Source organism: Bacillus sp. 2D03 (genome assembly GCF_003946765.1).
GTDB classification, from domain to species: Bacteria; Bacillota; Bacilli; order Bacillales; family Bacillaceae_G; genus Bacillus_A; species Bacillus_A cereus.
Genome location: NZ_RPSJ01000008.1, coordinates 57672 through 115342, shown reverse-complemented (window position 1 = coordinate 115342; position 57671 = coordinate 57672). Strand labels below are relative to the sequence as shown.

Below are 57671 nucleotides of genomic sequence, written 5' to 3'. Positions count from 1 at the left end.
TTATGTTTATACATGAGAAAAAGAAATAATATCGTAAAATCTTTAATTTCATATATAAATTTAATAAGAAGTATGATATGATGAAAGTAACAAAATACATCTAAAACTATCTTGCAAAAGGACACACCTACGCATACATATGCGATAGGTGTGTCCTTTTTTATTTGTTTTTAAGATTTCAAGACTGAAAAGGGGGATGTATATTGTGTACCAGTAATATAGCATCTACTAATGTTTCTTTTGAAAAATTGAAAAGTCAGGAAGAGAATGAAAAAAACATAGTGTCAATATGCCCGAATTGTAAGAAACGCTCATTTAGAGTACTTTATAATGATTATCCAAAATGGATACAGTATTGCCTATCTTGTAATTATCGAGAAGTAAATACAATAGAGAGTCCGTTTGTTTATTAGATGTAGCTATTTACGTATTTTGATTAGGAGGAAGAATTTCCGATATGAAAATATGAATTAAGGCTATTTGTATAACATCATTTGTATTTCAAATGACAGCATGTAGCAATTCGACGCAAACAAAAAATGATTCGAGACCTGCCCAAGCAGTACAAAACGGAATACAACAGCACGTAGAAGGGAAAGGTATTGTTGATATTCCAGGGGATTATAAGGGGAAATTAAAAGACTTAGAGACCGTTAAAGGGAAGGTATTACATATAAAAGACGGAGATACAATAGACGTAAACGTAAAGGAGCAGAAACAGATGGTAAGGTTACTGTTATTAGATACCCCTGAGTCTGTATCTCAAAAAATTCCACCACAAAAGATGGGAAAAGAACCATCTTCCTTTTTAAAGAAACAGCTAGAAGGGAAAAGTGTAACATTTGTTTATGATCGGGGACCAAAAGAAGACAAATACGGTAGAAAATTGGCTTATGTATTTTGCGATGGAATACACATCAACGAATTAATGGTCAAGTCGGGTTATGGGATTATAGCCTATATTTCTAGACCTAATACTACAATTCTATCTGAAATGAAAGAAGCAGAAAATGAAGCAAAAGAATCAAAGGTTGGCGTATGGAGCATTAAAGGCTTTGTAGATGAAAAGAACCAGCATTATAACCGTAAAGATGCAGCTTAACACCCTAACCCATTGCAATACAAATATTTGTGCAAAATGGAGGTTTTTTGAATGAATGAAAACAAAAGAAATATGCTCTTATCCTTTATCATTTCAATTTTATTTATTTTCGCGAGTCTATTGCCATTTAGTAATAATGAATATGTGTATGTTATCTCCAAAATTGGTGCTGCAGCAGGTGTAATAAATATTGTGATGATGAGCGTTTTCTTGTATTTTCAAAGCAAAAAAACGGGACATTTATTAAATTGGTAATTAAAGCTAAATAGTTTTCCTTACTCATATCCTTTTAAGTTTGGTAAGGAAAGCCGAAAAGGAGTGTGAAAGGTGAGTCAAGTACCTGGATTTTTAAAGTTTGTTTTAGCGAAAGAAAGACGGTATGTATATTTAGTTGTAGGAGAAAAGAAAAACAAAAAAGTACTTACACACATGGTATATAGATTTGGTTCGCTAGAAAAAGCATTAGAAACCATGTACGAAATGCGTGGTGATTTTGAAAATCTTTTCCCTCTAGAATTAAAAGAGAGGGGATACGACTGAGAAGATATCAATGATTGGATACTTTCTATTGAAACACGGTACTCGAAACACGGAAATAAACTAGTCATATACTAGCAAATGTTTTGCATTTTAAAAAATAGGTGAGGCGAAAATAAGATGTTGATCATTCAAAAGTATCACATTGTAATTGCTTGCACGATAGCTACTAGTGCAATGTTAATTAGTTTGTTTTTTAGTGAATGGATGAAGCTGCCGCCATGTGATTTGTGCTGGTACCAAAGAATGGCCATGTATCCATTAGTATTAATATTGGGGGTAGGGATATATAGAAAAGATTCGCACGTAAGCACGTATGCATTTCCATTTGCGTGTATCGGTTTAATGTTATCTGTATATCAAATTACAATTCAAGCGTTTCCTAATAGTGAGATGCAGATTTGTTCAGTAGGAGTTTCTTGCACAAAAGATTACTTAAATTTATTCGGTTTCATCTCAATACCTATGCTATCTTTTGTTGGATTTTTAGCTATCATAATACTTCTATATATTAAATCTGAGAGAGACAAAAGAATAAACAATACAGCGATTATGAACAATATGCTCGAATAAACAAAAAATACCTATAAATAGATAAAAAATATAAAGAAATTAAAAAAGGAGAAATAAAAAATGACAACAATGCAAGTAAGTAATGAAATGTACAAAATTCCAGAGGCGGATATAGAACTATTAAAAATCATGGCCCATCCAGTTAGATTACAAATTGTGAAGGAGCTAGAACACCACAAAATTTGTAATGTAACACAGTTAACAGAGCTATTAGATGTTCCTCAATCTACCGTATCTCAGCATTTATCTAAAATGCGTGGAAAAATTCTTCGCTCAGAAAGAAGAGGATTAGAGATGTATTATCATATTGTGAATTCCAAGGCATGTCAGATTGTCGGAGTATTAGGTATTTAATTCTACATCGAAATAGGATGATAGAAAGAGTGTTGTTAAATATAGCTGCAAAAGATGATGTACTGCAGAATGATAAATTCACAAGCTTAAAGTTCAGTCCTTCTAATAATGGAGGAGCTGACTGTGGTGAAAAATTGATATAGAGGTTACTAAAAAAGAGTGCAGTACATGTCTGCATTCTTTTTCTTTGTGCCATAGCTATAATAGATAAAGTATTTTGTTTTGTATGACTCTGAATAGGGGATACAGTGTTTTGCTATGCGAAAACGATATTTTCGACTTTTTAAGCAAAGGGAATAATTAGTTTATTGATGTGTATAGTATGAATTAAGGTTTAGAATATTCTGTGTCAATATTATCAATTTACTATAGTTTCCAATTATGTAAAGATAGAATTGATTATAATTTTCCGTAAATATTAGATTGAAAACTATTATAAGGGGAATTTGAGTATTTATAGCTTGTTTATAAACGATGATTGGGGGATACAGACAATAGGGTGATCAAGTACTGGTAGAATTTATTAAACGAAATGAGGTGACTTTAACTTGAGAGAAATTGCGAAAAAAGTACAAATGTTACGTTTACAGGAGGAGCATTCCGGGCGTAAGGAAGACGCAAAACAGTATTCTTCCAAGCGATGTAAAATAGAAAGAGAGGGTATTAATTTAGAAAAAAATAGAGTTAAAAAACGAACTCAAAATTTCAAACGTCAGAAGAAAAATGGGACATAAAATGTAAAAAAGCAGTACAATTATTTAATCAAGGAGAGGAATATCCAACTATTGCAAAAAATCTGAGGTGTAATGTGAGTAGTTTGTATAGAGAACTTAAGAAACGGGGCACATTACAAACACCAAAGCAGGTAGCAGTATCTAAATCATTAAAATCACCTATAACATCAACACGAACAAAAAAAACAAATTTTGAGAGATATAAAGAATATTATATGTACAAATAGAAGAATTCATGGCTATAAATCTATACTTGATTCTTTAGTGTTAAAAAGATCAGGGTACAATGAAAAAATGCATGTTTAGCAGCAAATCTTCTTACAGTATTGATAGAGCATCTTTTTATTTTTTAGAATATTTATTTTCTGATAATAACATCCAACAAATATTGAAGGCTATTACCTGTTACTTAGATCATAAAAATATTCATAAAATTAAATCCTTACTTATATTTGTTGAGTAGTTGGGTAAGAAAAGTTTTTTTACAAATGTTAAAATAAGAATAATTTGTCTAAAGCAAAAGAATCCCCATGTCATAAAGGATTCTTTTAGAAGAGTTAGAGAGATGTTGTCACTTGACTCATATTGATTTTATATTAAAAAGAAAGAATATTCAATCTTATTTTATGTTTCTCAATATATTTCGTTTATTTCCATATTATAATATAGTCAATTCTTTTTATTGATGTATCTCATTCTATATATTTTCCTGGAGTGAATCCTTTTACTAAGGATTCTTTTTTTATTATTAATAAAAATAAAAGCCCTCACAATGAAGTGAAGACCTTTGTTTATTTAGGCTAGTATGGCCGCGAGCATATTGTATGATTTTATCCTCGCTAAATTAAGATCTTAACCACCATGATTTCCATGAGCATATTGAATAACATCAATAGCTTTATGTGTTTCTGTAGGGGATTGGGCACCAAACATTAAAGTAAAAATAGTAATTACACCAACTAAACCGAGAATTGTCTTTTTCATTTTAATGCCTCCTTCTCAATAACTTTTTTTCCTGCTTGAGAACATGAATAGAAATAATGACTTGCTTTAATATGGTTATTCTCTTTATAAAATGCAGTAGCAAGATATTCTTCGTATTCCTTAATGAATTCGAAAAGTTCTTGCTCTTTAAAATATGATACGCCTTTTAACACTGTCATTTCAAGTGCTTCGGCAGGAAAACCTCCATTCATTGCATCTAATATTTTAAAATGGTGTAGATACTCTATATTTTCAATCTCTTGACAAACGGAATATCCTTTTGCTATGAGATCTTTGGCAACGGAGTGATTTCCTTCCTTCATGTGTTCCCTTGCCTCAATAAAAAGAGCCTTATAATTGTTAGGCATTTTTTGATTTACTTCTGAAAGATATCTAATGGCTAATGGCGAAAGATTTTGAGTAGCATACATTAACCCTAAATTTTGACGCACCATTAAAATAAATTGTTCTTCGTCTATTTTTTGGAACATATCCATTGCTTTCGTGAAATATTCTTCAGCGAGTTCCCATTCTCTCAAATGAGTACAAGCTAAGCCTATAAGATTATCACAGAATGCTACATTGATCTCATACCCAGCATGTTGAGCAAAGATTTCTCTTGCCTCTGATACTTTTTTATAAGATAATAGCCCTTGATATATGTCATAATGGAAAGCTCCAACTTTATAATAAAATTCCGCTTTTTCCAATTCATCAGGAATGCAGTCTAAAAGTTTTTCTGCTTTTTCATAACTCTCCTTTGCGATTTGGTATTTGCCAATAGTAGAGGCATGAATCCCTTTGAAAAAGTGATAATAATAAGCTAAGAAATTATCTGTAGGCATATCAAAAGCCTCAACTTTGTCAAAACTGCTTTTTGAAACGCTTAAATTATCAATTACAAATTGGTATCTAAAATCTAGTAGTGAGTAGTAGAGTAATAAATCTTGATCCACTTCAATATTATGCATCTTAGAATCAATTATTTCTTTTAATTGATGTGCATTACCTATACGCCTTGAGCGGATTTCAAGATACCAATCGTTTAATAGCTTTGTAATTTCATTAATCCCCTTAGCTGAAACCATCATTATATATTCCCCCATCCTATAAAAGTCTACTAATGTTATATATTACCATTATAGCAAAGTATCCAGTTCGTTTAATTGTATTATATTTATTTTTCAATAAAATTCAGAAAAATAAGTTAATTATGATAACCAAATTATATTTGATTTATAGTTCTCTCATTAACAATTCAAGCAAACGTGATGTGATTGAAGTGAGTCGGAAAATAGCATGTTTGCATGAAAGGGGAATGAATAAATATGAAAGCCTCTCTCTACTATAATGGCAGCTTATTGAAGTTTTAGGCTAATAATTAATAGACAGTTTTAGTTAAGGAAATTTAAAATCCCTGTCTTTAAAGACAGGGATTAAAAAAAGGGATGACAGTTAACAACTGAAGGTACCATTATATTACCATTATTGGAATTTTAATTCCATGTTTTTATGTTGAGAAATAAATAATATATGATGTAAAAGGTGAGATGAGTAGAGGGTTCTTATAGGTTTAGCAATATGAGAAAGTAAATATTTCAATTAAATTTTTCTTGAAACGAGGAGTGGAAGTATTGTTTTTGCTTAGAAAACATTATTCAAAGTTATGTAGAGATTATGATATGAATAAAAAGAGTCTGGTAAAAAATTATAAGACACCAATTCATTGGAACGGTAAAAAACTGTTTTCGGAATAGGTGTCTTTTTGTATTGAGTAGAATGTATTTTCTCAACAGGAAAAATTGTAATTATCTATAAGTATTACTTATAAGGATAATAGGAAAGTAGAAATTAATAATAAAGGAGAATGCGAAATGTTAACAGTAATATCTAATAATGATCTAGCTAAAATCCGTGAAGAAGATGTAGATGTATTGAAGGTAATGGCGCATCCGGTTCGATTAAAAATCATAAGTGAATTAATACATCATAAAATGTGCAATGTTACACAGTTAACAGAAATATTAAAACTTCCACAATCCACTGTTTCACAACACTTAGCAAAGTTAAGAGGAATCGTACTCCGTGCAGAAAGAAAAGGACTAGAGATGCATTATTATATTGAGAATACTAAAGCTCGTCAGATTGTAGAAATTTTAGGACTATAGGTAAATTATACGTAAAAGTTTCCTAGGTCTAAGATAAATCATGTACCATCTAATCGAATTATCGCAGAGGAGTTTGGAATTAACCGTACTGTTCCAGGTGCTACCCAATACATGCAAGATCTTATTTCTATCTTTAACCAAAAAGGATGGCATAAATCATTCTATGCATTCCGTGAAGACACATGGACAGGGATGAATTATGAATTGGGAACAGGAAAATTAAAATGGGATGAAGAGGGTAAACCGATGCGTCAAGATAATTCACTCTGGGATGTAATAAAAAAAGATCTACAAACGCATAAATAGTTTAGATTGTTAGGGTTAAGGACTAAATGTAAGCATCTAATTCAAATAGAATTAGATGCTTTTTATTTCAAAAAAATGTGGTCGTAATTGTTTAAACCTTTAAAGTGAAAAAAGTTTTATGAATTTTTTGTGAGATCCCAACCCTTAAATGTTGAAATTTATTTACTTATTTCTCCATTTGGATATATTTCTCCAATTGGATGGAAGTTTAGAATACAGAATCAAAACATAATAGGCTGTTATCGATGAGTTTATCGTAAAGTTGTTATTTAATGTGTCATCAAATAACATTTATATACAATAATACATAAAGAAAAGGAGATATATATATAAAATATAGAGTAATAGACACAACTTAAATAGTATGAATAGTTTAGATTGTAAAAACATGAAGAAGAAAACAAAAAATCCTTAAGAGTACTAAGGAAAAATGAGGGAGATAATATGGGGAATAATTCAAAACATAAAACTAGAAAAATACTTGCAGCTACTGCTACAGTAACTATGCTTGCGACTGGAATGATTTCTTCATCAGATGTCTTTGCAGAGGAAACGCAGCAGCAAAAAAATTTATCGACATCACTGCAAAGTGAAAAATCAGTTAAATCAGAAAATAGAACATTTACAGTCCCAGGAAAAGGGGATGTTGAGGTACTGAAACAACAGGAAAGAAAAAGTATGGCATTTAGTCCATATGAACCAACTGGTTTATATGCAAAGCCAAATGAACAAATAACGATTAATGTAGAAGGTAATCAAGATATTCAGGTGTATATTGGAACGTATTCGTATGATGCTTCTTGGAGAGAAGATTCTAAGATAAAATCATTTACATTAAAACCTGGTATAAACACAATCCAATCTCCAAATGGGGGGATGATTTATTTTTATAATAAACAACAAGGTGGTAGCATTCGAACAACAATTACAACAGGTGGAACGACTACGCCTTTCTTTGAACTAGGAAAGCATACGAAACAAGATTTAATAAACATGCTGGACCAGTATCCTAATGCACATGCAGTAGAGTTAAAAGGAGAACGTGTATTAATTACGGCTAGCCCTGCACGTGTTAAGAAATATTTGTTGGGTTCTAATACAGATCCTGTACAACTCTTAAAAAAGATGGATGAAGCTACTCGAATTCAAGACAAAGTAGCTGGATTATCTGAAGAACAAGTAGATAAACATTATGTTCATTACGTAGAAGAAAATCATTCTCCTGATTATTATATGTATGCAACTTCTTATCGAACAGCATATGTAGGAGATGCAATCCAATACGTGTTAGATATTAATAAATTTATAACAGATGGCTGGGGCCCTTGGCATGAGGCAGGACATTTGAGACAACAATCGCCCTGGAAGTTTTATAATATGACAGAAGTACAAAATAATATATACAGCCTTTCTGTAGAAAAAGCATTTAATCAACCATCCAACTTAGAGAAAAGTGGAATTTATCCAAAAGCATTTCAATATCTAGAACAAGTGAATAAAAATTATGATGAAATTAGCGATGTTTTTGTAAAGCTTGTTATGCTTTGGCAACTACAGTTAGCGTATGGAGAGGATTTCTATCCTAAATTGCATCAATTGTATAGAGACATGCCTTCAAGTGAACTTCCACAAACTGATGAAAATAAAAAACAATTATTTATGATTTCAGCATCAAAAGTAGCCAAACAAAATTTGATTCCTTTCTTTGAGAAGTGGGGATTACGTCCAAATAACGATACCATTCAAAAAGTAGCTGCATTAGGATATCCAATTTTAACAGCAGAGATTTGGAAGGGTACGGATTCTAATCCAATTAAACCAGATATGCCTAATGTAAATAATATTTTAGAAGGAAACCAGTTTGCATGGTCACTAAAAGGAATTAGTGATTTCGAGTTTGCTAAAATTAATTTCAATAAATCGACAGAAGAAATGCAAGTAGACTTAAAATCAGGCGTACCGCATCATTATTTTAATGAAACATATGCGAGTATTAAAGTACAAAATGCATCAGGGAAAGTAGTATACAATAAAGACATTTATGGAAATAAACAACAAAATGCTGAATCGCAAAAAGTTTCAGTCAAAGTAGGAGATTATATTGAGTTAACACATCTAGAAGGTGTGCATAGAGCTACTCTCACAAATGTAGATAATAGTAAACAAGAGAGCTTTGGAAAAAAAGCCATGTACGAAGTTACAAAGGAAGGTCTGAAGAAAGTAAATCAAATTGTTAATCCGAAACCGGACACAGAAGCTCCAACACAGCCACAAGGATTATATGCAAGCAACCTTACTTCTAACAGTGTAGAGCTAAAATGGAATCCTTCTACAGATAATGTAGGTGTAAAAGAATATCAGGTATTACGCGATGGACAATTGATTCAAACGGTACAAGGAACGACGTTTACTGATCAAAACTTAACAGTTAATAAGGAATATAAATATGCAGTGAAGGCTGTAGATGCAGCTGGAAATACATCAATCCAAAGTGAAATTCTTCTTGTAAAAACCAAAGATCAAAATGTATCTTATGAAAAATGGGATCCAAAGAAGGCATATACAAAGGGCGATAAAGTAGAACATCAAGGGACAGTGTATGAAGCTGTTCAAAATCATCAAGGAAATGGTGACCCGAATTGGATATTTGCACTATCGTTATGGAAAGCAATTACAATCAATTAATATGTAAGAATCAGATGTAAAGATAGAACAACATCCAGTATTTTAAAGAATTACTGGATGTTGTTTGAATTTTGATAGATTTCTCTACTACGTTAGTATTCAATAATAAAAATTAGAAAAGGATGTAGATTAGTGATTAGTCAGAAAACGAAGAAAAGATTTAATAAAGTTATTATAATGACCGCAGCATGTAGCATGTTTTCTATGTTTGGAACGTCTATTTTGCACACTAAAGCTGCAACACATTCAGCTGCTCCAGCAGTTTATGTGAGTCCCAAAAATATACCTGCCTCAGATATTATTAGTATAGACTGGTCACCAGTTCAGACACCACCTTATACGTACTGGGCTGTACACAACTGGAATGCAGGTGGTGAAGCTGGAGGATATGCTGGTTTTCAACAACAAAGTGGGTTCGATGAAAATGGAAAACGTACTTTACATTTTGCCTTATGGGATCCAATTTCCTCTAAAGAAGCAATAAAGGCCGAATACTTATCTCCGAATTCGCAAGCTGGACCCTTTGGAGGAGAAGGAACAGGAATGAAGGTTCAAACAACTTATGGTTGGAAAGACTACAATTGGTACACAATGACAATGCGTTCATGGCAAGAAAATGGTCATACTAAATTTGGACAATGGATGAAAGATGTAACAAAGAATAAATGGCATCAAATTGCAATTATGGACTTTCCGGTTGCTAATGTTGCATTTAATCATGGGTTAGGAATGTTTCAAGAAGACTGGGCTGATAGTGGACAGAATGTTCGAGAAGCGCGCCTGAAAAATGGTTATAGCCGAAAATTAGTTGATAAACAATGGAGTTCTTGGAATAATCAAAGTATTTCTGGAACGCATGATAATACTTATCAATATGATGGAGGAGCTACTTCAGAATATGTATGGGTCAAAGCAGGAGGTAATACGCAGTCTACTATTGGGGCAGGAAAAATATTCACGCTAAATCAACCTACTCAACCTGAAATAGGAAAACTAGATTATGATATCCAATCTATATATTATGAAAATGAAAAATTAAATGTATCTTGGAAACTAAAAGAAAATAGTACACCGCAATTTAAGGGGAAAATTGAAATTTATAACAATGAAAATATGACGGGCCAACCTATTAGCGTAATTGATGATATTAAATCTTATCAAAATGGAATCAGTCAATCTATATCATTACCAACAAGTGCTTATGCAAAAATTGTATTAACGGATATATTTGATCAAACTGTTGAGAAAAAGGTACAAATCAAAAATGAATCTCCAAACATTTTTGAAGGTAATGAATTTGCATGGTCGTTGAAAGGGATTGGAGATTTTGAATTTGCGAAAGTAAATTTAAATAAATCAACAGAAGAAATGCAAATAGATCTAAAAGCAGGTGTACCACATAACTACTTTGATAGTACATATGCAAGTATTAAAGTGCAAAACACATCAGGTAAAGTGGTCTATAACAAAGAGATTTATGGAAACAAACAGCAAAATGCTGAATCGCAAAAAGTTCCAGTCAAAGTAGGCGATTATATAGAGTTAAGACATCTAGAAGGTGTACATAGAGCTACTCTTACAAATGTAGATAATAGTAAGCAAGAGAGCTTTGGAAAAAAAGCTATATACGAAGTTACAAAGGAAGGCCTGAAGAAAGTAGAAAAAATGCCAGAAGCAACAATTTTAGAAGGAAACAAGTTTGCGTGGTCATTAAAAGGATATAGTGATAGAGAAATTGCAAAAGTAGATTATGATAAAACAGTAGAAGAGATGAAGGTAAAACTAGAATCAGGTGTACCACATTCCTATTTTGCTAGTACATATGCGAGTATTAAGGTTCAAAATTCTTCTGGCAACGTTCTGTACAATAAGGAAATTGTGGGAAATAAACAACAAAATGCTGAAAGCCAAACTGTGCCCGTCAAGGTAGGGGATTACATTGAATTTACCCATATAGAAGGAGAAGCAACAAAGGAAAAAACGCGAGCAACTTTAACTAACCTTGAAAATAACAAAAATGAAACCATTGGAAAGACAGCGAGGTATCAAGTGACAAAAGAAGGCTTGAAGAAAGTAGAGAAAATGCCAGAAACAACGGTTTTAGATGGAAATCAATTCGCTTGGTCATTAAAGGGATATAATGATCGAGAAATCGCGAAAATAGAATATAACAAAGCAACAGAAAAAATGCAGATTAAATTAGAAGCGGGTATCCCCCATTCTTATTTTACTAATACGTATGCAAGCATTAAAGTCCAGAATTCATCCGGTAATATTTTGTACAATAAAGAAATTATAGGAATTAGACAACAATCTGCTGAGAGCCAAACTGTTTCAGTCAAAGTAGGAGATTGTATTGAGTTTACTCATATAGAGGGAGAAGCACAAAAGGAAAAGACACGCGCCACAATTACTAATCTTGAGAATAGTAAACAGGAGTATATGGGAAAGAAAAGAATATATCAGGTTACCTCTATGGGATTATTAATAAAGCCATAGATTTCAATACAAAAGTTAAATTATAGATTTATATATTATATAAAAATCTTAACCATTATACGCATTAAAAAATGCTTAAGAGAATATAGATTGGCGGGTATAGTATGAACATATTTAAAGGGTTTTTAATTTCATCAATTGCAATGACCACATTTGTAGGAACAGATCTAATCCTACAAAATGATAGTATTCATAATAAAGTTTACGCTGAATCTAATAATGTCACATACAAAGAAAGAGATTCACAGGAAGAAAGATTAATTGTAAAGTTTAAAAATCAAATTGACTTACCTTATGAAGATGGTATTGAGAAACGAATAAAAAATGGGGATTATGATAACAATTTAAAGCAGTTATTTTCCGAAAATACAGAACTTACTTTGAATCGTCTGTTCTCATCTGTAAATCCGATAGAGATTGAAAAGTTATCAGTACAATCTAAATCAGTTGCTAATGAATCAGCTAATAATTTATTAAATTATTATATTGTACAAGCTCCTAATAACATAGAAATAGAATTATTACTGAAAAAATTTGAAACATCTTCTCTCGTAGAGGAGGCTTATATACAAGAAAAACAAATTTTGACACCCCCTGAAATACAGTTACCAAATTTATCTGTTAATCCGTACGATGATCCTAGATTTAAAAATCAAGGATATCTTGAAGCGGCACCAAAGGGAATTAATGCCTCGCATGCTTGGAGCATTAAAGGTGGTGATGGGAAGGGTACAACTTTTGTGGATATGGAATATGGATGGTTATTGAACCATGAGGATTTAGTCAATAAAAATATTAAGCTTATGTCGGGACAAAATATAAGCCAGCATAGAGCTCATGGTACTTCTGTATTAGGAATTGTTTCATCTGAAGATAATCAAATTGGAAATATTGGAATTGCACCAAAAGCAAATGTAAAAGTAATATCCCAGATCAGGGATAATGGAATTTATAATACGGCGGATGCTATTTTAAGTGCTGTACATAATTTACAAGCGGGAGATATTCTTTTATTAGAGGCACAAGCTTCGTATGATGGGTATGGGGATAAATATTTACCTGTAGAAGTACATCCAGATATTTTTGATGCAATTCGTGTTGGTGCAGATAAAGGGATTATAATTATAGAAGCTGGCGCAAATGGTTCAAACGACTTAGATAATTTTAAAGATCGTAATGGAAAAAAGATCTTAAATCGAAATAGTCCAGACTTCAAGGATTCAGGTGCTATTATGGTTGGGGCGGGATCATCAACTGTTCCACATAAACGTTTATGGTTTTCAAATTATGGAAGTCGATTAGATGTATATGGATGGGGAGAAAATGTTGATACAACATCAGCAAATCCAAGTCAAAATACTACAAATTTATATACATCAACATTTAGTGGAACATCAAGTGCTTCACCAATTATTGCTGGAGCAGCAACTTCGATACAAGGTATTGCTAAAGAACATCGAGGCTCTCCTTATACACCAGTAGAATTAAGAAATATCTTAAGTAATCCGAATACAGGAACAAAATCTCAAGATCCGTGGAATGATAGAATAGGTGTTTTACCTGATTTAAAAACTATATTAGATAACTTAGGTTTTAATTCAGATATACCGAACTCTTCTAGTATTTTAGAAGGAAAGCAGTTTGCATGGTCCCTAAAAGGAATTAGTGATTTTGAGTTTGCTAAAATTAATTTCAATAAATCGACAGAAGAAATGCAAGTGGACTTAAAAGCAGGCGTACCGCATCATTATTTTAATGAAACATATGCGAGTATTAAAGTCCAAAATGCATCAGGAAAAGTAGTATACAATAAAGACATTTATGGAAATAAACAACAAAATGCTGAATCGCAAAAAGTTTCAGTCAAATTAGGAGATTATATTGAGTTAACACATCTAGAAGGTGTGCATAGAGCTACTCTCACAAATGTAGATAATAGTAAACAAGAGAGCTTTGGAAAAAAAGTCATATACGAAGTTACAAAAGAAGGCTTGAAGAAAGTAGAAAAAATGCCAGAAACAACAGTTTTAGATGGAAATCATTTTGGGTGGTCTTTAAAAGGATATAGTGATAGAGAAATCGCAAAAGTTGATTATAATAGGACAACAGAGAAAATGCAGGTGAATTTAGAAGCAGGCGTACCACATTCTTACTTTAATAATACGTATGCAAGTATTACAGTAAAGAATTCAACCGGTAGTGTTGTATACAATAAGGATATAGTGGGAAATAGTCAACAAACTGCTGAAAGTCAAACCGTGCCGGTAAAAGTGGGAGATTACATTGAGTTGACCCATATAGAAGGGGAAGCAGTAAAGGAAAAGACACGCGCTACACTTATTAACTTTGAGAATAATAAACAAGAATATATAGGCAAAAAAAGAATCTATCAAGTTACTTCAACGGGATTAAACAAAATAGATTAATATGAAGAACATTCTAATTATTAGTTAGATGCAAATAGTCGTTCATTATGAACGGCTATTTGGCTTTTATTTAAAGAAAAGTGAAATGAAAATACTCTCTCTTTTGTATACACTCTCCTTGCTATCAACTGCTATATTTGTTTATCAGGGAGGGATTTTAAAAATATGCTTGAGAATTGATGCATGTTTAAGTGATATAGATTTGAGAAAAAAGAAACAGAATAGTAAGGTATTTATTGATAAAACCTCTCTTTTGTTACAATATTTTACATATTTGGTATGATGTATATGAGTTCTATGTATATTAAGGGAGGAATGGAAATGAAGAGGTTCATAACACGTGCAAGTGGTAATACAATCTCAAAAAAGTTAGTTTTAATGATGTTGCCGATGGTTTTAATGATATTGATGATTACACCATCGAATGATGTATCGGCAGCAAATCTATCAAAAGCAGGTTCACTAAAAGGCGTGAATTTATTTAATGGAAGTTGGACAGTTGCTATACAGGCAGCAAATTTACAATATGTTTCTGCTGAGCCTTTGGGAAATGTAATAGCAAATCGTAATGCTGTTAATGAATGGGAGAAATTCGAATTAATTCCGACTGGAGAATTATATACGTACGCTTTAAAAGCCAAAAGTAATGGGAAATATGTTTCGTTTGAGCCAAATGGTAGAGTAGTAGCAGATCGTACATCAATTGGGGCATGGGAAAAGTTTATCTTATATAATGGTGGAGACAATAGGATATATGTATTACAAGCACTCAGTAATGGCAGGTATATATCAGCAAATGGTGGTAGAGAATTAACAGCTACTAGTTATGTAGCTGGAAGCTGGGAACGATTTGTTATTGTATACTTCTAAACTTTAAAGTGTTATATGTCTAAATGATAATGGCATGTTTAGTATGTATGAATGCCTAATACAATAAAGTGTTAAGTATTTAATACAAGTGTATATTAATGTGTAAAGGGCTGCAGGTAATTAGCAGTCCTTTTTGTATGGACTTACTGAGGTTATAATGAGAAGAAAAAGAACCCTATAGGGTTCTTTTTCAAGGCATATTAACAGTAAGGAGAATCATGAAATGCTACTTCAAATCTTTATTAGGGGAAAGATTTTGAAAAAGCTTAACATACATCCATTTTTACATATATGTAATATATAGTAAATTGATAATATTTATACTTACTATTACTAATATTCAATTAACATGGTTAACACTATTTATATGATGTTAAACGGCGCTTAGAAATGATAAAAATGGCAGACAACTATTTTGTTGCCTGCCGGTGCTAGTGGGTTGAATGAGTTAGTCAATTCAATAAATTGTGCTATCCCATTACCAGAAGAGTGAAGCCGCTAGTTCAAACGGCTTAGACATAGTTTGCCTAATAAAGAAAAAATTATGAGTCGAGATTTTGTTTGCTCTATATGAAAAGATAAATAGATATTCATCAGACAAGGATAATTTAGCATATCTTGAATAGGGTGTAGGAACTAATTAAGGAAAAGGAATTTTGTTTAGGAAGGGACTGACTCAGGAGTGGGACTTTCGGACAGGGTTTGGGGAGCGATGATTGCCTTTGGCATTGCGACTAATATCGTTGCTTGTATGATGGCAGTATACATTCAAAAATATGAGCTAATGATAAATCATCTTACAAATATTTTATTTTTAATAATTATCTCTTTAACGTTTATTAAGATGAAAATTAACAAATGGGTGGCTTTAGGATTTACATTTGTTGTAATAGAGAAAGGCATTAAGGCGGGATATGACTTCTACACACATAATTATTATAGTGTCAGTTGGAGTTTAGCTATCATTGTCTATTGCATATACGAGATGGAAAAGTATCATATTGAAATAAATGAATAGCCACAACAATAAGGTGTTAGTAGGCGTGATTCTTTAAAAATACTATAAAAAAGACACTACAAGAGTGTCTTTTTTTTGAAAATACTCTATAATTAACTTTGGGGAAGGTAATGTTAGAGTATTCGTTTAGCATTATCTTTATATTTGATAAACCATGAAATCGAAAGATTTTGTGGTTTATTTTATGAACAATAGACATTACAGTATTGGCAGTGAGCTATTGATCATTATAAGCATTAAGAGAGAAGGGATTAAAAGTCTAACATCGAATAACAGTTCCGGAATATAGTGTTGTGAAATGATCTCCCATATCCCAAACGGTACTTGCCTGTATATAGCCCTTAAAGCCTTCTGAAGAATAATAAATCTCTTTTGGTATACTTTCTTTAGTTTGGAAATGTGCTTTAGAGTACTTTACATAATGATTTTTAATAACTTTTGATTCGGGAACAATAGTGTTTTTTTGTTCCAATGCTGGCCTAGCACTAGAAGGTGGTATGAATTTTACATTGTCTTGGTAATTAGGATCTAAGGTGTCAGCTTGTACACTGTGCGACGAAACAAAGGTACTTAAACTACTTCCCGCGATTAAAGTTGCAAATGCTAACTTTGAGAATTTTGTTAATCTACTCATTCTATAATCTCCTTTTTATTATTTTGTAAGGTATCTCCTTACACCACACAGTCTATATCCACTACAAAAGGGTGTACATACATATCGATAGACAAAATTCTACAAAATACCCCATGTTTTAGGGGTTGTGTATAATAATCCAATGTTTAATAATTTATCAGAAGTAAAAAAATAGGTGTTATATAAAAGAAAATGAATAATTTATGCAGGGAATGTATATATAATTATTGTTTAAATATTCTAAAATGAGTTGATAAAGATGTGGAATTGTTTTTTAGAAAATAATTGATTGTTGTCGAATGTACTTATAATTTAACGTATTTCCCGAAAGAATTCTCCTTCCTCAAGCGTGTGAAGAACATAGCACGACAATAGGTGAGAGATGAATTTTGGTTTGGTGGAGCCAAAAGGCTTTGCTTTTTATTTTTCCAATGTTGATATGTATTTATTGTAGCTAGGTACATAGAGCTAAAAATAAGATATTCTTGTGAACTCAAAAAGCCAAAATTCCTTAACTTAGGAATTTTGGCTTTGACGTTATATCATGGAATTGCAATTGGAATGGCACCTGGCATATCTACTGCACCAGAGTTATAATTTCTTCAGCTCTTTAAATTAGAAACTGGTACTTGATTTGCGTAGTTAAATTATTGCCTTTTAAAAGAACGGAAAGAGTTTTTTCGAGTTAGCACCTTTTACACGATAAATATTGAAGAGGGAAAACCCACTTAGAAAGACTTTTAAGCAGAAAAATAGACTAGTCTATTTTAATTTCTAATGGTCCCAGTATCTTTTATTTTGACGTGCGTCTTTACATTTATTTTAGCCTCTGCTAACGCTTGCAACCAATCTCCTTTTACTTTTTTCCATTCTTTATATTGAAAAGCTCTAGCATATAGGGATAATCCGATTGGATCAATTTTATTCTGCTGTATTTCATTTAATATATTTTGTAAATTATTATTAATTTCTTTTTGAATAGCACTTTTTAAATGATATATATTTTTTTTATTATCATAGTACCCCTTAATTAAATTCGGGTTGGTTTTTTCTATTAAAGCTACATTAGCATATATATCGAGATTAAATACAAACTTTCCGTTTTGAAAAGTAACATCTACCTTCCTTGTCGCGTTCTGTACGAAGATAGAAGTATTTGTTTTTTTGTTGGAATTTTTAGGAGGCAGTGCAAGGTGTAGTATCATTCGCCCGTTACTTTTTGACTTATTTAAAAGATTGAAAAATTTAACATCTTTTTTAGGGATATAAGTTAAATATTTCCCTTTTCGATTTAAAAATGCAATTCCTACTGTGTCGATTTCATTCTTTGTTTTTTTGATAATTGGAACAGTTTGCGTCATTCCATCTTCATTTTGTTCTCTCATTAATTGCTGAATTGTAGAAGAGACGGATTGGTTATTTTGAATTGAGGATTCGATTACACCATTTATATAAGATGATAGTGATGGTTTACTAGGCTTATAAATTTTAAAAATTTCTTCTGCAGGCCCATCTACAAGTACTACTTTAGCATTAATGGTAGCGTAAGGATCACGGTAAGAAGAATCAAGCTCCTGTAACCAATTTGCTTCTTGCGCTAATTTTTTCCCAATTAAAATGATTTCAGCTTTGGAAGCGGTCATAAAGCCCGTTAACTTCGTATCTATCTTACTGAATCCAGTATATACAGTTGATGCTTTTGTCCAATGTTCTATAGTACTTTTTTGCTGCTTATGATGAAAGAGTGGTATACTTGTTCCAACTTTTATGTCTCCATTAGCGGTTCTATCCAAGCCAATTAACAGGATTAATGAAACCTTCTCAAGAGGAATTCTTTGACTACAACCAATTATATATACACAACAAATTAAAACCCATATCCATTTTCGAATCAAAGTTGTTTCCTCCTAGTAACCCAAGTAAAAAGAATACTGTAAACGAAAAAAATAATTGGTAATAGAATAAAGAAAATGACATTTAAGATATCCATAAGAGAATATATAAACAAATATTGATCCACATCGGGATTTAGGAAAATAAATAGACCAACTATAAATAACATAAAAGCAAGTAGCGCCCAATTACGGACGTTTTTTTGAAGTGAAATGGTCACAGATTCAAAACTGAAAAATAAATACGGATATATTGTAGTGGAAAATACAATCAAGTAGTAAGCGATATATATAATTTCTAATCTTTCCATGAAAGAAAAACGAACCCCTTTTAACAGATGAAATACTGGCCAGATTACGTCTTTTATCCCCTCTGGACTAAAGTATATATAAGAAAGAATAGTCACATATAGATAGAAAAGCATAGTTCCAGTATTCGCTATTAGTAGCCCTTTTATGGCTTTTTGTTTTTTTTGTAAGAACGGGTATATATAATATGTAATTTCTAAGCCAGCATAAGGTGTAATGGTTTCTTTTGTTGCCTTTATAATAGGGTATAATCCATCTTTAAAAATAGGTAGTAGGTGTAAAGGGTTGTAGTTAGTCTTTAGTGAAAAAAGAAGAAATAGTGGCATCCAAGTAGTGAAGAAGAAAACAAGCATAGAATAACTAGTAAGAGCCCTTAACCCACTCAGGACTAAAATAATAAAAGGTAATAGTAATAATATGGTGATTTGATAAGCAGGAGTGGAAGGAAATATCCACACTTTTACAATATCAGTTGCCTTTAATAAAGTATTAAATCCAGCAAAAAATAGATAAGAGGCATATGCAAGAAAAAGAATTGTTCCTATCCATTTACCAAAGTATGTTTTTAAGATTTGTGAGAAATTTTTGTTGGGATTTTTTCGTAACATTAATATAATAATTACACCGATTATAGAAGTAACTATCCATCCGAGAATGATCGAAATCCAGCCATCTGTACCAGCAGTAGTAGCAAGTGGGCTTGGCATAATTAACATACCAGATGCAAGTTGCAGCGAATGGATGAAAATAATAAATTCGAATAAAGTTATATTTTTGAATTTAAGATTCCCCATGCGGACCACCTTCTTTTTTCTTTTCTTGTTTCGGCTGTCCAGTACTCGAGCGGGTGGTAATCATCGAAATAGGAAACCTTACAAAAGAATCTTTTAACTCTTGAAGCCGAAATGGCGCGATTGGCAATCCGTATGGTGAACCATAGGAAGTCAGTGAAACAAAATGAGCAAATAAGAGCATTAATCCACTAACAATACCTACAATTCCATAAAAGTATGCCAATAACATCATTGGAAAACGAATAAGGCGTATAGAACTTGATAAATCATAATTAGAAACAATAAATGATGCAATGGCTGTAATAGATACGATAATAACCATAACGTTACTCACAAGTCCAGCTTGAACAGCCGCCTGTCCAATTACAATCCCTCCAACAATACCAATAGTTTGTCCAATAGGTTGTGGTAAGCGAATACCAGCTTCACGTAGCATTTCCAGTGTAATTTCCATTATAAAAGCTTCCAATAAGGGAGAGAAGGGGACCTTAACTCTTGACGTTGCAATAGAAGTGTATAAATCTATAGGAATGATCTCAAAGTGAAAGGATACTATAGCAATATAAAATGCGGGTAAAAAAATAGCTATAATAAATCCTGCAAATCGTAATAAGCGAAAAAAAGATGCAATGAGCCAATGAATATTATAGTCATCTGGGGTTTGAAAAAATCCAATCAAATTCATAGGAACAACCATAGCACCAGGGGATCTATCCATTAACACTGCTACTTTCCCATCAAGTATATGATTTGAAATGGCGTCTGGACGTTCGCTTAAATAAGCCTGTGGAAAAGGAGTCCAATTTTGATCTTTTGTATAATTAGATAGCTCTCCAATACTTAATACCGCATCTGTTTTGATTTTGCAGATTCTAGTTTCTATTTCTTGGACTACATCTGCGTTTGCTACATCACCTAAGTAAATTAAATAGACTAAAGAAGTGGCTCGTTCTCCAATCGTCAGCTTTTTGATTTTTAACTCTGTAGAAGGAATATATCGACGAATTAGGCCTATATTTTTTGTGACATTCTCAATAAAACCATCATGTGAGCCTTTAATAGTAACTTCTGAAATTGGTTCTTGAATGGCTCTCTCTGCCCAGCCTTTTGTATTTATTAGAAGTGACCGATTTTCTCCTTCCATAAACAGTACACATTGACCCTCAAGTAATCCTTCTTTAATTTCATTCCATGTATATACGATTTTTGTATGAGTAGCAATAATATTAGAATTAAAAATTTGACTGTCTTCATTTACTTCTTGTAATAATGGTGTAACAACATTGGCTTTTAATGCAACACCATCTGTAAGGCCTTCAAAATAATAAAGTAAAATATTCGTGTTTGTTTTTAATTGCAAAGGATGTTCAATCAAATCTGCACTAATATCAAAGATATTATCTAGTGTATTTTTAAGTAGTTTTAGGTTATTTGTTTCGATCTTTTCAATGGTTTTATATGTCTTAGTTTCTAAGGTCTCTTCATTTAAGGACAAAATTGACACCTCTTTAATATATACCGATTAGTTGTAGTTATTATTTTTATATAATTGAATTTTATTCATTAATTTAATCGAATTGGATGTAAGAATTGATAAATTTGATGTGCTATATTATTAATTCAATAATTGAGAGGAAAAAAGTAGAGGTAATTTGTGTGAAAATCTAAGTTTCAAGATAGAATTAAAATTTCAATGATTATAACAAAAAAGAACCATTGATAGGCTCTTTTTCATAGTTGGTAAATATGTTATCAACAATAGATGGCGATTAAGGTAGTAATTTAGATGCCTTTAAGTTAATCATCTGAATTTTGTAGGAAGAATTCTTTTTCCATACCTTAATGCTCAATGAAAAAGGATATTTCATTTATTTGGGTGTTCTAGTGTATTTGAATCTTGCGCACTAACAAATTTTGTTTAGGGACAAAATGTATTTTCTTAATAATCAGAAAAATAACGCAGCAAAATTCTTATTAATTATTTTGGTAGGTATCAAATATTCCTTTGGCCTTATTTTCATGATATTACCGTACGCTTATATGTTTCTAAGGGAAAGAAATACTTTCATTTTTATGACCATCTATTGTTTGATTAAGATGGTAACACGAAATAGAAGCGTTTACAACCAGAAAATAAAGAAAAAATATTAAAATGCGACTTTTTTCGACAATTATTCTATGTCTATATTTAATTTTATTATAGGAAAAGGCGGAGGGAAGCGGACCTTTTCCTATAAACTGTTTTGTTGGAATTAGAAATAACTAAAAAAGTAATAATAGCTTAAAATTAAAATGAAATTCAATGATAAAGTTATTATTGAATTTTTGAAGCTCAGATATCTTGAAAGTATGGTCAAATTTTAATCCACTTTGCGTTTCTTCCTTTTGTAACTAGCTTAATATGGCCAAACAGTTGCAAGGAATTTAAAGCCTTACTGATTGTACTCTCTGCAATGTCTGGATAAGTGTTACGAATACTTTCCTTAGTAAAGGGTTGTTTTTGTTTAAGTATAAAATCCTGAATTCTCTCAACTTTAGTATGTTTACATATAGAATCTAGAACTGTGTTATGAAGATCTTTGTAAGCCTCTAATATAATGGTTAAAAACGTTTTTAACCAAAAGCTATTATTATGTTCCTCGCAGTACCAATTCACTGAAGATTTATAAAGCGAATTGTAATAATCAGATTCATGTTTCTTAATATATTTATCCAAACATACATATTTTACAAATGTATGTCCACTCTTAATTAACAGCAATTGCATTAACATAAATGCCAGCCTGTTATTACCTTGATTGAAAGGGACTATGCAATAAAAATTTAATATAAAACGAGCTATTAATAAAAGTGAATGTAGCCCCTTACTAGTATTTAATGAGTTGTATTGATCACATAATTGCTCCATAAACTGTGGAATGAGTTCATGCGGAAGAATGCGGTAACTATTCAAGTGCATTCCATGCTCAGGAATACCTGGAATAATAAAAGGTTTTTCACGCCATTTGGCACTGTCAGAGGTAAGGTAATGTATTAGTTGAAAATGTAATTCCTGTATAGTTGCTGGATTAATTGATAAAGTACAGGAGTTTTTATGTACAAAAGAAAGTGTTTGATAATAACAAAAAATAGCATCTTCAGAAATATTTTGAGGTACTATATCATCTAAAATAAGTTCTTTTAATCTTTTATTAGGAACTTTTATATCCTCATAAATAGTTGTGAAATTTTTTAGGTAATGTAGTGGTATAGTTTTTTCTAAACTATTAAATATGTCAGGGTTTTGTTCCTGATAAGCAGCTAATTTTCCTTTGAATTCGCTAATTTCACTTATTAAATTGATTAACCTCCTTTTTAATTCAATATTTTTGTACTTATCATCAAAAAAGTCTCTCATTTTTGTTCCTCCTGTAACCCCTTAACACGTTGTTGCATATATCTTTCCATTCTAAAGGTATGCTACGACATCATTGTAAAATAAAGATATTTTCGGTCTGATTTTGAATATATATCAGAATCTATATTTTTATTTAACAATTAAAATATGGAAATTATAAAGAAGAATCGTTAGGATTCAATTTTAATAGGCATAATCCTAACATCAAATGCACAAATGTACAATAAAAAAATAAAAAAAATAAAACTATCGACTCTTTTGAAATATTATCTAAAAGAGTTTTAAGAAATTGTAGGTATAGATGTGCTTTGGTTTAGGAGTAAATAATAAAGCGGTAATAGAGTTTTCATAGGTAATTAAAAAGTAGTTAGACTATTAATTTGTGACAATTACGTGCCTAATCTATCATATGCTTTTATGAGAATTTTAAAATTAAATCCTAACGAGCTGAATTTTCTATATTTAGCATAAATATTAGGGAGGAGTGCTGATGAAATGTATCATTTTATATAGAAATATGTAACGTTTAACACTCGTATTGTAAAATATTTTGACATACGTTAATTTAAATATTAGGTACAGGAACATTTAATAAAAACTCAGTACTAAAGTACCCTTTAAACGTTTCACCCTAAGAACGTTTCTCAAGCACACTGAAGTTTACCCGTTGTTTCTGTGCCTTATTAGATAAAAATAATATAATGAATTTTTAGAATATAATAATGAAAAATGGGTTTTCAAATCTTTTCTCCTTAAATATTAACAATCTCTTGATAATCTGCTTAAAGTAAGAAAATGCAGGATAGACAATGGTTATTAATAAAGAAAATACAGTTAAGCTAGATACCTTAAGTCATTTTATAAGTAATTAAGCGTTAGATTGAATTAGTAAGAATATTATATGTGTTTGCTAAATGGCTTGTTTTAATTGTTCTGTTACTATTAATTTATGAATTTTAACATTTAGAAGCTAGTCAACATATAGGTTATATTGATTACGTGGGTTTTAACCTCAAGTGTATATGTTTAAGGTTAAGGGATTTGTGAGTGTTATAAATGAAGTGAAAGTCTGGAAGAAACGGATATAATCGGTTTCTTCCAGGCTTTTTTTTCTTTTTTGTAATATAAAAAAATTATTTTTCCTACATGATTTAATTGTCTGTTTAATATTTGAATTTTTTGTGAAATTAAACGAAGTTTTTATTCTTTTTTTAAAACATAATGTTACAAAATAGACTTATTGTATTTATTTTATTTTTATATGAGATTAAAAATAATAATAAACGTACCAATGTATGAGAGGTATTAGTATATTTATTAGTAATTTGTTCGTTTATCTCTATATTGCTATTATATTAGCGATAACAATAATATATTGGGGGGACAAGAATGAATTTGAAATTTACATCTAAATTGGAAAGATTAAGAAAAAGTAAAAAAGGAATTGGTGCTTGTGTTTTAGCTGCAGGGGTAACGGCTATTACTATGATTCCTCAAAGTGCTTATGCACATGGATTTGTTGAAAAGCCAAGTAGCCGTGCTGCTTTATGTAGTCAGAATTATGGAGCATTGAATTTAAATTGTGGAAATATAATGTACGAACCTCAAAGCCTAGAAGCACCTAAAGGATTCCCAGATGGGGGACCGATTGATGGAAAAATCGCTTCGGCAGGAGGACTGTTTGGAGGAATTCTTGACCAACAAACATCAAATCGCTGGTTCAAAAACACGATTAAGGGTGGAGCAAATACCTTTACATGGAAATATACAGCTGCACATCCTACAAGTAAATGGCATTATTACATTACAAAAAAGGGATGGGATCCTAATAAACCATTAACACGTGCTGAATTAGAACCAATTGGAACTGTGAAACATGATGGTTCTGCCGCATCAAATAATTTAACACATACAATTAATGTACCAACTGATCGCAATGGTTATCATGTTATTTTAGCTGTATGGGATGTAGCAGATACGTCAAATGCGTTTTATAATGTAATTGATGTAAATCTAGTAAATAATGAAACTCCCGATACAGTAGCTCCAAGTCAACCAACTGAATTAAATGCCTCTAAAGTTTCTGCCAATAGTGTTGAAATAACATGGAAGGCCTCTACTGATAATATAGGTGTAAAAGAATATCAAGTGTTACGTAATGGCGAAGTAATTGATACGGTACCAGGTACAACTTTTATTGATAAAAAACTAAAAGCAAATACGGAATATACCTATACAATAAAGGCATTAGACTCTGCTGGAAACATATCAAAAGAAAGTGAAAAACTAAAGGTTAAGACAACACATGCAATCCCAGATATAGAGGCTCCAACTCAGCCAAAAGGATTACATAGTATGGGTACAACAGCGACAACTGTTGATTTGATGTGGAGTCCGTCTGAAGATAATGTAGGTGTTGACCATTATATTGTATATAGAGAAAGCGCTGGGGTTATGAATAAAATTGGGACAGCGGCTAATACATCCTTTATGGATAAAGATTTGAAGGCTAATACATCGTATAAATATGTAGTGACGGCGGTTGATTTAGCTGGAAATGAATCTAGTAGAAGTGATGTTTTGACTGTAACAACAAAGTCAGAGGATTCCACATATGAAAAATGGAATGCAAGAAAAGCATATACTAAAGGCGATAGAGTAGTACATGAGGGAAAAGTGTATGAAGCAGTTCAAGATCATCAAGGAAATGGCGACTCAAATTGGATTTTTGCCTTATCGCTTTGGAAGCCAGTTTTGAATAAGTGACAGGTGGGAAAAGGTAGTTAACATTTTTGGGTTTTCTTTTAAAAATTAAGGGCTGTTCCAAATATGAATTATCTTATGATTTAAATGATAAATCAATAAGATTTAAACCCCATCCTAATGTTTACGAAATGAAATTAAAAAAGAATCCCAATGGAATTTCATTGGGATTCTTTATTTTCTAATTTGTAATAGCGTATATTTTCACTGTGAATTTGTTAGTGGCACCCATTGGACTTGCAATATAATATTTAGTATTTGTGTAAGCTTCAGTCCTAGATCCATGTGAAATGTTTTTCCAACGAGTAGAATCTATTCCTAGGGAAACATCAATCATTACATTGAAAGAGATAGTAGAAGAATAAGCTTTTTCTGAAGGCTCAATAACCCATTTTAATTCTTTAGTACCTACAGGTAAACTATCAATTTTAAAGTTTTGACTGGATCGATTTTGTTGCCCGGATAAAGGACTAGATTCAGATGATATTTGCGAAATTAATATTTCTTTTTCATTAGAATGTATACCATTTAATTTAATGATACTATCAATTAAACCTGGACCAGGAAAATCAGCTGCGATGATACCAGAATGTTTAATTATGCCTTGTTGTAAGAGTTTGGTCCCAAGTGTATTCATTCCCCCATAGTATACTTGTCCGTTTCTATCGCGAGGGAAATCACTCCATGCATTTGTGGAATTCGTTTGAATCAATTTAGGACTACTATCAGTATTTCTGCTCTCTTTTCCGCTTGCAATAAACCAAGGATATACATTATTTAAAAATGCCGCTACGCCCCCCGTACCACTAAAATGGTTGAGATAAATTTTTCCATTATTAAAATTAGTATTTGCATTTTGTAGATGGGTTTTTATCTCACTCCATTTTGCATATATTTCGTCTGGTCCGCTTCCAATTTCAAATTTATCTTGTATATTCAAACCTTCGTAATCAATACCGTACAATTGAGTAGATGTAAAGTTTTGTAAGATTACAATTTTCCCGCGGGTATCTCCTAAAGTAGGGTTATTTCTATCTGAGGTTGATACGGAATTAGGATTCCAAAAATATGAAGCATTAACGTTTTTATATTTTAAAAATATCTGCTCAAATGATAGAGAGCCGCTTTCAGGAGTGGTTTCTTCTTTTAGGCGCATTAATATTGTTTCTGTTGGATGCTCTTTTAAAAATTGAATTGTCTCTTTTAATACATCTTCAAACACAGCTTTTTGATTTACAATGCCATGATACATTGCAAAAGAATCTTTTACACGTTTAACACGCATATCTACATATCGGATTCCAGAATTTAATTGTTGGGATAGACTCATAGTTTGATTTCTTGTCAAATTTTCATCAAGAAAGCTTGCTCCATGTAAAGCCATTGTACCGTGAGTCCCTGGAATAGATATTTCACTTAATTTTGTTGAATCTTCTATTTTGGACATCCACGATGGATTTTGATATCCTATATTGGATTCATAGGAGTAACCTGGATGACTATCAGCTAAAAGAGTAGATGTTGTACTTAAACTTGCTAGTGTAATACAAGTGAGGATGCTAATTTTAATGAAATTTCTCATTTTTATTTTCTTCATTTTATCTCTCCTGATCTTTAAACAATTGCTAGATGATGTTTTTACTATATTTATTGTTTTTCATTCTTGAGGTAATAAATTTTTGGATTTGAAAATAATTAAAAACAGGGGGAGTAAGTTATTTGAGACTTTAATAATTTGTTTTTATGAATTGTACCTAATAGCCAAACGTATTCTTGAAAAATCGAAATATTGCCTCCAAAAACCAACCGTTGCTCGTATTGTATACAAACAAAACAGAAGCCTTAAAAAAGACTTCTATTTTGTGACATATAATGAATGATAAGGTGGTAAACAAATCAAGATAATGTGAATGAGTAGTAAAAGTTTATTAATAGCTGTTTTAGAATCTCTTATAACAAGGCTGATTACAAAAAGTGAATCCCTACAATGCTAATAAAAATTGAAAAATTCTACTCATTAAAACTTAGACTAACTACAGTTGCGATTGATTGGGCTGCATGTTCCCAGCTTCCATCTATAACTTTACCAATCTGCTGACCAAGTGTATTTAAATCATTTGGATTAACTGGAATTCCATTATAAGCAGCAAAAATTGATAAAAGTGGAGCAGCAAATGGTGTCCAACCACCTCTATCAATACTAAATACAGGCTTATCTACTACTTTTCCATCTTGCACAGTAAACTCATAATAAAATTGATCATCTGGACGGAAACTTAAATGATGAGAAATTTGTCCCTTAACATATTTTTTTCCTGCACCTAGATTTACTACTTCTATTTCCTTTACGTTAAATTCATGTTCAAATACTTTTATTTTTTTGACTTCTGGACCATTTAAGGCGGCATTAACAGCTGTTTCTAAATTATTTTGTGCTAATGGTTGAATACTCATTTGTGCCTTGTTTTGTTGGATAGGAGCCTCTTTTTTTGCAGCAAATACCGAGGTAGTAGGTAGTGCACCTGTAGCTAATGTAGCTGCAAGGGCTGTTGTCATGATGCTTTTTCTTTTCATCTTCATAGTTTTCCTTCCTCTCTTAAAGTTATGATATATAATCTTTTCAAGACTGACACGGTACAATTTTTTCATAATGTACGTAAAAATTAGTTTAAGAATAATGTGAAATTGTGTCAGAAAATTAGAGTTAATTATATATATTTAAGATGATATATATCTACACGTATTTTTTTAATTTTTAGATAAATGTAATAGTAATGACTTCTTAAGAATCAATTTAGCACCTTGTTTATCTAGAAAAGTTCTATAAAACACATTTAGTTCATAGTAAAAGTAATATATTTGATATCAAGTGTCTTACATAATACGATAAAATTTCACAATTTTTTATTGTTATATACAGAAAAAGGTAACGGAAAATAAGCAATATGTAATACTTGTTATAGGTGTGAATTATGCGAATATACTTATTGCAACAGCTAAGATGTTAGATAATATTTTGCTTAAAAACATTACTTATCCGGATTAATGAAAAGCATTTTAATGTATTAGTTTGATTTGACATAAAAAGAGGAAGCATTTTTATTTGCGTCCTCTTTTTATAATAATTTATTTAGTTCATTTTCTATCAATCCGTTTAATCCTTTAATAATACTGTAGGCTCAGGAGCTTTTTCTTTTGTTTTATTGATAATACTCTTTCTTGGTACTATTCTAAGTATTTTTCGGCTAGGTAAGAGGGATATGATGAAATAGGGGGGCCCATTTTAAAGTAGGGTAAATTACTTTTTGAAATTGGTATACAGTTTTTTAATAAATAAAGTTTTTGTAATATGTCTTTGTCTATAGGATGAAGCATCGAATCTATCATTATGAAATAATTGTGATGATAGATAAATACTTTTCCTTCCGGTAGGATCGTGTAATTAGATACATTCGGATAAATAGGTGGTCCATCTAAAAATTGATCTAAACTACGTTGTGAAACTTTAATAATATCTTGAATTAAAAATTTAAATTTGCGAAATGCTACGGTGTTAATAAATGGACGTTTTTGATTATTTTCTATATAAAATAATTCTCCTTTTTCATTTTGCACAACCCTTAGATTTGGTATTGATGTTGTAAGGCTTATGGGTGGTCCTTCTATATATTTGTAGATAAGCAGAATTATGTGAAACGAGAGATTACGAGAAATTCAAATATAGCTATGATAAATACGTTGAGTTATTAGCTAAAATCCTTCGTGATTGTGGATTATCAGTAAAAGGATTATGGACTCTTTACTATGTAACAGCTTGGGAAGAAGTGAAGAAAGATGAGCTTCCTACGAAGGTAAAAGAAAAATTAGGTGTGCAATAATCAGTTATTTGTGACGGCGGATTTTCCTACGGGGTGGGTTCGTCGTTTTTCTTATTTACAACGAGAAACTCATGTGTTCTATGTTAGAGTGCAAGTTATTTAAAATAGTAACCTCCATAATGAGGGAGTTATTTTTATAATAAGTTAGTCTTTTACAAAGAGCTGGTATAAAGGAAGTAGTTAATTTAAAGGCGGATTTCTTGAGTGGAAAAAGTTTGGATTACCATACGAGAATTAATTTTTATCTAGTAATTCATTAAATTAGATATTTATCTTATTAATAAACTGCTTATGTTATTACAATTATAATAAATATTGGGTAATAAAACCATACTTGTAGTATAATGTATATTGTATTAATATTTATATATTCTTGTTAAATATTATAGGATTGGGTGATGATATTGATGAAAACAATTAAATCTATAACATGTATGTCAGTTTTATTATTCATTTTTACATTATTTTTACCAAAAAATTTAGCATTCGCAGAAGAGATGGATAAGGTTTGGGATCCAGAGAAAGGGACTATTTCTGGTTATATCTGGTTTGATGAAAATGAGGATGGGTGGATTGATCCTGAGGAACAAACAATCGCACCTGAAATAGGTGAAATAAAGTTATATTTAATTAATGAAAATGAAGAAATAGTTGAGGAAAAAATAGTTTCTAGATTACAAAGTGGTCAAGCTCATTACTACTTTGAGGTAGAAGAAGGAAAGTATAAAATACGAGCTGAGTTTACTGAAAAGGGAAAATATCAGCTTACTAGAGATGGAAGAGATTCATTTTTCAATTCTACAACAAATGAAACAAGATATTATGAAATTATGAAGTCATATAATATAGATAGTATTCAGCTGGGATATAAAAAAGCATCTTAGCATATTTAAAATAAGGAAAAAAGCTAAAGATGATAGTAATGAGGTTGGATTTAAATTTTAAGTGGGGCAATCGCCTCTCTTTTTTTATATAAGAGATTTGTTGATTATATTATTTGATGTGATGTTATATGAAAAAAGTGGAGGGGTTTATCGTTGCTGAGTTTTGGACGATTAGATCGTGAACAGAGCTTTAATGTTTTATCTTGGGGACGACCATTGTAAGGGAATCTTATACAACTACAGCATCAGAGCTTTGTGTTCTCTAGTTCTTTAAATTAAAGACTTGTAACTTTATTTAATCACTAGATTAATCTCACAGAACGAGAAAATGTAAATGTTTTATAATGTAATGTGCTCCTACTTGAGGGATTTTCTTATCATTGGTAATTTCATGTACCGTATTTAATAATAAATTTAATTGGGAAGAAGTGAAACAGGAGGAGCTTCCTGCAAAAGTGAAAGAAAAACTTGCTGCGAAATAATAAAAAGGATTTGGCATTAAAGGTCAAATCCTTTTTCAAAATCTTCTTCTGAAGTGAATATGAATCTATTTTTTTTTAATTGAGCTGTTATTACGCCGTAACTAGTTTGTTTATTTCCACTAATTACATAAGGTTTATCGCTGATACCCCTACATTTTTCTGCCTCTTTAGTAAGGCATCGAATAATCCTTACGAATACCATCGCTATTTCTAATAACTTACATGTAGAGGTATCACTCAATATAACAAAAATGTAATGTTAATAAAATGTAATTCCACCGATACTATTAACGAAATTATATAAAATGAAGGGGAGTTAAAGGTGTAAATAACAGCACAGATAAGGTTGAGGAAACGTACAAAAGGTTTACCTATATCAACCTTTAGCTAAATGATAAAAGCCCTGCAGGGGATGCAGGGCAAGACTAAGGGTATTGAAGAATTGTCGATTCTAAAAGTAAAGGACTTCTTGGAATGTTTTAATTTTAACACATAAAATATTAAAACTTTATATAGAGATGTTACAGAAATATGAATATAAAAAACACTGATAAATATTATGAAAAAGTTGATAATCTATAGAAGTTATAAGGGATTATGTTTGCAATGATGTCTTTATAGAGATAATTGGGCAGGCTTTGTTTGTATTAATATTCGGGATTTTAGTAGAATTCCCCACCTAATAGGCAGGTTCCTGGGGATTACGAAGCGTGAAAGCATCAAAAAAAGCCCGTACAGAAGCACAGGCAGGTTGATACACATATCGGTAATTAAATATTAACAGAAATACATAGTAAGTAATATTGAAAAAATAAAAAACTGTATTATCCTTAAGATGGTTTGGAGAAAACACATATAATAACGCACTTATATTAAATGTTTCTGAATTTGGATTAAGAGGCATAACAGTATGGCGTGTAATGCAAAGCTAAGGATTGTTCTTAGGGCTGCGGAAAGTGGATAAGCTGGACTGCAGGGATAACCTTATAAATAAAAAGCTCAACTCTCAAAAGGGTGAGAGTTGAGCCTAAAGATGTAGCTACTATTTATACGCATCTTTTTATTACTACACCCTAAGGAATAGTAATAAAAAGATGATCTCAATAAAACTGTATAAAAACAAAAAGAACCCTAATAGGGGTAATTCTTTATGAAAGTTGACCATGAAAAACCCCCTTCGATATATTGAATATTTTAATATCTTGTTTGCTTATTTAAAAAGAAAAACATAACTTGGTACATTGGATTAGAGGATATCTATATAAATAGGTAGAATCTAATTATTTGGTTCACATTTTAATCCAAGGAGTACAAATTCGATGCGACGTGAAAAGGATTTGTTGAAACAATGGAAGGCGGATTTGCAAGCTATTCAAGAAGAGAAAAGGCTGAAGAAAAAGGCTAAGAAAAAGAATAAGAAATATAGCATTCCGGGTAAAACGGCTGATTTCATGGATGGCAAGCATACTTATCGTAAAGCTAATGGGGTATGGAAACAAAGAAATAAATAATGTGATGATAAATTAGTTTGATCAAGCTTATAGCAATTATCGGAGGCACTACCGTGATCTGGGAAGTGTCTTGTTTGTTGTCAATATTACAAAAATCTTAGATTAAAAATTATACAACTACATTTTAATCACTTTATTGTCTTTTTATAATATGTATCAACTCCTATTTTCCTGATGTTCTGTAGTCTTTCTTGATAATATCTCGCATGTTTAGGGTAAAAAATAGGAGGAAAACCAAGGCTATGATTCCATTAACCCAGTAATATGTAAGTCCTGCTGTGAATCCAGTGTAGAAAGAAAAGGCATTCCAAATTAAAAGGATTGTTGAACAGATAGTAGAGATCAATAATGAACCAAAACTCCTCATGATTGTCACCTCGATTCAAAATGTTAGTGATCGTACAATTATACATATAAATAAATAAATTTAAAAGGAGAGTATATAATAAAATAATATAAAGGAATCACTGTGAGGCGAGAAATATAGATAGGTAGCGAATCCGCTGCTTTTTATTTTAAATAGAAAAAGGAATCTCGAAAGATCCCTTTTTCTAATTCCGATATATCTTAATCGCATATAAGTAAAGACATGAAATATTATATAACAATATAAAAATATAAACAATAAATATTTTAGTTAACATAAGGAGGAATTATACAAATTACTTCCTACTAGTACAGGGAATGGTGGGTGATCTTAGGAGAAGTCCGCAGCTTCATACGTCGCTAGAACATTAGATAGTTTGTGTGAACATAGTAAAGAAGCGTCTATATATATGGCTAACAATATTTTTGAGATAACACTAGAGAGTATAGAAGAGCAGATGTAACACTATTTTCAGCCAATAAACATATCTTTGCTACTATTACATATAAAATACATATTTTGAATTAGTAGAATATCTTTTGGGGGAGACGGAAGTTGGGAATATATATTTTTTAGACGAAGTAAAGAATCAATCTATAAGTCTAATTGTTTTTGTCCAACTATGTCTTGCAACAGCTCTAATTAAACTGTTCCTATCAGATTAGTTCAATAACGTAGCCGCTTGTTTTTCTTCTAATTTATATAATTCATCCCACTCTATTCCACAAGGCGCCGCATGGAATTGTGAATTATATTTTGAGCGCTTATTAATATTAAATAGATTATCTTAATTTTAGCATATACATGAATGTTTTATACAAAATATCTGTCATACCACCTTTTTATTATAAATATTCATCGTAACTTAGCAAAAAAAATCAAAAAAATATATGAAGTCAATGGTATTGTAATAGTAAGTATAATAGATGTGGAGGATAGACACCTAGTAATTACTTTTTATATAATGCGTTTGAAATCAATGGAATAAACAAATTTGTACATTATTTGCATTCGATACAAAAGATAGAAGGATATGGTGTAGTATTTTGCTTTCTAAATAAAAATTTATATTTAGGGAAAAGAATTAAATTGTCAGGAATGATTAGAACTAAATCTATTCAGGAGTACGCAGACTTATGGATAAGAGGTGAAAAGCCTAATGATTTATGGGAAGTGAAATCATTAGAATGTGAGCCAATTAAAGAAAAAGAAAGTTGGAAAGAATATTCGATAATTGTAGATATCCCTATTGATGTAAAACGTCTATCTGTAGGATTAACCCTGAAAGGTGAGGGACATATATGGTTCCACAGTATGAAAGTTGAGATAATAAAGTAAAAGTAGGAGGAAAGAAGTATAGTATTGTAGCAGTGTTTAGATGAATGAGGTGATAAAACATGGAATAAAGGTATAGTTAATATTAAAATGGGGGACTGCTAGTATATAAATTGTTATCGTTACAATAATAAAAAGATATAAAAAAGAGTTTTTGGATATGAAGATGCTATTTGCAACTTTTGCAGCATGCGTAAGCCTTGGTTTATCAATAATCAGTGTATCTGTTGCATGTATAGAAACATCAGGAGAAGTTAATTTTGACCCTATTTTATTAGAGTATCGATAGAAAGGTGTCGTAGATACATACAGATTCTCACCAACTTCTTGGAAAAATGTTGATGGCGAAAGTTTCAGAATGTACTGGGATGGAAATACGCATGGTTCGCTACTTGATCATAGTTATAAACGTCATGGTTGTAGTGCATCTAATGATAAATTGTTGAAAGAATTGAATCAAGTATATTATTTATGAATAATAAGTTTGTATAAATATAGTGTTAAACATCCGTTTGCTTATAATTAAAATAAGTGAGCAGATGTTTTTATTTATGGATGGTTGTTAATTTCATTTTAATTGCTTCCTATAGCATAGATGCACATCGAAAATAACGAAAAGGTATAAAAATAGTTATGGGAGATCCTGTTCGTCTTCAATATTTTTAAAATTTCATAAATATAATTATACTATATAAATGTGTTTCTTCTTTCGGATAAGGTAAAATCAATATAAGATAATAGAATTTATACGAAGAGAGAATTATTAGAATTAGTGTAGATTCAAATAATGATCTTTTCAAAATTAACGTATGAATAATATTAGAAAAGGTTAAGTGATGAGCTTAAGTTATAAAAATGGACCGATGAAGTTTAATAATAGAAGGGTATGATTATTTATTCTAAAAAGCAAAAAAAAGTTCGCACGAAATACCAATTTTACGAACAATAAAGTATTTATATAAAAATTTAATAACAGCATCTAGGGATTTCGAGCTTAGTTGCATAAACCTTCGTATGTTTGAGTGTGCCAATATAGTTCATATTTACTATAGAAATTATTAAATTTTGAGTTACTCATTAATAATTTCTATAGTAAATTACATATTACTTTATAAAATTTTTTCTCAAGTTGATTTAATTAACTCCCTATAATCATGATTAAATAAGCCGATTTATATTTTTATAAAGGCTTTTAAACTATATTCATGTATTGATCTTTTGTATGAATTTATATATCAAATTTGTTTTATTTTACATACATTTATATGTAGTTTTTGCATTAATCTTTATGGTTAAATACAAATTTCTCACCTGATTATCTATAATTTTTATTTGAGTAAATATATTATTCCATCACTATTGAGTGTGTTTTAGTATCTCATAATTTAATTATGTAAATAAGTTTGTGTAAAAATTGAATTTAACGCGAACTTGTGTTCGATTTCGTTTTCTGTTATATTATATATGAGGTGATTTTTATGGACTACAGCAAGCAACGTCAAAAATCCGTACATCGTAAAAAATTATACGAAAATCTAAACGAAATGCCCTTTTACATAGAAGAATTTGTGGAGTACAAAGAATTGCATGACGCCTCTCCCTCCACCCTACTGAATTATGTATATGATTTTAGAGTCTTCTTTAATTGGCTATTATCTGAACAAGTTATTGAATTAAAACCCATTAAAGACATATCCTTCGCTGATTTGGAGAATTTAAAGAAAAAAGATGTTGAGAACTTTATGAGATTTCTAAAACTACAACAGAACATGCAGAATTCTTCTGTTAACAGAAAAATTTCAGCCTTAAAATCCTTATTTAAATACCTTACCTCCCTATCAGAGAATGAAGATGGAGAATGTTATTTTTATAGAAATGTAATGGCTAAAATCGAAATACATAAAGATAAAGAAACATTAAATGCTCGTGCAAAACGTATGAGATCTAAAATATTTCATAATAATGATGATCAAGAGTTTTTAAATTACGTTAAGTATGAGCACGAAAAATCTTTAACAAAGCATCAGTTGTTCTATTTCCTAAGAGATAAAGATCGCGACGTAGCAATCCTCTCGCTTTTTCTTGGCAGTGGCATTCGTGTAAGTGAATTGGCGGATCTTCGTATGGAAGATATAAACTTAAAAGAAAGACTCATTGATGTAATACGAAAAGGAAACAAAGAAGATTCTGTATGGATTACACCAATTGCATTAAATGATCTTGAAAAATATATGGAAATTCGAGATAACAAATACGCTCCAGGGAAAGAATTGAAAAATGTGTTTCTATCAAAATATAAACATACTGCACAGCCTCTTTCAGTTAGGGCTATCCAAGATATAGTAGAAAAATATACTAAAGCTTATGGAAAAAGAATGTCTCCTCATAAATTAAGACATACATTGGCAAATAAATTATATATGGAAGAGAAAGACTCATTACAAGTCATGCAGCAACTTGGACATACGAGTCAAGATACAGCTTTGCTATATACACAACTTGGGGAAACAACTATTAAAGATAGTTTAGGCAGAATAGGAAAGAATAAGGAATAAAAGTTCAGCAATTTTGCATTGTTGAACTTTTATTTTTTTACATACTTAAGTTAAGCTTTAAAAGCTATTTATTATTCGTTTTAAATTTGATTTTATTATGTAAAAAATACATAATTTGAATCCTTCTATAATTGATATATAACTCTCTCTTGTGAATTATAAATAAAAATTTTAGATTACTACAATTGTTGGTTACTTTAAACTCATTTTTAACGAATAATTTTAGATATACTGAAATAAAAATAATTATTTCAAATTATTTTTATTTTTAATGGTAGTGAAGGAAGAGGACTATCGTTAAAAGCATCCCAAAACCAAAAGTCATAATTGCTTAACTCCTTAAACAATTCTCCATGGTTTATCATAATCCCCATTGTAGGTATGTGATATATGCTAATCACTATGGTTTTAAAATTTTTTTGTTTTTAAATAGATTAATATTTAAATGTATTGGAATGATGAACGGATGTTGAGAGTGTGCAATATGTGAGAAATTGGAGTAACTGCCGCCCTGGCAACGGAATCTGATTCATAATTGAATCAAGATTTCCTTACCAGAAGAACTTCAACATAAATCTAAGTTTTTAAATATTCTATGGAACCTAGTTCTATCAATGAATTTAAGATAAGAATAAGTTCAGAATAACCTTAGTATGTTGTCGCAACTAATTCTTTAGATCTATCTCATATTATTCTGAATTAATTCTAAGGTTATTCTGTTTACTTTAATACTCATAATAAAAATAAATACTCGTTTATTCTCAATATGTTGTACGTTAGCACTTTTTTAAAACATAAACCAGAGAAGATTCCTACTATTTAGTAACAATGTAAAATTGAATTTATCATGGATAAACCATTTAACATATAGTTTGCAGCACTGAATGATTTACAAAAGAATACCCATCGATACACTACAAATAAAAATAATCAGCTAATCGAGGGAATATAATTATTTTTATTTAATTCGCACTTGTACTTCTTGTTCTTGTATTACTTGAATGATTAACTCCAATACAATATTTTGTATTAACTGATGCTCATTATCATGAAGTGTACTTTGTTCTGATATGTATTGAATACATTGATATATATACCCTTCTACCAATAAGCTCCCTTTTTCAACTGTAAGTGTATTTTGCCCATTCTTTTTTACCTTTGGTATTAAAAATTCGTTTTTTGTCAAAATAACCTCCTGTTCAACCTCTTTTATTCCTATGACTTTTTCTTTAAATACAACCTTTTCTCGTAAACTAATTTCACCTTTATATCTTCCTATTTCTATTGGTAGTTTCGCTGTAATAAAATTATTTACGTCTTCCCCATTTTCACTCTCTAATATTATACTGTGAATAGGAATCCATGAAGATGCCTCTACTTTATTCTCTTCTTTATTCCCTTTATTTTTTGGGTTATATAATTCAAAATGAACTCTCTTCTCATGAAGATTTAAAGAAACTAATTTACAATAACTATCCGAATGATATTGTTGCACTGTATTTAATAACTTACAATCTAATTCACGCCCTTCTACACCTTTTTCATTCCTAAATACAAATGCTTCTTGATTTTTTACATTTATTTTTGGAAATATTTTAAAACTAGTTACTTCTGAAAAAATAGAAAATGGAGTTTTGACCACCAGTGAGCGTATTAAAGGCCCTATTTGTGATCCAGACGCTTGACCTTCTTCCTTTAATTCAGGTGGTACTTCTTCTTTTTCACCTTTTTTTTCGTGTAAATTATCTTGTATATTCAGGTTTTTATACTTGTAAATTTCATCCCATATTCCCTTACCAATCCATGGATTTTTCATCACCATCCCCCCGTCTGATGAAATTCAAAAAATTTGTTTTTTTGTATGTGACCATTTCATCATTATATATGTTGTATAAAAATAAAAAGAAATTGTCTTTGTTAAAAAGACAATTTCTTTTTATTTTTATAGTGCTACTTGTACTTGTTGTACTTGTAAAACTTTTAAAGTAAGATCTAGTACAATTTTTTCACGAAGCGTATCAAATGGTTCGTTTAGGTCTGTAGAACAAGGTGAAAAATCTAATTCAAAAAATTGAGCGCTTACTAATTCACAATATGGTTGTTCGTTATAAAAAACTGCATTTTCAAAGAAATATTTGTCTAGACGTGGTAAATCACCGTTTTTAGGATTTATAAAATGAGAAGTAGTGTCCGAAGAAGAAGCTACTAAAGCTAATGATAGAAAATCACCTTCTGTCAGATCTGCAAAACCAGAAAATGGAACATTTGCAATACGATCATATAAAACTCCATTACACTCGTTATTTGCATATTCAATATTTTTACGAATATAGCCTTGTACAAATAATTTTGCTCTTGTAACTCGTCGGTAAGGTGTACCTGGTACTGGTACGAATGCTACAGGCACTAACTTACATTGTGTTAAAAATACGTTTTTTAATATGCGTTTAATTTCGACTGCTGGAGGCTCTAATGAAATATCAGACTCTACAACAATTTGAAGCGTTCTTTCAGCTAATACAACCGGAATCTTTACAATGGGTGCTCCTGGAGTAACAATTGGTGTTGCAGTCTCATCACTTAATGGTGTTTGGGTTTGCCCTGCTACCTGACATGGTACATTAATTGGACATTGTTCGCTCATGTTTTATGCTCCTCTTTTTATAAGATTTTAGAGTTTATGAAATTTTCAAACTCATAATACCTGTATATGTCTTTCTTCTATTAATGTTTGGGTTCTATAGTAGTCTCTTTAATCATTATCATTAAGTTGGTATAATCTAATCATTTTTATTGAAAATTCAGAAAATTAGTATTTTTAGACAGATACTAGATTATAGTAATTAAAAAGCTGACTAAAATTATTTTCAGTTTTTTAGCTTGCGAAGCTGAAGCTTCAATGTACTTAGAACCTTTCACCGTTTTTATCATTGACCAGGCTTTCTTTAATTCTTGCCAAGATGTTTCGATTACTTGGTTTAATTCATCATTTTTACCACTTTTCTTGGAGCATGAATTCCCATTTTATTAGTATTTGCTGGGTCAATTCACTTTGCTTGCAAGAAAGCAAAAAGTAATTAATTAAAAGAAAATTGTTAATATATATCAGATGATTCACTGTTTATTTTTTAAGTACATATACTTATACAGACTATAAAAATAAACACTATAGTTCTTGGTCCAAGAGAACCATACGCCCTAATGGTTCTCTTTTCGATTAGTTGCGATAGGTAAGACTTTGAAGTTATCTCCATCTTTTCCCCCACTTAACACTGTACGTGCGACTTTTATCGCATACTGCGTCCCATCTTATTCTTCTATACTAAAGTAACTAGATTACAAGCTTTACGGAGGTTTTTGGGGGCGAAAAATTCTAATTCCTTCTCTTTATCTTCTTTATCATAACCTACTAATTTATATGTGTAGTTTTTCCCCATCTATTGTCATTCTTATTTTTTGTTTTGGATTTGCTGTTACTACCCAAGCATTCGGTAAATAACGATCTTCATGGGATAAAGTAGAAGGTGAATTTATAACCTTTCCTCCTAAATATAACGTAGCCGAAGATCCTCCATCCATTGCCATTGCATTTATAGCACCTTTTTCATATAGAATATCTTGACACTCTTTTAACGTAGCCCCTATACTATGCGTCTGTCTACCGTCAATGACTAGAAACATAATTGTACCATCTTCTTTTTGGGCCATAATACTCCGCGGAGCAGAACCCCACCCCCCGTCTCCTTCTGTAATCATTTTTTCTCCATTCACGATTAACTGTGACATAAATCCAGCTGCGGAAACGACTTTTTTATCCAGGAGTTGTTGTGTAGAATAATTTCCTGTTATCATTTGTCCAAACTTTGTTAAACCTGTAATAATTGTAGGGGTATTTTTATCTATATTTGTATCAATAGCTTTTCCATTTTCTATCACTATGCCAGTTGCAAAATTTCCTCCACCCCTTCCTGTTTCATCAGCAAATCCACTTGCATTCACAGCAACAAGTGCATGATTACGTTTTGCCATTACACTAATTTTTTCTCCCCTGTTAGCACCCTGTGTTCCTTGATGACTAACAAGCTTAACATTGAAGGGATTGCTAATAGTAACTAGTGTTCCTTCAAAAAGAAAGCGACTTTCTTTGTTACTTTTAATCGTTTCTACATCAATTTCTAATGGCTGATTTTTAAATTCTTCTAATCTTTTTCCTACTATTTTTTTATAAATACGCTCATCACTATTTGACCATTTTGGATAATTAATTCTATCTTGCAATTTATCTAGTTCCTTTTGGGATAAGAATGTATACTTCGCATATTGTGGATACCAAGAAGTTATTATACTCCCAGTCATTGTTATACGAAGCTCTCGGCCATAGCTAGTACCAGATAGTATTCCTACGCCAATAATCATTAAAATAGAAGCAAAATTCGTTTGAAGATTTTTCTTAGATATTTCATAGTTTTATCCTCCAGCATTCATTACATTCAATAAATCTATTAAAATATTATTTATCTAAAGACAAAAGTGTTTGATTTCCTCATGCCTGAATTCCCCACTATATTTTAGCAATTAAGGCAACATACTTATTCCGAATTTTGTTTTTTCAGTGTATATTTATAAATTTAATAACGTTATTCATTTTAATACCTAAAAAGGCAGGCATAAATTTATGCTTGCCTCCCGTTCTCAAAATTAATTACACCTAAAACAACGTGGGATAAAGCAAATATAAATACTGACTTCTACCCTCTATTTTTTAATTTTCTAAAACAATTTCTGCTATTTCATTAGCATGTTTTTTAGAATCAAATCCATCATAGTTACTTAAAACTACAACGGACAAATATTCTTGTGGAAACCGCATGAAGTGTGAACGATAACCCGCCCAACTTCCTGAATGTTCCAAGTACCGACAGTTAAAACCTTCAGCAAGCCTTAGTCCAAAAGCATAATCTTCATTGTCAATAATCGTCTTCCCAGTTGGTGAAATTTTCGGACCTATTTCGCTCATTCTTTTAACAAGTTCTTTTCCACCAACGGTACCTGTAGTTAAATTTTCTCCCCATCTTACAAGATCTTCAACATTTGTATGAACTGCTCCATCCCCTGTATGTTCCCAAGGGCTTTCATAGACCATATATGCTCCTTGTTCATTCTTTGAATACCCTCTAGCAATTGATATAGTAGTTGGGTAGCAATCCACAATTGTTGTGTCTCTCATATTTAAAGGATCAAAAATACGTTCCTTTGCAAACTGACGTAAAGACTTCCCGCTTACCTTCTCTACCACTAGTGACAATAAAAAATATCCTGTATTGCTATACTCAAATTTTGTGCCAACAGGGAACCTTGCAATTTGATGACCATTAAGGTGTTTTAACGATTCTTTCACAGTTAATATATCAGTAAATTTAATATTTTCTGCTTGAGCCAATTCCATATAATCAACTAGTCCACCAGTATGATGAATTAGATGTTTCAATGTTACAGGTTCAGCATATGTTCCTATAAAAGGGACGAACCTTACAATTGAATCATCTAAACTCAATCTTCCCTCTTGTTCTAAGAGTAATATAGAAAATGCAGTGAATTGTTTAGAGACTGAGGCAATATTAAAAATATTTTTTGTGGTTATAGGTAAATTTTTCTCTATAGAAGCTAAGCCAACCGTACCTTTATAAGTTACCCCGCTATCAAAACTAGCAATATATGCAAAGCCAGGAGCTTTTGGTGAAAACTTGTTAAATAATTGTTTAATCAATGTATGTGTCTTTTCATTATATGAATTATTCATCCCAATCTCGTACCCCTTCCATTAAATAATTCAAAATAGATTACCCTATTATCTTTCTCATATTGAATTCAATTAACCTTCATATCGAATGTTTAATATGGGGAAAATCTCAAGTCATCTCATTTTAGTTTCCAAGGAAACTAAAATAGAGTATAATTATATTTGTACAATAGATATCGTTTACAAATCCATTGTACAAATTCTTGTATTAGCTCTTAATTAAATAAAAAAATGGAGGGCATGACATGGAAAATTATTATGATGTAGCGGTAGTTGGCGGTGGTCCGGTTGGACTTATGACAGCATGTGAATTAGCTATTCAAGGTGTAAAAGTTGTCGTTGTAGAGAGAAGATTAAATCGGATAAGAAATTCTAGAGCACTCACACTTCACCCCCGCTCCTTAGAATTAATGGCTATGAGAGGTATTGAAAATCGATTTTTATCTAGAGGGAAGAAATCAGATACAAGCCATTTTGCTGCCCTAGATACAAGATTAAACTTTAAAAATTTAGATACTGATTTTCCATATACGCTTTTTATTCCCCAATCTATTACAGAAGAAATATTAGAAGAGCGTGCGTTAGAATTAGGTGTAGATATTAAACGTGGTCATACTTTAAAAGATTTAAAACAGTATGAAACATTCGTACAACTAGAAATAGAACAAGCAGAAACAATATATAAAATAGAAGTTCAATATGTAGTAGGCGCTGATGGCGCAAGAAGCGTAGTTCGTGAGTTATCACATATACCTTTTAATGGAACAGATACAACAACTACTGCTATATTAGGTGATGTCATTTTAGAAGATGTACCGGATAACCCATTTTTTTCTACATCCAATAAAAATGGGATAATAATAATGGTACCTATTGCACCTAATGTATTTCGTTTTGCAATTGTAGATCCTAAGAATCAGACAATACCTGTTCATGTTGCTGTCACAGAAAAAGAGCTTATCGATAGTATTTATAGTATTACAGGTAAACATATTCAAATTAAAAGCTCAATATGGCTTTCTCGTTTTGGAAATGCAACCAAACTAGCAAATACTTATCAACATAAGTGTGTTTTCTTGGCAGGTGATGCAGCGCATATTCATTTCCCTGCAGGCGGACAAGGTTTGAATGTAGGTTTACAAGACGCTTTTAATTTAGGATGGAAATTGGGACTCGCTGTAAAACAAAAAAAATATGAAAGCCTATTAGAAAGTTATCATATTGAACGACATACTGTGGGAAAACAATTTTTCAAGGAAGTACAAGCACAAGAACAATTAATGATAAACTTTTCAAATGCAGGTATAGAATTAAGAGAGTTATTCTCGCATTTACTCACATACCCAGAGGTGAATAAAGATTTAGCTGAAAGAGTAAGTGGCTTAGGGGTTATATATTCCCCTATGCATACGAAAGAAAAGCATCCATTGATAGGGAAAAGATGTACAAATCTTACTATTTCTTCTCAAAATAAGAAAACTTATAAACTCTTTGAATTGACGCAAGATGGTAAATATATTTTATTAATACATCCTTCTTATAAAGAAGAACTAGATAAAATGAACATTGATTCGCACACAAAGGTGGTTGTAGGAGAAATACAGGATTATCAATTAAAAAATATTGATGTCATTTTAATTCGCCCCGATGGTCACATAGCTTACATTGAGTATAATGAAAGAGAAGACTGTATAGATTTGAAAATAAAATTGAATAATTTTTAAAAGCTACTATTTATGGCATGAATTAAGAACCTTCTAGTATAAACATTAAAACAATAGAATTTCATATGCCCCCCACTGATAGTTGTGGGGGACATTTTATATTAAATGAATGGCATTAAAAACACCTTCTAACTAAGCCCTCCTAATTAATTCCCTATTTCAGATAATATAACCGATATCTATCCCAAATAATACATTCATATTTTTTCAGCTCTTAGCTCACTGAAAATACTAAACATTATCTTCGAAATTCATCACATATTCTAATAATGTTTGATATTGTTGATCAAGGGCATACTCCTCTGTTCCAACTGGTGATTTAAAAAAGAGTGAAAGATGTTTCATTATTCCTACTTCCCCCTCTCTAAGTGCATGATCCATAAAACGGGACAGATCAATTACTAGAGGAGCGGCTAAGATCGAATCAATACCTAACCAATTAATTTTCATTGTCATCCGTTCGCCTAACCAACCTTCAAAATCAATGGTATCCCATGCCTCTTTCCTATCTCCTCGAACAGGAAAGTAATCAATTCTTACTTTATGATCAAAATTACTGTACCCCAATATTTTTTCTAGCCCAATGGATTTTGAATCAATTTTTGTTGAGGAATGCGTTGGATGTTCCAAAATTGCACCATCTTGATTCCCTAAGATATTCGTACTATACCACCCGACAATATTCAATCCACGCTGTTTGAACATTTTTCCTAAAACATGTTTATATAAAGTCTGACCTGTTCTTGCATCTTTTCCTGCCGTCGGAACAGCCTGTAATTCTGCTAATTCCTGTAGTGCTGGTATCTCAGTCATCACACTTGGCGTAAAATTTACATAGGCACATTTTGATTTCATTGCCGCATAAGCATAAAGCATGCCCGGTCGAATATCTGGTGAATTTTCCTTTAACCCATTCTCAAATGCTTTTAATGACTGATATAACGAATGATTTTTTGTCTTTTCTTCTGTTGAAGCAGTATTTATTACAACAATTCTCTCAAGATTATATTTTTTTCTAAATTCTTCAATGTCTGCCTGAATTTGATTCACTGCGCTCATTAAGTTCTCAGGCTCTCCTGTCAGACTATAGACCCCTTTAACAAAATTATTTACATTAGCCAGTGGTGCTTGCCAAATAGGAACATCATTGAGTTGCATTTCAATTTTCTTCAAAATAGATTCCTGAATGATACTATATTTTTGTACTACTTCTATCAATGAATCCTTTTGTATATCCCATCCACCAAAGGCAATCTGATTGAGCGGCGTTAACTGTAGCGTCTCAAATTCCTTCTCTGAAGAAATAACTCCCCTTAGTGGAGCAAGATTTTGATTGACTGCAAAAAGCCCAGAAATCGTTGTTGTTGCAACTGCACCTAGCACTCCAACAAATAACACACCCACCTGATATGTCATTTTTTCACCTCTTCTCATTTCCCACAAGTTTTAGCAACAAGTCATGGACTTCAGTCGCTTCTAAGGTATCTGGAAGTTCAAAATCTCTCCCTGTTACTACAAGTGATACATAATCTCCTTTATCCTTTGCTGGTAAACCGTGTGATCCTTTGATTCGCTCCGGTTCTAGTGGTATTTGGAATGTTTTTGGATTTACAAACAGCTCAACTGGATCATAACCAGGCTTCCTATGAATATCTACATTGTATGCAAATTCTGGTGCCTGTTCATCGTTTAACCACCAGTAATACACAAACCAACTGTCGGGTTCCGCAATTGTAATTAACTGCCCTGAAAGTTCATGATTAATATTATGAGCCCGCTTCTCCTCTTCTCCCCATACCTCGGCTATGCCTGGTATACTTTCGAGAATTGCTTTCACTACTCTAATATCACATGAATCTTGAATATATACATGGGCCACTTGATGGTCTGCTAAAGCAAAAGCTTTTGACATCTCTAAATCGAGAAAATCCATATTTTCAATATGCTTGATAGCCACATATCCCTCTTTATTTAACGTTTGATTGATAAATATAGGTCTATTAACTGACTTAAAATTGTATTCTGATAAGATAACTAGACGTGTTTGTTCCTTCAAGTTACGCTCTTCCAATTGCTCAATAAAGTTTCCAACTAAACTGTCGATTTCTTTAATAGATTTCTTCGCAGCTTCACTTTCAGGGCCAAACCTTTGTGCGTTATAATCTATATTGGGTAAATATACAAGTGATAACCTTGGTTTATATTCTTCTAACACATCTATTGCTGCATCTAGTATCCATTCACTGGATTTAACTGAAGAGAGTGGACCCCAAAAACTCTTTAAATCAAATTCCCCATATTTCCCCCTCAATTTTTCATATAAACCCCTCGGCTTTGAATCACACCACATAATTGTTTTTTTATCGAGATGAATTGGGGCAGGTGTAACTACATAGTCTGCTGTGCTCAACTTGCTGAACTGCCAAAACAGCACTGCTGTTTCAGCTGTCAAATCTTCTTCCTTCAACTTTTCCCATATTTTTTTACCTTGAATTGGTAGCATCGTTTGATTCCACATTGTTATTTCTTTAGTATCCCAGTTTGGAAGACCATTACAAATAATGCCATGTTCAGCTGGTGAGGTTCCAGTAATATACGTAGCTTGCATTGAACCAGTTACAGCCGGAAATACAGGTTTAATTTTTGCGTGCTGGCCATTCTCTAGCAACTTCCGAATATTTGGGGTTAATTCAGCGTCATTTAGATGCTCTTCCGTCAAACTAATAATATCTAATACAACCACGTTCTTTTTCTCCAAAGGTATCATCCTTTCATCTATGTAACGGGAAAAATACGGGACATGATATAACTTATAATTAGGAAAGAAGATACAGAAAAGAAAGCCGGCCACCCTCCAAATGAAGCAGCAATTGCTCCATCCAATAACGGAAGACCAATTATACATGTTCCTACTGCTTTTTTAATATTAGATGATATTGGATTTGCTAATGCTGGTAAAATCCCTGAAAAAGTCCATAATAAAAAAACGATTACCGTAATAACTGTTGTTCCCCATACACCATAGAAATGTAAAAGCAGAATAGCAATAGCACATGTTAAGACCGCTCCTGCCATAATTCTTACTCGTATAGGATAGAGGCCGGATCCAACCTCACCTTTAGACATTACAGTAACAGTGAATATATATATAAATCCTAATCCCGCTAACCACCAAAATTCTACTAATTTATCTGGTACAATACTCAATCCTAGTAACAAGTTAACTCCTCTACAAAGCCCCATCGTTAATGGTCCTAAAACGTCATAATGCTTTGAATAGCGATTATATATAAATACCAACATAATGAGGATACAAGCAATTAAAAAACTGATACCTGAAACAAAACATACAGATATGATACTTACAGTAAGAAGCACAAAACTAAAACATAAAGCAGAACGAATTGATATACGACCAGATGGTAAAGGTCTCTCAGGACGCTCTCTTTGATCTATTTCAAAGTCAAAAAAATCATTTAAAATAATCCCTGACGCATATATGCATGCGCTCGCTAACATAAGAAGAATAATAGGAATGAAATAACTTTGATTCAAAACTATTCCTGCGATCCAGGTGCCTGCCAATATATCTGCCATTGCTGTAAAGGTATTCGGAAATCTTATCAGTTCAAAATAAGTACAAATTCTTCTCATAGGCTGTTAAGGATACTTTGCACATAGTCATAAGATTCTTTGGCGGCCGATATTGCATGATTTTCATAAGGGTATAATTCAATGGTAATAAAGCCGTCATAACCCGTTTTCTTTATAGATTGTAAAACCTCTAGAATAGGAATAGCACCATGACCAGGAATCAGATGCTCATGTACGCGATTCACAGCAATATCCTCCAGATGATAATGTTGTGTATAAGGTAGCAATTTATAAACCAATGCAGCTGGATCTTCTCCAACACAAAAGAAATGTCCTATATCAAAATTTAATGCAATTGCCTGCGAAGGAACAGCCTTCTTAAATTCTATAAATTGATCTGATGTTTCAATTAATAAATCAGGCTCAGGTTCAACAAGGATTGTTACGCCAGACTTTTCAGCATGATCAGCCAATTCTTCCATTGCAGAAATAAAAACTTTATTTGCCCATTCCCTCCCTACATTGATGAGGGGTCCCCCTGGTTCGGTAGATAGTGTCTTTGCACCAAGTTTTTGAGCTAAGTCAATACAGTTATGAGTATGCTCTATACGTTGTCTTCTTTCTGTTTCATCTACCTCTACAAAAGACGGGTGCCAATTATCTTTTATTCCATACAGCATGAATGCATTCAAATTTGATATAGTCATGTTCTTTTGTTTCAACTTGTCTTTTATCATGAGTATTTTCTCATTCGTTACCTCAGGTGGAAAAGCGTGCGGGATATCTAGTAAGATTTCTATACCCTCATATCCAATTTCAGATAATACATCTATTGTTTTTAACAAGTCATATCTTTTAAATCCATTACTGCTATATGCAAGTTTCATAATCTTTTCACCCCTTATGAATCTAGTTTTAATTTTCCAGATTGCTCATAAAAACGAACTGGATTATTCCAAACTAGTTCTTGAATGATATTTTCCGCATGCCCTTTCTTTCGCATCTCGAGCGCAGTTTTTACAACATTAAGAGGATTAGATGGTCCCCAATCTGCTGCGGTGTTAACCATAATCTTATTTATGCTGTAATGTGCGATTATTTCAATTGCTTCATCAGTTGAAACTTTCGTCGGATAAATTGTCATTCCGCTCCAGCCTCCATATTCAACGGAAAGATCAATAGTATCTGAATTATTATGATCTATTAATACCCTATCAGGTTCAAGCCCTTCTTCCTTTAGGATTTCTATTGTTCTTCTTGTTCCCTCCCGCTTATTTTGATGGGGAGTATGCACCATAACCAACATATCGAGGTCCTTAGCTAATTTCATTTGTCTCCGCATCACATCTTCTTCCTCAGGAGTAATCCTATCAAATCCAATCTCTCCAATTGCAAGACACCGTTCATGTTGCAAATACTCGGACAATCCATCAATTACTTGATAGGCAATATCAATGTTATTTGCTTCTTTTGGATTCATAGCTAAACAACAATAATGAGTGATTCCATATTGCTTAGCACGCTCAGATTCAAAGGTAAGCAAATGTTGGAAGTAATCAAAATAGGTTTCAGGATAACGGCGTTCGCTTCCAAGCCAAAATGCGGGTTCTACAACAGCGCGTACACCGGCCAGACTCATATTTTCATAATCATCGGTTGTACGAGAATAACAATGGATGTGCGGATCAAAATATTTCATAAATTATCTCCCCTCATAAAAGGCTATTCTTAAAATATGGTGTAAGGAATTCTATAGATTCCTTTGCTGCCAGTACTGGATCATTGCAATAGGTATATAATTCTACTGTAATAAATCCCTTATATTTAATTTGCTTTACATAATTAAATAATTGATTAAAATCAATATTCCCATGACCAGGTATAAGATGATAGTGTTTGTGATCTGCTATATCCTCTAGGTGGATGTTCCATATCCTAGACTTTAAACGTGATAATAAAGTGGGAATATCCTCTCTTATTACATCTGCATGCCCGAGATCAAGATTTGCGCCTAGCCTATTTGATCCCACTATTTGAATTAATTCATTCAATTCTTTTCCATTTTCTATTAAAAGGCCAGGTTCGTACTCAATCCCTACGTTGATTTCACGTCGTTCAGCATAGTCCATAATCTCTATTAGTGAATTTATAAGATGATTAATTGCTTGATCTGGTGGGTTCCCTGAAAGACACTTTCCACTTGTAATACTGATGTTTTTGGCATTTACTATTACAGCTAAATCTATTAATTGTTTTGTATATTTAATTCTCTGATTCCTCACCCCTTCTCTTGCATTACATAATGAAGGCTCAAATGTAGGTTCTCCAGTAGAATATGGAAAAAATCCAGCTGCTGTATTTCCGTTTATATTTGAGACCTCGAGGCCATATTTTTCTAGTTTTTGTTGTACATCACTTATCCAAGCAGCAGTATGTACAGGTGGGAAAGCATGAGGAACATCTGCTAAAATTTCAACCCCTTTATACCCCAACTTTCCAATTTCTGAAATAGCTTCGGGTAATGTGTATGTTGTAAATGCATTTGTACTAAAAGCTAGCTTCATCTTGCCCCTCCTTTTAAAACCTCTAATATTACAACACCTATTCGTTCAATGGAATTTAGTCCGCATTTATAAAAAGCGATACAATCTATTCAAAAATATTCTACAAAGTTCAACGAATAGCCAGGAGTAAAAAAAACTTAATATAAATATTATTGCAATAACCTTTGTATCTATAATTGTATTAACAGTAGGGCCCAGTACTGGGAAACGGAATACATACAGTATCACCATGATCCCCGCCAGTAGACATATTGATGAAAAAGAAACAACCAAAATTCTCTTATTCAATTGAAAAAAAGACACACCTATAGCTATACCTAATAAACCTGTTGTAAATGGAAAAATAATTAATTCACTCGGCTGAATGATAAATAAAAGGAGAATTGTAAGGATATAAGAAAGAATTCCTTGACGAATAGAAAGGGACGTAACTAAAAAAATTGGTAATGTCGCTAAAAAACTAATTAAGTAGCCTATACCCGGCATCAAGCCTCCTGCTGATTGAAACATGGCGGCAAGCGTACTCAGCAAGGCTGTAATAACCAAGTTGGCTGCAAAGGGGATCTTTTTCAAGTGAATATGGTCTCCATTTATCCTTCTCATTGATTGATACCAATAACAGACAAACCATTCGATTAGAATCACCACCCAAAAATATCCAAACAGTCACTTTCTATACTATTCATTCCCGCGTGTTTTATGCGGTATTGCCTTTATAATAAAATTGCGAGAACGATTGCTCCTCTGAAAATATTTTAAAATAGCAGCTATTTCAATTGGTATTACTATAAATTCATGAACATAAATTTTGCAAGATATTGCTGAATACCCTTTTTCTAAATTCGCAATTATATTTATTTTGAAATGCCCTCTCTTTATTTTCATAAAGATATAACATGCCCTACCGTTTGAATTTTTATGGTAGCGTCTTATAGAACAATTTCAAAAATAGTACCTTTGTTCAAATCAGTCACATTTGTAGATTCATAAACCCCTAAATATAATCTAGTTTGATTCAGGTTTGTTCCCAAGTTAACATAATAAGCTGATTGAGATCCAAAATTATAATCGGCTTCAATAACACTAAAATCATTTAATTTACCATCCATACTAGGACGAGTATAGGCTAAAACCCCTCTAACTGGGGAGTTAGATTCTTCTTTCCGAGTAAGATCGGTAAACACAATACTTCCTGTTAAATTCGGAATTCCATTCCCCATATATGGTTGGACACCTGTAAGTGCAGTTCCATCAAACTTATCAGGTCCTGAACCTTTATGAAAATAACTTATGAATGGTTGAAGCCGCTTCATTGAAGTTTTAACTGTTTCATTATAATAAGCTATTATTTTTTCATCTAAAGTGGGAGTTGAAGAACAGCGTCTTATAAAAGAAGTAGGAAAATTCCCTTCCCATCCACGCCAACCAAAGTTAATAACTCCGTCTTGATCAGAAGTAGATCTCATCATTAAAGAAGCTTGAACAAGTTGAGTGACTGGTATAGGTCTATAATGAACAAATGAAAAAATTGATTCCACCAAATCTTGCCCAACATTTCCCACATATTTAATATACTGATTATAAAACCTTTGAAATGAAATACCTGTGATATTACGAACGCCTTTAGCAATTACCGTAAGAGTTTCCTGAATAGATGAGGGAAGTTCATCAAAACGTGTGACTACAGGGGGATTATTGATAAGTGTATTCTTAGCTACATCAATTTCAATTATTTTACCGGCTATCTCCATATCATCCTGACTTAAATTAAATGGATCATAGCCTGATCCACCATCTCCAGTTGTTAAAACAAGTGCCCCAGTTTCAGGTGAAAAACTTAGGCTATTAACCCCATTATGATTAAGAAATGGCCTTCTTATATTAAGTAATGTACGCCTTTTTTGAGGTTGACCATTCGGGTGTAAAATCCATTCTTCTACGGTATCAATATGATCATATTGAGTTTCCCTGTTTATCCATCTTAAATTTAACGTTTTTGGGTCACATGGATTAGGCTTAAAAGGTTCAGCAAGAGCGCCCGGTCCTTGTGTTCCAGCTAATGAATAATGAAGATAAAACAAACCGTTATAATAAAATTGTGGATGAAACGCTAGTCCTAGCAACCCTCTTTCATCATATCCACCTTGTTCAGACTTCCCTAATTTTATGATTCGAGAACGAATATCTAAAAAAGTTCTTATTTCTCCGTCTCCTATGTAAAAGATTTCTCCTATTTGGGTTGCAATAAATAATCTTTCAATTGATTCACCTGGAAGTATAGTTGTTCTTAAAACAGTGGGTAGATTTATCTTACTTACAATGGGTTGTAAACGAACTTTTACTTTTATCAATTAACTTTACACCCCTTTCTATTATAAGAATATGATTTGGACTGTGCTATTAGTATCAAATAAGGGATGGCAATTGAATATAAAAAAAGCGTGTTATGATTATCTTCTTCAAAACACGCTTCTTCCTAATATATCGAACATCCATCAACTTTATATCTTAAAATACACCTAACAATTTTTCTGTGAATTTTTCAGAATTCATCTAAAAAAATTAGACTTATCTTCCTGGTCTATTCAAGACTATTGCTGAGTACGCTGCATTTCCTGCTCCTCCATATAATTGCGCATCTTTTTCATATATCTAGATGCATCCATTGGATCTTTTACAATCATTTCAATAATACAGAGTTTTTCAGTACTTTCTATTTCAGCTTGGTTTATTGCCTGATCAAGCTCTCCGTAGTTACGGACTGTAACTGTAAGCGCATCGCCTCCAAAAACTTCCGCTAGCTTAGTATAAGACCATTGAGGAATTTTGTTATACTTTTGATTTTTTGTTTTTACATTCAAATATTTTTCAATCGTATAACCATCATTGTTTAAGACAAAAATTATAGGCTTGCATCCATAATAAAGCATGGTGCTGATTTCTTGAGCTGTCAGTTGTAAGGCTCCATCCCCTGTAAACAGAAACACTCGGCGTTCAGGCACAGCCATAATAGCACCGAACGCCGAGGGGGTTGCGTAACCGATGGACTGCCAACCACCTTGCCCAATATATATTACATCGCTCGGTAGTCTCACCTCTGCCATTCCGTAATAGAATGTACCGGTCTCGACAACTACAATGTCTTCCTCTTTCAGCATCTGCTGAAAACGTGGATAATAGTTCGCCGCTATTAGAGGGGCATCGGTGTTAGTATTTAATTGGTCGTAAGGGAATGACATTTTTTCTACCAACCCTTGTCCCTTATAACCCACATTCTGTATTGCAAGTAACATGTCAGTTGCAAGAACATTCGGATACTCTGCCTCAGCAATTTTAACCATATCTGGTTGAATATTGACGGTTATCAGCTGGTTTAGTTTTGCGGTAAAACTTGCGGTATTAGTATCCGCCAATACCATACCAATTGCGATGATACAATCTGCATTTTCTACCTTACTTTGAACTTCAGAATCTCCAAAAGACCCTAAGTACATTCCCACATAATTTGGATGGGTTTCGTCGAATCCTCCCTTTCCGTACAGCATCGTTGCAACAGGAACATTCATGGTGTCTGCCAGTTGTTGAACTGCCGCTTGAAGACCGAAGCGCATGGTTTTTACATCCACCAGTATAACTGGTCGATGTGCACGATCTAGTAGCTTATGGACATGATTGACCGCAGCATGAAGAGTTTTCAAATTAGATGTTGGGCGCTGTTGTGTTGGCTCTACACGATTTTTAATCGGCTTGGTCACTAAATCATCGGCCACAACAAGATATACAGGCTTTTTCTTTTCTTTAGCAATTTGAATTGCGGCTGGAATTTCAATTTTAGCGTTTTCAGGCGTAAGCACCGCGCTGTATGCAGTAATTTGCTCATACATGTTGCGAAAAACATCAAAATTCCCATCCATTAAAGTGTGATGCATCAGCTTATGCTCTTTTTGATCATTTTCGGGAGGCGCACCCACTATATGAATGATTGGTACATGCTCACTATTAGCCCCAGCTATAGCATTACAAGCGCTGAGTTCTCCAACTCCAAAAGTTGTAATAAGAGCGGACATCCCTTTAATTCTTGCATAGCCATCTGCAGAATAGCCCGCGTTTAGTTCGTTCCGCCCTTCTATAAAGCGGATACCTTTATAACACTCTAAAGTATCAAGAAGTGTAAAATTATAGTCCCCTGCAATACCAAAAATCTCGGTAATGCCCTCCAATTTTAAACAATCGAATAAATATTGACCAACCGTTTTTTGAGAAGGTTGCCTTTGTAAACCAAAGTTATCCTCATTTATCATGTTTTCCACCACTTATTCACCCCTTATCCATTTCTGAAAATGTTTTGTTTTATAGTATTCTTTTTGATAATACCCTTTAATTGAACCCATTATCCGTTGCACTGAGCCAAAGCAGTATATCAAATGCAATTAACTAATACAAAAACATGTTGCTACTAAAGGTACATGCTTTATAATCCAACATAATTGTAGGTTTGAGATAAGATTTAAAAGTTAAAAAAGAATACTGTTTTGAAGAAATTTTAATGATTTTAAGTATGACAAAATCTATCGAATACCGCTAAATTAACAGCTATTTAGAATTATGATGAAAAGAACATCTTCTGAAATTGAAAAATGGATTAAGGAACCGTTAAATGACACTAAGCTATTTCTTTAAAGAACCATCTAGGTTCTTTTGTTGTTTTCTAATCTCAAAGTTTACCTCTCTAATAAGTGGAAATAATAGAACTATAAAACTTTGGATGGAGGATTTACAGTGACAAATAATGAGAATTACAGTGGAATATTACCCCATAATGCCGAATCTTATTGGACGAGCAGTATTCATTTACCAGAATACCCTTCCTTAGAAAATGACATGCAGGTCGATATTATTATTGTAGGAGGAGGAATTACTGGCATTACTTCTGCCTATCTTCTAGTAAATGAAGGTCTAAAAGTCGCTGTTATAGAGGCAGACAAATTATTAAATGGAACGACTGGACACACGACAGCTAAAATTACTGCTCAACATGATATGATTTATGACGAGCTTATCAGATATACCGGTAGAACTACCGCAAGATTGTATTACGAAGCAAACATTGATGCTTTAAAATTCATTCAAACCACAATTAATAAACATCACATTGATTGCGATTTCACTCAACAAGATGCTTACCTGTATGCCACAACAGAAGAATATGCATTTAAGTTAGAAAAAGAAGCAGAAGCTTATAAAGAGCTTCGTATTGAAGGCGAACTTGTAAAAAAACTTCCTATTAACTTAAAAATACATAATGCACTTGTTATGAGAAATCAAGCGCAATTCCATCCCCTTAAATATTTAGCCCATCTTTCAAATATAATTACAGAAAAAGGTGGATACATCTTTGAAAATACCACAGCAGTAAATATAAAAACAGGAGAAAAACCTGTGGTTCTTACCCGTGGAGGAGCTCAAATTACAGGAAAGTATATTCTCTCTTGTTCCCATTTCCCTTTTTATGAAGGCGCAGGACTTTACTCTACGAGAATGCATGCAGATCGATCCTATATAATTGCTGCTAAGACAAGAGCAAATTATCCAGGTGGTATGTATATTAGTGTAGATGAACCGACACGTTCTCTCCGTTCCACAACAATTAATGGGGAAGAATTCATTCTTATCTCTGGAGAAAGTCATAAAACGGGACAGGGCGGAGAAACACAAAAACATTATGAAGCCTTGGAAATATTCGGTCAACAAGTTTTTGGACTTGAAAACATTTCATATCGTTGGTCAGCCCAAGATTTAATTACACTAGACAAAATTCCTTATATCGGTGAAATCACCTCTGATCAAAAAAACATATTAATTGCTACTGGATTTAGAAAATGGGGTATGACTAATGGGACTGCAGCTGCCCTTTTATTCCGAGATATCATATTAAAAGAAAAAAACAAATATCGGGAATTATATACTCCCTCCCGTTTCCATATGAATCCAAGTTTAAAGAACTTCTTAGTCGAAAATGCCAATGTTGTTGGTCACTTAATTAAAGGAAAGTTAGAGATTCCACAAAAATGTATCCGTGATTTATCTAACGATGAAGGAGCTGTCGTTGATATTGATGGACATAGAAAAGGAGCTTATAAAGATGCAGAAGGTAAACTTCATATTGTAGATACAACTTGTACCCATATTGGATGTGAAGTTGAATGGAACAATGGAGAACGTTCTTGGGATTGTCCGTGCCACGGTTCGCGATTCTCATATACAGGAGAAGTACTTGAAGGTCCTGCTGAAAAACCATTACAAAAATACGATTATAAAATGATAGATAACCTTACTTCAGAAGACTCTGGTTACTAATTAAATTTATGTAAGCAAAAATAGCTACATAGTATGTAGCTATTTTTGCTTTTTTTAACTCCTTATTGTTCGTAATCTCAAATCGAAATATAATCTGTCCTATTCCTATCAATTTAATAAATATATTCTTCTCCAGCATGAAAAATTGAGTTGAACTTCTAAAGATAAGTATGAAAGGATGAAATTGAATTTACAATATAAAACCAACATACTCCCGTTTGAGGGTAACTCGGTTTTATTAGTTTGATGATGTTGTAGCCATACTCCTAAAACTGACAACTTATAAGAGAATATCATTTTTCACCTTCTATTCTAACTAACAAGTCGTGAAATTCGTTTCTTCCTCCATGAAAGTTTATAATATCCATATTGCAAAAATAAACTTACAATAAATGCTGCTGGATACCCAATCCATATTCCTTTTATACCAAGATTCGTATGATAAGAAAGGTAATAAGCAACGGGGACTTCTACAAGCCATATAGATACGACACCGATAATAGTGGGCCATAATACAGTTCCACTTGCTCGCATTGTCGCACCAATAATTTGAGCATGACCGAAAATTAAGTAAC

General features: G+C 32.2%; 40 protein-coding genes and 8 pseudogenes (1 of these 48 only partly in view). 21 read left to right on the top strand and 27 right to left on the bottom strand.

All coding sequences use genetic code 11. From position 1 onward, the window contains the following. Nucleotides 1-505 precede the first annotated feature (505 nt). The 6 genes and pseudogenes from EBQ15_RS18910 to EBQ15_RS18885 all read left to right on the top strand — a co-directional run bounded on the left by EBQ15_RS18910 (nt 506) and on the right by EBQ15_RS18885 (nt 3527). Complete coding sequence (locus tag EBQ15_RS18910; protein ID WP_000123035.1) at nt 506-1102, top strand: thermonuclease family protein; 597 nt, start codon at nt 506-508, stop codon at nt 1100-1102. Nucleotides 1103-1153: 51 nt separating this feature from the next. Next, nucleotides 1154-1357 (top strand): hypothetical protein, encoded by a 204-nt coding sequence (locus EBQ15_RS18905; RefSeq protein WP_001004894.1) that lies wholly within the window; start codon nt 1154-1156, stop codon nt 1355-1357. A 72-nt stretch (nt 1358-1429) separates the two neighbouring features. Continuing rightward, nucleotides 1430-1717: pseudogene (locus EBQ15_RS18900) on the top strand (hypothetical protein). A gap of 42 nt (nt 1718-1759) precedes the next feature. Next, on the top strand, nt 1760-2212 hold the full coding sequence (locus EBQ15_RS18895) for a disulfide oxidoreductase (RefSeq protein WP_000905544.1): 453 nt from the start codon (nt 1760-1762) through the stop codon (nt 2210-2212). Nucleotides 2213-2272: 60 nt separating this feature from the next. Then, entirely contained in the window at nt 2273-2566 is a 294-nt protein-coding gene (locus EBQ15_RS18890; RefSeq protein WP_000210390.1) for an ArsR/SmtB family transcription factor, read from the top strand. 548 nt (nt 2567-3114) lie between these two features. Beyond that, a pseudogene (locus tag EBQ15_RS18885) lies at nt 3115-3527 on the top strand (hypothetical protein). Nucleotides 3528-4152: 625 nt separating this feature from the next. Here the strand turns inward: EBQ15_RS18885 and EBQ15_RS18880 are convergent. Continuing rightward, nucleotides 4153-4284, bottom strand: a complete 132-nt coding sequence (locus EBQ15_RS18880) for a hypothetical protein (RefSeq protein ID WP_000751016.1) — start codon at nt 4282-4284, stop codon at nt 4153-4155. Next, on the bottom strand, nt 4281-5375 hold the full coding sequence (locus EBQ15_RS18875) for a response regulator aspartate phosphatase (RefSeq protein ID WP_000989765.1): 1095 nt from the start codon (nt 5373-5375) through the stop codon (nt 4281-4283). The genes EBQ15_RS18880 and EBQ15_RS18875 overlap by 4 nt, the downstream gene beginning before the upstream one ends. Before the next feature lie 783 nt (nt 5376-6158). On the opposite strand from EBQ15_RS18875, the gene EBQ15_RS18865 reads away from it, so the two are divergent. The 7 genes and pseudogenes from EBQ15_RS18865 (at nt 6159) to EBQ15_RS18830 (ending at nt 16256) form a co-directional block, all read left to right on the top strand. Then, on the top strand, nt 6159-6452 hold the full coding sequence (locus EBQ15_RS18865; RefSeq protein WP_000958632.1) for an ArsR/SmtB family transcription factor: 294 nt from the start codon (nt 6159-6161) through the stop codon (nt 6450-6452). A 27-nt stretch (nt 6453-6479) separates the two neighbouring features. Further along, nucleotides 6480-6758 (top strand): annotated as a pseudogene (locus EBQ15_RS18860) (glycoside hydrolase family 5 protein); the annotation flags it as partial. 444 nt (nt 6759-7202) lie between these two features. Then, nucleotides 7203-9443, top strand: a complete 2241-nt coding sequence (locus EBQ15_RS18855) for a M60 family metallopeptidase (RefSeq protein ID WP_000527905.1) — start codon at nt 7203-7205, stop codon at nt 9441-9443. Between the two features lie 132 nt (nt 9444-9575). Further along, nucleotides 9576-11942, top strand: a complete 2367-nt coding sequence (locus EBQ15_RS18850) for a putative mucin/carbohydrate-binding domain-containing protein (protein WP_000625377.1) — start codon at nt 9576-9578, stop codon at nt 11940-11942. A gap of 104 nt (nt 11943-12046) precedes the next feature. After that, nucleotides 12047-14368: a putative mucin/carbohydrate-binding domain-containing protein gene (locus EBQ15_RS18845; protein ID WP_001019975.1), complete on the top strand. Its 2322-nt coding sequence runs from the start codon at nt 12047-12049 to the stop codon at nt 14366-14368. Between the two features lie 321 nt (nt 14369-14689). Continuing rightward, nucleotides 14690-15238, top strand: a complete 549-nt coding sequence (locus tag EBQ15_RS18835; protein ID WP_000819431.1) for a fascin domain-containing protein — start codon at nt 14690-14692, stop codon at nt 15236-15238. A gap of 682 nt (nt 15239-15920) precedes the next feature. Then, on the top strand, nt 15921-16256 hold the full coding sequence (locus EBQ15_RS18830; RefSeq protein ID WP_000524429.1) for a hypothetical protein: 336 nt from the start codon (nt 15921-15923) through the stop codon (nt 16254-16256). Nucleotides 16257-16515: 259 nt separating this feature from the next. Here EBQ15_RS18830 and EBQ15_RS18825 read toward each other — a convergent pair whose 3' ends face one another. The 5 genes from EBQ15_RS18825 to EBQ15_RS18795 form a co-directional block, all read right to left on the bottom strand. Further along, on the bottom strand, nt 16516-16890 hold the full coding sequence (locus EBQ15_RS18825; protein WP_000088951.1) for a hypothetical protein: 375 nt from the start codon (nt 16888-16890) through the stop codon (nt 16516-16518). A 767-nt stretch (nt 16891-17657) separates the two neighbouring features. After that, the gene (locus EBQ15_RS18815; protein ID WP_000619992.1) at nt 17658-18785 is read right to left on the bottom strand and encodes a Ger(x)C family spore germination protein; all 1128 of its coding nucleotides are present in this window, start codon (nt 18783-18785) and stop codon (nt 17658-17660) included. Then, the gene (locus tag EBQ15_RS18810; RefSeq protein WP_000527361.1) at nt 18782-19885 is read right to left on the bottom strand and encodes a GerAB/ArcD/ProY family transporter; all 1104 of its coding nucleotides are present in this window, start codon (nt 19883-19885) and stop codon (nt 18782-18784) included. The genes EBQ15_RS18815 and EBQ15_RS18810 overlap by 4 nt, the downstream gene beginning before the upstream one ends. Next, nucleotides 19872-21380 (bottom strand): spore germination protein, encoded by a 1509-nt coding sequence (locus EBQ15_RS18805; protein WP_000055711.1) that lies wholly within the window; start codon nt 21378-21380, stop codon nt 19872-19874. Before EBQ15_RS18805 ends, EBQ15_RS18810 begins: the two co-directional genes overlap by 14 nt. Before the next feature lie 858 nt (nt 21381-22238). Further along, nucleotides 22239-23282, bottom strand: a complete 1044-nt coding sequence (locus EBQ15_RS18795) for a Fic family protein (RefSeq protein ID WP_001204223.1) — start codon at nt 23280-23282, stop codon at nt 22239-22241. Between the two features lie 1389 nt (nt 23283-24671). Between EBQ15_RS18795 and EBQ15_RS18790 the strand changes: the two genes are divergently transcribed. Beyond that, nucleotides 24672-26048: a lytic polysaccharide monooxygenase gene (locus EBQ15_RS18790; protein ID WP_001049448.1), complete on the top strand. Its 1377-nt coding sequence runs from the start codon at nt 24672-24674 to the stop codon at nt 26046-26048. A gap of 178 nt (nt 26049-26226) precedes the next feature. On the opposite strand, the gene EBQ15_RS18785 is transcribed toward EBQ15_RS18790, so the two are convergent. The 3 genes and pseudogenes from EBQ15_RS18785 to EBQ15_RS18770 form a co-directional block, all read right to left on the bottom strand. Further along, a complete protein-coding gene (locus tag EBQ15_RS18785) occupies nt 26227-27642 on the bottom strand; it encodes a phosphatidylinositol-specific phospholipase C (protein WP_000721443.1) in 1416 nt (471 codons plus the stop codon). 413 nt (nt 27643-28055) lie between these two features. Next, complete coding sequence (locus tag EBQ15_RS18775) at nt 28056-28625, bottom strand: hypothetical protein (RefSeq protein WP_000782809.1); 570 nt, start codon at nt 28623-28625, stop codon at nt 28056-28058. A 645-nt stretch (nt 28626-29270) separates the two neighbouring features. Further along, nucleotides 29271-29723 (bottom strand): annotated as a pseudogene (locus EBQ15_RS18770) (glycosyltransferase family 2 protein); the annotation flags it as partial. Between the two features lie 5 nt (nt 29724-29728). Between EBQ15_RS18770 and EBQ15_RS31660 the strand changes: the two are divergent. The 3 genes and pseudogenes from EBQ15_RS31660 to EBQ15_RS18745 all read left to right on the top strand — a co-directional run. Beyond that, nucleotides 29729-29863, top strand: a pseudogene (locus EBQ15_RS31660) (N-acetylmuramoyl-L-alanine amidase); the annotation flags it as partial. Nucleotides 29864-30330: 467 nt separating this feature from the next. Then, nucleotides 30331-30807, top strand: coding sequence for an SdrD B-like domain-containing protein (locus tag EBQ15_RS18755; protein WP_000849083.1), 477 nt, complete (start codon nt 30331-30333; stop codon nt 30805-30807). Between the two features lie 1801 nt (nt 30808-32608). Further along, on the top strand, nt 32609-32800 hold the full coding sequence (locus tag EBQ15_RS18745; protein ID WP_001250593.1) for a hypothetical protein: 192 nt from the start codon (nt 32609-32611) through the stop codon (nt 32798-32800). Between the two features lie 163 nt (nt 32801-32963). On the opposite strand, the gene EBQ15_RS31655 is transcribed toward EBQ15_RS18745, so the two are convergent. Next, nucleotides 32964-33167 (bottom strand): hypothetical protein, encoded by a 204-nt coding sequence (locus tag EBQ15_RS31655; RefSeq protein ID WP_082186627.1) that lies wholly within the window; start codon nt 33165-33167, stop codon nt 32964-32966. A 1089-nt stretch (nt 33168-34256) separates the two neighbouring features. On the opposite strand from EBQ15_RS31655, the gene EBQ15_RS31650 reads away from it, so the two are divergent. Together EBQ15_RS31650 and xerS are read left to right on the top strand one after the other, a co-directional pair. After that, nucleotides 34257-34505, top strand: a complete 249-nt coding sequence (locus EBQ15_RS31650) for a hypothetical protein (protein ID WP_000016218.1) — start codon at nt 34257-34259, stop codon at nt 34503-34505. Between the two features lie 1475 nt (nt 34506-35980). Then, complete coding sequence (gene xerS, locus EBQ15_RS18730; protein ID WP_000386619.1) at nt 35981-37057, top strand: tyrosine recombinase XerS; 1077 nt, start codon at nt 35981-35983, stop codon at nt 37055-37057. Nucleotides 37058-38015: 958 nt separating this feature from the next. Here the strand turns inward: xerS and EBQ15_RS18725 are convergent. The 6 genes and pseudogenes from EBQ15_RS18725 to EBQ15_RS18695 form a co-directional block, all read right to left on the bottom strand. Continuing rightward, a complete protein-coding gene (locus EBQ15_RS18725; protein WP_000795506.1) occupies nt 38016-38873 on the bottom strand; it encodes a BC_2427 family protein in 858 nt (285 codons plus the stop codon). A gap of 126 nt (nt 38874-38999) precedes the next feature. Beyond that, entirely contained in the window at nt 39000-39701 is a 702-nt protein-coding gene (locus tag EBQ15_RS18715; RefSeq protein ID WP_001294983.1) for a CsxC family protein, read from the bottom strand. 203 nt (nt 39702-39904) lie between these two features. Continuing rightward, a pseudogene (locus EBQ15_RS18710) lies at nt 39905-40045 on the bottom strand (phage head closure protein); the annotation flags it as partial. Nucleotides 40046-40401: 356 nt separating this feature from the next. Next, a pseudogene (locus EBQ15_RS31905) lies at nt 40402-40488 on the bottom strand (YxeA family protein); the annotation flags it as partial. Then, nucleotides 40472-41520: pseudogene (locus tag EBQ15_RS18700) on the bottom strand (phosphodiester glycosidase family protein). The pseudogenes EBQ15_RS31905 and EBQ15_RS18700, both read right to left, overlap by 17 nt. 299 nt (nt 41521-41819) lie before the next feature. Further along, a complete protein-coding gene (locus tag EBQ15_RS18695; protein ID WP_001066190.1) occupies nt 41820-42857 on the bottom strand; it encodes a serine hydrolase domain-containing protein in 1038 nt (345 codons plus the stop codon). A gap of 245 nt (nt 42858-43102) precedes the next feature. Here EBQ15_RS18695 and EBQ15_RS18690 point away from each other — a divergent pair, with 245 nt between their 5' ends. Next, nucleotides 43103-44581 carry an FAD-dependent oxidoreductase gene (locus tag EBQ15_RS18690; RefSeq protein ID WP_000433036.1) on the top strand — a complete coding sequence of 493 codons (1479 nt, stop codon included), beginning with the start codon at nt 43103-43105 and terminating at the stop codon, nt 44579-44581. A 231-nt stretch (nt 44582-44812) separates the two neighbouring features. On the opposite strand, the gene EBQ15_RS18685 is transcribed toward EBQ15_RS18690, so the two are convergent. From EBQ15_RS18685 to EBQ15_RS18645, 9 genes are all read right to left on the bottom strand, one after another. Beyond that, on the bottom strand, nt 44813-45997 hold the full coding sequence (locus EBQ15_RS18685; protein WP_000222194.1) for an inositol-3-phosphate synthase: 1185 nt from the start codon (nt 45995-45997) through the stop codon (nt 44813-44815). A 4-nt stretch (nt 45998-46001) separates the two neighbouring features. Beyond that, on the bottom strand, nt 46002-47339 hold the full coding sequence (locus tag EBQ15_RS18680) for an alkaline phosphatase family protein (RefSeq protein WP_232292412.1): 1338 nt from the start codon (nt 47337-47339) through the stop codon (nt 46002-46004). A 17-nt stretch (nt 47340-47356) separates the two neighbouring features. After that, nucleotides 47357-48235, bottom strand: a complete 879-nt coding sequence (gene eboC / locus EBQ15_RS18675; RefSeq protein WP_001252608.1) for a UbiA-like protein EboC — start codon at nt 48233-48235, stop codon at nt 47357-47359. After that, the gene (locus tag EBQ15_RS18670) at nt 48232-49062 is read right to left on the bottom strand and encodes a sugar phosphate isomerase/epimerase family protein (protein ID WP_000762244.1); all 831 of its coding nucleotides are present in this window, start codon (nt 49060-49062) and stop codon (nt 48232-48234) included. Before EBQ15_RS18670 ends, eboC begins: the two co-directional genes overlap by 4 nt. Before the next feature lie 14 nt (nt 49063-49076). After that, the gene (locus EBQ15_RS18665) at nt 49077-49874 is read right to left on the bottom strand and encodes a TatD family hydrolase (RefSeq protein ID WP_000873123.1); all 798 of its coding nucleotides are present in this window, start codon (nt 49872-49874) and stop codon (nt 49077-49079) included. 13 nt (nt 49875-49887) lie between these two features. Continuing rightward, a complete protein-coding gene (locus tag EBQ15_RS18660; RefSeq protein ID WP_000761380.1) occupies nt 49888-50739 on the bottom strand; it encodes a sugar phosphate isomerase/epimerase family protein in 852 nt (283 codons plus the stop codon). 66 nt (nt 50740-50805) lie between these two features. Continuing rightward, the gene (locus tag EBQ15_RS18655; protein ID WP_115735478.1) at nt 50806-51375 is read right to left on the bottom strand and encodes a hypothetical protein; all 570 of its coding nucleotides are present in this window, start codon (nt 51373-51375) and stop codon (nt 50806-50808) included. A gap of 293 nt (nt 51376-51668) precedes the next feature. Beyond that, entirely contained in the window at nt 51669-53090 is a 1422-nt protein-coding gene (locus tag EBQ15_RS18650) for a PQQ-dependent sugar dehydrogenase (protein ID WP_000598578.1), read from the bottom strand. A 240-nt stretch (nt 53091-53330) separates the two neighbouring features. Then, complete coding sequence (locus tag EBQ15_RS18645; RefSeq protein ID WP_033683915.1) at nt 53331-55049, bottom strand: alpha-keto acid decarboxylase family protein; 1719 nt, start codon at nt 55047-55049, stop codon at nt 53331-53333. A 469-nt stretch (nt 55050-55518) separates the two neighbouring features. On the opposite strand from EBQ15_RS18645, the gene EBQ15_RS18640 reads away from it, so the two are divergent. Next, a complete protein-coding gene (locus tag EBQ15_RS18640; RefSeq protein WP_000183685.1) occupies nt 55519-57096 on the top strand; it encodes an FAD-dependent oxidoreductase in 1578 nt (525 codons plus the stop codon). Between the two features lie 312 nt (nt 57097-57408). Here EBQ15_RS18640 and EBQ15_RS18635 read toward each other — a convergent pair whose 3' ends face one another. Further along, nucleotides 57409-57671, bottom strand: partial view of an MATE family efflux transporter gene (locus EBQ15_RS18635; protein WP_000842523.1) — the end only. Its footprint extends 1147 nt past the window's final position; the window shows 263 of its 1410 coding nt (coding positions 1148-1410); the start codon falls outside the window, past its right edge; its stop codon occupies nt 57409-57411.

Bases quoted from the DNA above. Each gene is read 5' to 3' on its own strand.
- EBQ15_RS18910 (WP_000123035.1), top strand. From the start codon at position 506: ATGACAGCATGTAGCAATTCGACGCAAACAAAAAATGATTCGAGACCT.
- EBQ15_RS18845 (WP_001019975.1), top strand. From the start codon at position 12,047: ATGAACATATTTAAAGGGTTTTTAATTTCATCAATTGCAATGACCACA.
- EBQ15_RS18695 (WP_001066190.1), bottom strand. From the start codon at position 42,857: ATGAATAATTCATATAATGAAAAGACACATACATTGATTAAACAATTA.
- EBQ15_RS18665 (WP_000873123.1), bottom strand. From the start codon at position 49,874: ATGAAATATTTTGATCCGCACATCCATTGTTATTCTCGTACAACCGAT.
- EBQ15_RS18725 (WP_000795506.1), bottom strand. From the start codon at position 38,873: ATGAAAAATCCATGGATTGGTAAGGGAATATGGGATGAAATTTACAAG.
- EBQ15_RS18865 (WP_000958632.1), top strand. From the start codon at position 6,159: ATGTTAACAGTAATATCTAATAATGATCTAGCTAAAATCCGTGAAGAA.
- EBQ15_RS18785 (WP_000721443.1), bottom strand. From the start codon at position 27,642: ATGAAGAAAATAAAAATGAGAAATTTCATTAAAATTAGCATCCTCACT.
- EBQ15_RS18810 (WP_000527361.1), bottom strand. From the start codon at position 19,885: ATGGGGAATCTTAAATTCAAAAATATAACTTTATTCGAATTTATTATT.
- EBQ15_RS18660 (WP_000761380.1), bottom strand. From the start codon at position 50,739: ATGAAGCTAGCTTTTAGTACAAATGCATTTACAACATACACATTACCC.
- EBQ15_RS18905 (WP_001004894.1), top strand. From the start codon at position 1,154: ATGAATGAAAACAAAAGAAATATGCTCTTATCCTTTATCATTTCAATT.
- EBQ15_RS18755 (WP_000849083.1), top strand. From the start codon at position 30,331: ATGAAAACAATTAAATCTATAACATGTATGTCAGTTTTATTATTCATT.
- EBQ15_RS18685 (WP_000222194.1), bottom strand. From the start codon at position 45,997: ATGACATATCAGGTGGGTGTGTTATTTGTTGGAGTGCTAGGTGCAGTT.
- EBQ15_RS18715 (WP_001294983.1), bottom strand. From the start codon at position 39,701: ATGAGCGAACAATGTCCAATTAATGTACCATGTCAGGTAGCAGGGCAA.
- EBQ15_RS18855 (WP_000527905.1), top strand. From the start codon at position 7,203: ATGGGGAATAATTCAAAACATAAAACTAGAAAAATACTTGCAGCTACT.
- EBQ15_RS18795 (WP_001204223.1), bottom strand. From the start codon at position 23,282: ATGAGAGACTTTTTTGATGATAAGTACAAAAATATTGAATTAAAAAGG.
- EBQ15_RS18690 (WP_000433036.1), top strand. From the start codon at position 43,103: ATGGAAAATTATTATGATGTAGCGGTAGTTGGCGGTGGTCCGGTTGGA.
- xerS (WP_000386619.1), top strand. From the start codon at position 35,981: ATGGACTACAGCAAGCAACGTCAAAAATCCGTACATCGTAAAAAATTA.
- EBQ15_RS18875 (WP_000989765.1), bottom strand. From the start codon at position 5,375: ATGATGGTTTCAGCTAAGGGGATTAATGAAATTACAAAGCTATTAAAC.
- EBQ15_RS18895 (WP_000905544.1), top strand. From the start codon at position 1,760: ATGTTGATCATTCAAAAGTATCACATTGTAATTGCTTGCACGATAGCT.
- EBQ15_RS18670 (WP_000762244.1), bottom strand. From the start codon at position 49,062: ATGAAACTTGCATATAGCAGTAATGGATTTAAAAGATATGACTTGTTA.
- EBQ15_RS31655 (WP_082186627.1), bottom strand. From the start codon at position 33,167: ATGAGGAGTTTTGGTTCATTATTGATCTCTACTATCTGTTCAACAATC.
- eboC (WP_001252608.1), bottom strand. From the start codon at position 48,235: ATGAGAAGAATTTGTACTTATTTTGAACTGATAAGATTTCCGAATACC.
- EBQ15_RS18745 (WP_001250593.1), top strand. From the start codon at position 32,609: ATGCGACGTGAAAAGGATTTGTTGAAACAATGGAAGGCGGATTTGCAA.
- EBQ15_RS18890 (WP_000210390.1), top strand. From the start codon at position 2,273: ATGACAACAATGCAAGTAAGTAATGAAATGTACAAAATTCCAGAGGCG.
- EBQ15_RS18775 (WP_000782809.1), bottom strand. From the start codon at position 28,625: ATGAAGATGAAAAGAAAAAGCATCATGACAACAGCCCTTGCAGCTACA.
- EBQ15_RS18790 (WP_001049448.1), top strand. From the start codon at position 24,672: ATGAATTTGAAATTTACATCTAAATTGGAAAGATTAAGAAAAAGTAAA.
- EBQ15_RS18835 (WP_000819431.1), top strand. From the start codon at position 14,690: ATGAAGAGGTTCATAACACGTGCAAGTGGTAATACAATCTCAAAAAAG.
- EBQ15_RS18880 (WP_000751016.1), bottom strand. From the start codon at position 4,284: ATGAAAAAGACAATTCTCGGTTTAGTTGGTGTAATTACTATTTTTACT.
- EBQ15_RS18825 (WP_000088951.1), bottom strand. From the start codon at position 16,890: ATGAGTAGATTAACAAAATTCTCAAAGTTAGCATTTGCAACTTTAATC.